This is a genomic window from Phenylobacterium sp. (assembly GCF_037968635.1).
In the GTDB taxonomy this organism is placed as follows: domain Bacteria; phylum Pseudomonadota; class Alphaproteobacteria; order Caulobacterales; family Caulobacteraceae; genus Phenylobacterium.
The window spans coordinates 1-56560 of the sequence record NZ_JBBKVV010000176.1 but is presented as its reverse complement, the minus strand read 5'-3'; the positions used below and the strand labels follow the sequence as shown (position 1 = coordinate 56560).

General features: G+C 67.9%; 54 protein-coding genes (1 of these 54 cut by a window edge). 31 read left to right on the top strand and 23 right to left on the bottom strand.

From position 1 onward, the window contains the following. Window positions 1-837, bottom strand: partial view of an NAD(P)-dependent oxidoreductase gene (locus tag AAC997_RS19135; RefSeq protein WP_340647299.1) — the 5' portion only. It extends 21 nt beyond the left edge of the window; the window shows 837 of its 858 coding nt (coding positions 1-837); it begins with the start codon at window positions 835-837; its stop codon lies beyond the left edge, outside the window. An 87-nt stretch (window positions 838-924) separates the two neighbouring features. Between AAC997_RS19135 and AAC997_RS19130 the strand changes: the two genes are divergently transcribed. Then, window positions 925-1827, top strand: a complete 903-nt coding sequence (locus AAC997_RS19130; RefSeq protein WP_340647298.1) for a flagellar motor protein MotB — start codon at window positions 925-927, stop codon at window positions 1825-1827. Window positions 1828-1913: 86 nt separating this feature from the next. Beyond that, window positions 1914-2675, top strand: a complete 762-nt coding sequence (locus tag AAC997_RS19125; RefSeq protein WP_340647297.1) for an arginyltransferase — start codon at window positions 1914-1916, stop codon at window positions 2673-2675. Window positions 2676-2749: 74 nt separating this feature from the next. On the opposite strand, the gene AAC997_RS19120 is transcribed toward AAC997_RS19125, so the two are convergent. Then, window positions 2750-5044 (bottom strand): TonB-dependent receptor, encoded by a 2295-nt coding sequence (locus tag AAC997_RS19120; RefSeq protein ID WP_340647296.1) that lies wholly within the window; start codon window positions 5042-5044, stop codon window positions 2750-2752. Between the two features lie 162 nt (window positions 5045-5206). After that, window positions 5207-6685, bottom strand: a complete 1479-nt coding sequence (locus AAC997_RS19115; protein ID WP_340647295.1) for a serine protease — start codon at window positions 6683-6685, stop codon at window positions 5207-5209. A 158-nt stretch (window positions 6686-6843) separates the two neighbouring features. Here AAC997_RS19115 and AAC997_RS19110 point away from each other — a divergent pair, with 158 nt between their 5' ends. The 4 genes from AAC997_RS19110 (at window position 6844) to AAC997_RS19095 (ending at window position 12250) form a co-directional block, all read left to right on the top strand. Further along, window positions 6844-7515, top strand: coding sequence for a DnaA/Hda family protein (locus AAC997_RS19110; RefSeq protein WP_340647294.1), 672 nt, complete (start codon window positions 6844-6846; stop codon window positions 7513-7515). Between the two features lie 63 nt (window positions 7516-7578). Then, window positions 7579-9786 (top strand): RNA degradosome polyphosphate kinase, encoded by a 2208-nt coding sequence (locus tag AAC997_RS19105; RefSeq protein ID WP_340647293.1) that lies wholly within the window; start codon window positions 7579-7581, stop codon window positions 9784-9786. Further along, window positions 9767-11260 carry a Ppx/GppA phosphatase family protein gene (locus AAC997_RS19100; RefSeq protein WP_340647292.1) on the top strand — a complete coding sequence of 498 codons (1494 nt, stop codon included), beginning with the start codon at window positions 9767-9769 and terminating at the stop codon, window positions 11258-11260. Before AAC997_RS19105 ends, AAC997_RS19100 begins: the two co-directional genes overlap by 20 nt. A gap of 3 nt (window positions 11261-11263) precedes the next feature. Beyond that, a complete protein-coding gene (locus tag AAC997_RS19095) occupies window positions 11264-12250 on the top strand; it encodes an NAD(P)-dependent oxidoreductase (protein WP_340647291.1) in 987 nt (328 codons plus the stop codon). A gap of 406 nt (window positions 12251-12656) precedes the next feature. On the opposite strand, the gene AAC997_RS19090 is transcribed toward AAC997_RS19095, so the two are convergent. Further along, window positions 12657-13055, bottom strand: a complete 399-nt coding sequence (locus AAC997_RS19090) for a YccF domain-containing protein (RefSeq protein ID WP_340647290.1) — start codon at window positions 13053-13055, stop codon at window positions 12657-12659. Beyond that, entirely contained in the window at window positions 13055-14233 is a 1179-nt protein-coding gene (gene rnd / locus AAC997_RS19085; protein ID WP_340647289.1) for a ribonuclease D, read from the bottom strand. Before rnd ends, AAC997_RS19090 begins: the two co-directional genes overlap by 1 nt. 71 nt (window positions 14234-14304) lie before the next feature. On the opposite strand from rnd, the gene purM reads away from it, so the two are divergent. The 3 genes from purM to AAC997_RS19070 all read left to right on the top strand — a co-directional run bounded on the left by purM (window position 14305) and on the right by AAC997_RS19070 (window position 16583). Continuing rightward, a complete protein-coding gene (purM, locus tag AAC997_RS19080; RefSeq protein ID WP_340647288.1) occupies window positions 14305-15330 on the top strand; it encodes a phosphoribosylformylglycinamidine cyclo-ligase in 1026 nt (341 codons plus the stop codon). Between the two features lie 115 nt (window positions 15331-15445). Then, window positions 15446-15643 (top strand): hypothetical protein, encoded by a 198-nt coding sequence (locus AAC997_RS19075; RefSeq protein ID WP_340647287.1) that lies wholly within the window; start codon window positions 15446-15448, stop codon window positions 15641-15643. A 403-nt stretch (window positions 15644-16046) separates the two neighbouring features. Further along, the gene (locus AAC997_RS19070) at window positions 16047-16583 is read left to right on the top strand and encodes a hypothetical protein (protein ID WP_340647286.1); all 537 of its coding nucleotides are present in this window, start codon (window positions 16047-16049) and stop codon (window positions 16581-16583) included. A gap of 6 nt (window positions 16584-16589) precedes the next feature. Here the strand turns inward: AAC997_RS19070 and AAC997_RS19065 are convergent, their stop codons facing one another. The 4 genes from AAC997_RS19065 to ndk form a co-directional block, all read right to left on the bottom strand. Beyond that, a complete protein-coding gene (locus AAC997_RS19065; protein WP_340647285.1) occupies window positions 16590-17369 on the bottom strand; it encodes an enoyl-CoA hydratase-related protein in 780 nt (259 codons plus the stop codon). Beyond that, a complete protein-coding gene (locus AAC997_RS19060; RefSeq protein WP_340647284.1) occupies window positions 17366-18589 on the bottom strand; it encodes a CoA transferase in 1224 nt (407 codons plus the stop codon). The genes AAC997_RS19065 and AAC997_RS19060 overlap by 4 nt, the downstream gene beginning before the upstream one ends. Beyond that, window positions 18589-19752 (bottom strand): acyl-CoA dehydrogenase family protein, encoded by a 1164-nt coding sequence (locus AAC997_RS19055; RefSeq protein ID WP_340647283.1) that lies wholly within the window; start codon window positions 19750-19752, stop codon window positions 18589-18591. The genes AAC997_RS19060 and AAC997_RS19055 overlap by 1 nt, the downstream gene beginning before the upstream one ends. An 89-nt stretch (window positions 19753-19841) precedes the next feature. Beyond that, window positions 19842-20261, bottom strand: coding sequence for a nucleoside-diphosphate kinase (ndk, locus tag AAC997_RS19050; RefSeq protein WP_340647282.1), 420 nt, complete (start codon window positions 20259-20261; stop codon window positions 19842-19844). Window positions 20262-20605: 344 nt separating this feature from the next. Here ndk and AAC997_RS19045 point away from each other — a divergent pair, with 344 nt between their 5' ends. The 8 genes from AAC997_RS19045 (at window position 20606) to AAC997_RS19010 (ending at window position 30785) form a co-directional block, all read left to right on the top strand. Continuing rightward, window positions 20606-22483, top strand: a complete 1878-nt coding sequence (locus AAC997_RS19045; protein ID WP_340647281.1) for an ABC-F family ATP-binding cassette domain-containing protein — start codon at window positions 20606-20608, stop codon at window positions 22481-22483. A gap of 72 nt (window positions 22484-22555) precedes the next feature. After that, complete coding sequence (locus AAC997_RS19040; protein ID WP_340647280.1) at window positions 22556-24010, top strand: HWE histidine kinase domain-containing protein; 1455 nt, start codon at window positions 22556-22558, stop codon at window positions 24008-24010. Between the two features lie 119 nt (window positions 24011-24129). Then, window positions 24130-24984 (top strand): Flp pilus assembly protein CpaB, encoded by an 855-nt coding sequence (gene cpaB, locus AAC997_RS19035; protein WP_340647279.1) that lies wholly within the window; start codon window positions 24130-24132, stop codon window positions 24982-24984. A gap of 13 nt (window positions 24985-24997) precedes the next feature. Next, complete coding sequence (locus AAC997_RS19030) at window positions 24998-26323, top strand: type II and III secretion system protein family protein (protein WP_340647278.1); 1326 nt, start codon at window positions 24998-25000, stop codon at window positions 26321-26323. Beyond that, complete coding sequence (locus AAC997_RS19025) at window positions 26320-27507, top strand: hypothetical protein (RefSeq protein WP_340647277.1); 1188 nt, start codon at window positions 26320-26322, stop codon at window positions 27505-27507. Before AAC997_RS19030 ends, AAC997_RS19025 begins: the two co-directional genes overlap by 4 nt. 185 nt (window positions 27508-27692) lie before the next feature. Further along, window positions 27693-28889 carry a CpaF family protein gene (locus AAC997_RS19020; RefSeq protein WP_340647276.1) on the top strand — a complete coding sequence of 399 codons (1197 nt, stop codon included), beginning with the start codon at window positions 27693-27695 and terminating at the stop codon, window positions 28887-28889. Next, the gene (locus AAC997_RS19015) at window positions 28889-29848 is read left to right on the top strand and encodes a type II secretion system F family protein (RefSeq protein ID WP_340647275.1); all 960 of its coding nucleotides are present in this window, start codon (window positions 28889-28891) and stop codon (window positions 29846-29848) included. Before AAC997_RS19020 ends, AAC997_RS19015 begins: the two co-directional genes overlap by 1 nt. 4 nt (window positions 29849-29852) lie before the next feature. Beyond that, window positions 29853-30785: a type II secretion system F family protein gene (locus AAC997_RS19010; protein ID WP_340647274.1), complete on the top strand. Its 933-nt coding sequence runs from the start codon at window positions 29853-29855 to the stop codon at window positions 30783-30785. On the opposite strand, the gene AAC997_RS19005 is transcribed toward AAC997_RS19010, so the two are convergent. Next, a complete protein-coding gene (locus AAC997_RS19005) occupies window positions 30778-31668 on the bottom strand; it encodes a LysR substrate-binding domain-containing protein (RefSeq protein ID WP_340647273.1) in 891 nt (296 codons plus the stop codon). The two genes, AAC997_RS19010 and AAC997_RS19005, sit on opposite strands and share 8 nt — an antisense overlap. Window positions 31669-31778: 110 nt before the next feature. Here AAC997_RS19005 and AAC997_RS19000 point away from each other — a divergent pair, with 110 nt between their 5' ends. The 6 genes from AAC997_RS19000 to AAC997_RS18975 all read left to right on the top strand — a co-directional run bounded on the left by AAC997_RS19000 (window position 31779) and on the right by AAC997_RS18975 (window position 38243). Continuing rightward, complete coding sequence (locus AAC997_RS19000; protein ID WP_340647272.1) at window positions 31779-33176, top strand: cytochrome P450; 1398 nt, start codon at window positions 31779-31781, stop codon at window positions 33174-33176. Between the two features lie 106 nt (window positions 33177-33282). Beyond that, window positions 33283-34587, top strand: a complete 1305-nt coding sequence (locus AAC997_RS18995) for a glycosyltransferase family 4 protein (RefSeq protein WP_340647271.1) — start codon at window positions 33283-33285, stop codon at window positions 34585-34587. Then, a complete protein-coding gene (locus tag AAC997_RS18990; protein WP_340647270.1) occupies window positions 34581-35300 on the top strand; it encodes a class I SAM-dependent methyltransferase in 720 nt (239 codons plus the stop codon). The genes AAC997_RS18995 and AAC997_RS18990 overlap by 7 nt, the downstream gene beginning before the upstream one ends. Next, entirely contained in the window at window positions 35297-36349 is a 1053-nt protein-coding gene (locus AAC997_RS18985) for a hypothetical protein (protein WP_340647269.1), read from the top strand. The genes AAC997_RS18990 and AAC997_RS18985 overlap by 4 nt, the downstream gene beginning before the upstream one ends. A gap of 276 nt (window positions 36350-36625) precedes the next feature. Continuing rightward, entirely contained in the window at window positions 36626-37279 is a 654-nt protein-coding gene (locus AAC997_RS18980) for a class II aldolase/adducin family protein (RefSeq protein ID WP_340647268.1), read from the top strand. 16 nt (window positions 37280-37295) lie between these two features. Beyond that, window positions 37296-38243: a PfkB family carbohydrate kinase gene (locus AAC997_RS18975; RefSeq protein ID WP_340647267.1), complete on the top strand. Its 948-nt coding sequence runs from the start codon at window positions 37296-37298 to the stop codon at window positions 38241-38243. Window positions 38244-38456: 213 nt separating this feature from the next. On the opposite strand, the gene AAC997_RS18970 is transcribed toward AAC997_RS18975, so the two are convergent. Then, the gene (locus AAC997_RS18970) at window positions 38457-39068 is read right to left on the bottom strand and encodes a class I SAM-dependent methyltransferase (RefSeq protein WP_340647266.1); all 612 of its coding nucleotides are present in this window, start codon (window positions 39066-39068) and stop codon (window positions 38457-38459) included. Between the two features lie 65 nt (window positions 39069-39133). On the opposite strand from AAC997_RS18970, the gene AAC997_RS18965 reads away from it, so the two are divergent. Beyond that, entirely contained in the window at window positions 39134-40471 is a 1338-nt protein-coding gene (locus tag AAC997_RS18965; protein WP_340647265.1) for a M20/M25/M40 family metallo-hydrolase, read from the top strand. 9 nt (window positions 40472-40480) lie between these two features. Here AAC997_RS18965 and AAC997_RS18960 read toward each other — a convergent pair whose 3' ends face one another. Continuing rightward, window positions 40481-40864, bottom strand: a complete 384-nt coding sequence (locus tag AAC997_RS18960; protein WP_340647264.1) for a hypothetical protein — start codon at window positions 40862-40864, stop codon at window positions 40481-40483. Between the two features lie 52 nt (window positions 40865-40916). On the opposite strand from AAC997_RS18960, the gene AAC997_RS18955 reads away from it, so the two are divergent. Further along, window positions 40917-41627 (top strand): hypothetical protein, encoded by a 711-nt coding sequence (locus AAC997_RS18955; RefSeq protein WP_340647263.1) that lies wholly within the window; start codon window positions 40917-40919, stop codon window positions 41625-41627. 70 nt (window positions 41628-41697) lie between these two features. Here AAC997_RS18955 and AAC997_RS18950 read toward each other — a convergent pair whose 3' ends face one another. From AAC997_RS18950 to AAC997_RS18930, 5 genes are read right to left on the bottom strand one after another with little or no spacing between them, the layout of a single operon-like run. Further along, window positions 41698-42654, bottom strand: coding sequence for an alpha/beta hydrolase (locus AAC997_RS18950; protein WP_340647262.1), 957 nt, complete (start codon window positions 42652-42654; stop codon window positions 41698-41700). Window positions 42655-42702: 48 nt separating this feature from the next. After that, on the bottom strand, window positions 42703-43020 hold the full coding sequence (locus tag AAC997_RS18945) for a peptidase inhibitor I78 (RefSeq protein WP_340647261.1): 318 nt from the start codon (window positions 43018-43020) through the stop codon (window positions 42703-42705). Beyond that, window positions 43017-43475, bottom strand: coding sequence for a DNA polymerase III subunit chi (locus tag AAC997_RS18940; RefSeq protein ID WP_340647310.1), 459 nt, complete (start codon window positions 43473-43475; stop codon window positions 43017-43019). The genes AAC997_RS18945 and AAC997_RS18940 overlap by 4 nt, the downstream gene beginning before the upstream one ends. After that, window positions 43465-44148, bottom strand: coding sequence for a hypothetical protein (locus AAC997_RS18935; RefSeq protein WP_340647260.1), 684 nt, complete (start codon window positions 44146-44148; stop codon window positions 43465-43467). Before AAC997_RS18935 ends, AAC997_RS18940 begins: the two co-directional genes overlap by 11 nt. A gap of 9 nt (window positions 44149-44157) precedes the next feature. Continuing rightward, window positions 44158-45615: a leucyl aminopeptidase gene (locus tag AAC997_RS18930; RefSeq protein WP_340647259.1), complete on the bottom strand. Its 1458-nt coding sequence runs from the start codon at window positions 45613-45615 to the stop codon at window positions 44158-44160. A gap of 160 nt (window positions 45616-45775) precedes the next feature. On the opposite strand from AAC997_RS18930, the gene lptF reads away from it, so the two are divergent. The 6 genes from lptF to rsmA all read left to right on the top strand — a co-directional run bounded on the left by lptF (window position 45776) and on the right by rsmA (window position 53576). Next, complete coding sequence (gene lptF, locus AAC997_RS18925; protein ID WP_340647258.1) at window positions 45776-46915, top strand: LPS export ABC transporter permease LptF; 1140 nt, start codon at window positions 45776-45778, stop codon at window positions 46913-46915. Further along, window positions 46912-48015, top strand: a complete 1104-nt coding sequence (lptG, locus tag AAC997_RS18920; protein WP_340647257.1) for an LPS export ABC transporter permease LptG — start codon at window positions 46912-46914, stop codon at window positions 48013-48015. The genes lptF and lptG overlap by 4 nt, the downstream gene beginning before the upstream one ends. A 61-nt stretch (window positions 48016-48076) precedes the next feature. Then, on the top strand, window positions 48077-50353 hold the full coding sequence (locus AAC997_RS18915) for an LPS-assembly protein LptD (protein ID WP_340647256.1): 2277 nt from the start codon (window positions 48077-48079) through the stop codon (window positions 50351-50353). Window positions 50354-50422: 69 nt separating this feature from the next. Then, window positions 50423-51757, top strand: coding sequence for a peptidylprolyl isomerase (locus AAC997_RS18910; RefSeq protein ID WP_340647255.1), 1335 nt, complete (start codon window positions 50423-50425; stop codon window positions 51755-51757). After that, a complete protein-coding gene (pdxA, locus tag AAC997_RS18905; protein WP_340647254.1) occupies window positions 51754-52761 on the top strand; it encodes a 4-hydroxythreonine-4-phosphate dehydrogenase PdxA in 1008 nt (335 codons plus the stop codon). The genes AAC997_RS18910 and pdxA overlap by 4 nt, the downstream gene beginning before the upstream one ends. Then, the gene (gene rsmA, locus AAC997_RS18900; RefSeq protein WP_340647253.1) at window positions 52761-53576 is read left to right on the top strand and encodes a 16S rRNA (adenine(1518)-N(6)/adenine(1519)-N(6))-dimethyltransferase RsmA; all 816 of its coding nucleotides are present in this window, start codon (window positions 52761-52763) and stop codon (window positions 53574-53576) included. Before pdxA ends, rsmA begins: the two co-directional genes overlap by 1 nt. Here the strand turns inward: rsmA and AAC997_RS18895 are convergent. From AAC997_RS18895 to AAC997_RS18870, 6 genes are all read right to left on the bottom strand, one after another. Next, window positions 53573-54124, bottom strand: coding sequence for a hypothetical protein (locus AAC997_RS18895; protein ID WP_340647252.1), 552 nt, complete (start codon window positions 54122-54124; stop codon window positions 53573-53575). The two genes, rsmA and AAC997_RS18895, sit on opposite strands and share 4 nt — an antisense overlap. A gap of 68 nt (window positions 54125-54192) precedes the next feature. Then, on the bottom strand, window positions 54193-54960 hold the full coding sequence (locus AAC997_RS18890) for a sulfite exporter TauE/SafE family protein (RefSeq protein ID WP_340647251.1): 768 nt from the start codon (window positions 54958-54960) through the stop codon (window positions 54193-54195). Beyond that, the gene (locus AAC997_RS18885) at window positions 54957-55172 is read right to left on the bottom strand and encodes a hypothetical protein (protein ID WP_340647250.1); all 216 of its coding nucleotides are present in this window, start codon (window positions 55170-55172) and stop codon (window positions 54957-54959) included. Before AAC997_RS18885 ends, AAC997_RS18890 begins: the two co-directional genes overlap by 4 nt. Next, entirely contained in the window at window positions 55169-55615 is a 447-nt protein-coding gene (locus tag AAC997_RS18880) for an SRPBCC domain-containing protein (RefSeq protein ID WP_340647249.1), read from the bottom strand. The genes AAC997_RS18885 and AAC997_RS18880 overlap by 4 nt, the downstream gene beginning before the upstream one ends. Beyond that, the gene (locus AAC997_RS18875; protein WP_340647248.1) at window positions 55615-56109 is read right to left on the bottom strand and encodes a hypothetical protein; all 495 of its coding nucleotides are present in this window, start codon (window positions 56107-56109) and stop codon (window positions 55615-55617) included. The genes AAC997_RS18880 and AAC997_RS18875 overlap by 1 nt, the downstream gene beginning before the upstream one ends. A gap of 4 nt (window positions 56110-56113) precedes the next feature. Further along, on the bottom strand, window positions 56114-56296 hold the full coding sequence (locus AAC997_RS18870; RefSeq protein ID WP_340647247.1) for a DUF3606 domain-containing protein: 183 nt from the start codon (window positions 56294-56296) through the stop codon (window positions 56114-56116). Window positions 56297-56560: the final 264 nt, after the last annotated feature.

Here is a 56560-nt window from a genome sequence, read left to right as displayed (position 1 = left end):
CACCAGGCTGGAGGTGTCCCATCGCCGGCCGCCCATCGCCTGAACCTCTTCATAGAAGCCGTCGACCAAGGCGGTGACATCGAGCTGGGCGCCGTTGGATGCCGCCTCGTCCAGCACCAGGCCCAGGTCCTTACGCATCCAGTCGACGGCGAAGCCGAAATCGAACTTGCCTTGCGCCATCGTCTTCCAGCGGTTGTCCATCTGCCAGGACTGCGCCGCCCCCTTGGAGATCGCCTCGTAGACCTCCAGGGGGTCAAGCCCGGCGCGTTTGGCGAAGTGCATACCCTCAGCCAGACCCTGGACCAGGCCGGCGATGGCGATCTGGTTGACCATTTTGGTGAGTTGCCCCGCGCCCGGACCGCCCATCAGGCGAACGGCCTTGGCGTAGGCCATGATCACGGGCTCGGCCCGGCCGTAGGCGGCCCTGTCTCCGCCGCACATCACGGTGAGCTGTCCGTTCTCCGCTCCGGCCTGGCCGCCGGACACCGGCGCGTCGATGAAGAATCGCCCGTTCTGCTCCAACAGGACAGCCAACTCGCGGGCCACCTTGGCCGAGGTCGTGGTGTGATCGACGAGGATCGCGCCCGCCGCCATGGCCGGCGCGGCCTGGGACACGACGCCGCGGACGTCGTCGTCATCGCCCACGCACAGGAAGACGATCTCGGCGCCCTCGGCGGCCTCCGCCACCGTCGCGCACGCCCGTCCGCCATGACTCTGGACCCAGCGCTGCGCCTTCGCCGGACTGCGGTTGAAGACCGCCACCTCGTGGCCGGCCTTGGCCAGGTGTCCCGCCATCGGGAAGCCCATCACGCCCAAGCCCACGAATGCGACCTTCATGCCCAAGTCCTTCTGAACAAACTCAACGCCATCTTAACGAGCCCTACCGCACCTTGCCCTGGAATCATCGTTAACCGGATTTGAATCATGGCTGTCGGCGAAGCCCCTATCCTGATCAAGAAAATCAAGAAGAGCGGCGGTCATGGGCATCATGGCGGCGCCTGGAAGGTGGCCTACGCCGACTTCGTGACCGCGATGATGGCGTTCTTCCTGCTGATGTGGCTGATCAACACCACCAGCCCGGAACAGAAGCGCGGCATCGCCGACTACTTCGCCCCAGCCAGCGTGTCGGAAACCACCTCGGGCTCCGGAGGCATCCTGGCCGGCACGGCCCTGGGCGAGGACGGGTCCAAGGGGGCGGGCTCCATGGCGATCATCGAGGAGATGTCGCCGGAATCGAAGAACCCCGACGACGGCAAGGCCAGCGACGCGGCCAAGGCCATCGACTCCCAAGCCTCCAGCGAGGCCATGAAGGAAGCCCTGGAAAAGCGCGAGGAAGCCGCTTTCCAATCTGCGGCCCAGTCGCTGCGCCAGTCGCTTCAGGACATGCCGGAGCTCGCCGAACTCTCCAAGAACATCATCATCGATCAGACCCCCGAAGGCTTGCGCATCCAGTTGGTGGACCAGGAGGGGCGCTCGCTCTTCAACGAAGGCCAGGTGCAACCCAACGACCGCGCCAAGCTGCTGCTGCGGGCGGTTGGCAAGATCGTCAATCAGTTGCCCAACCGGATCAGTATTTCCGGCCACACCTCGGCCAGTATGAACGGGCGCAAGGCCGACAGCGACTGGTCCCTGTCCTCGGCGCGCGCCGACGCCTCGCGGCGGTTGCTGCAAAACATCGGGGTCGATCCGGACCGCGTCTACCAGGTGGCGGGCAAGGCGAATTCAGAGCCGCTGTACCCGGACGATCCCACCCTGCCCGGCAATCGGCGAATCGCCATCGTGCTGCTGCGGGAAGCTCCCGTGCTGCCGCCGGATAATGGGTTCTAGGCTGTGACTCTCGGAACACTTGCGCAACCCACCGGCATGACGCCTAATCGGTCGCAGCGCAGTGGTTCGAGAGCGATCGCAAGTCAGTGACGCAACATTTTCCGACCCGACAACTCAGGTTCTTCCTGACGGCGCCGAGCCCCTGTCCCTATCTGCCGGAACGGCATGAGCGAAAGGTGTTCGCCCACCTGCCGCTGTCGGACGGCGCCACGGTGAACGACTCCCTGACCCAGGTCGGTTTCAGGCGCTCCCAGAACATCGCCTATCGGCCCGCCTGCGAAGCTTGCTCGGCCTGTGTCTCGGCCCGGATTCCCGCCGCCGACTACGTCTTCTCGCGCTCGGAGCGCAAGACGCTGGCCCGCAACGAGGACATCGAGCGCCACCTCGTGGAGGCCGAGGCGACCATGGAGCAGTTCGACCTGCTCCGCCGCTACCTGCTCACCCGGCATGCCGATGGCGGCATGGCCGAGATGACCTGGCCCGACTTCGTCGCCATGGTCGAGGACACGGCGGTCCGCACCCACATCATCGAATACCGGCTTCGTTCCAGGGACGGCGGGCCTGGCGACCTCATCGCCTGCGCCCTTGTGGACTTGATGAGCGACGGCCTGTCGTTGGTCTACAGCTTCTACGACCCCACCCTGGCCCGCCGCAGCCTGGGCTCCTTCGTGATCCTGGATCACGTGGCGCAGGCCGGCCTCACCGACATGCCCTACGTCTATCTGGGCTATTGGGTGCGGGGCTCGGACAAGATGGACTACAAGGTCCGCTTCTCCCCCATTGAACTGCTGCGTCCCGAGGGCTGGTCCCTCATGTCGGCGCGCGACCGGGTCGCCGACAAGGTCTAGCCCCGCCACGGACGCACGTCTAAGCCTCACCCCGAGCCGTGGGCCGCCACGGCCCGGGATGATGTCGCCGGCGGCTAGAACTCCGCCGAGATCGTGAACTGGATCGTCCGGCGCGGGCCTGGCCGGAAGGACGCAGGCGTGCCGGTCGTGACGTTGACCGTGCCCAGGTAGTCTTCGTCCAGGATGTTGTCGATGTTCACCCGCGCCTTGATCTGCTCGAACGGTCCTGCCCCGAACCCGTCGCCCAGGTCCACATAGGCATTGTAGATGGTGTAGCCGTCGGTCTGCTCGCTGTTCACGAAGTTGGTGTAGCGCGAGCTGATGTGCCGGGCGGAGACATTGATCACCGCGCCCTCGGCCGGCTCGAAGGTCACGCCGCCGGTCCACAGCCATTCAGGGAAGTCTGGCACCCGATTCCCGGCGATCGCGAAGCCCGGGAAACTGTCCTGGAACTCGGCGATATTGTAGCTGAGATTGGAGTTGAAATAGACTTTCCCGCCCAGGAACTCCGGCTTCCACTGGCCGCTGAATTCCGCCCCGTGCGCCTCCACGGCGCCGACGTTCTGAGAGAAGGTCTCGGTCGTCGTCGAGCCCGGCACCACCGATGCGAAGGACTGCAGCCGATTCTCGAAGGTGGTCTTGTAGGCCACGATCGAGGCGTTGAAGGTTGGCCTGTTGGCCCGGTAGCCGATCTCCCAGTTGGTGGAGGTTTCGGCCTCCGGTCCAGGCGCCAGGGGACTGGCGGCCGAAAAGATATCGTCGGCCCCGCGCGGCAGGGCCATGTTCTCTGAGTAGGATGCAAAGATCTGGTCGCGGCCGTTGACGTCGAACACCCCGCCCACCTGCGGCAGGAAGCTGTCCTCCCAGGTCTTTGAGATGGACGGTTGGCGGCGCGCGATGAAGTCGCCCGGATTTCGATAGCCGGCGATGTTGTAGTCGACGCTGAGACTCTTGAAGCCCAGGTCGATCTTCAACCGATCGTCAAAGAGACCGATCGTGTCCTTCAGGAAGAACTCCACGGTGTCGCGGGTCGAGACGTAGTTGCGCTGCAGGTGGACCGGTTGGCTCAACAGCGGCGCGCCGTCGGGACTGCCGCCCACCTGGTTGTAGCGCTGCTGGGTGCGATGATAGTCGTCGTTCTCCACCCAGACGCCGCCCGAGATGTCGTGGTTGGCGAGGCTCCAGGTCAGCTTGGCTGTCGCGCCCTGGCGTGTGCCGTCCACCGTCGAAAGGCCATACTGCAGGCCCAGCGGCGCGAAGAGCCCCGGCACGATCAGACGCTCATTGTTGTAGTTGGTAAGCGAGGTCGAATAGGCCTCGGGCGAGACGCCGTAACCCTCCTTGGACTCGTAGTAGGCGCCCACCGTCAGCTTCAGCGTCTCACCGATCGGGGTGTCGTAGGTCAGGCCATAGAGGTGGTCCTGGCGGCTGTTGACGGCCTGTTTGTAGTACTGGTTGTAGGCGGTGTTGGAATAGGTGACGCCCGCCGCTGTCACGGGCAGCACCGGCACATAGCCCAGATAGGCGAAGCTGCGCCCCGAGCGGCCGAAGATGTCGCCGGCTGTTCCGGCGTACTGCGCCTTGGTGATCGATGGCGAGTCGTAGTCGAAATAGTCGTTGTGGACCGTCTGGAAGGTGATCGCGCCCTCGCCGATTTCGTAGCGCAGCTTGGCTTCATAGTGCGTGCGGTCAATGTCGCCGGGCCCGCGCCAGAGGTCGCCGTGGATCCATGAGCCGCTGACATAGCCCGACAGGCCCGCATGCTCTCCGAGATCTATGCGGGCGAAGGTGCGGCGCAGGTTGTCGCTGCCGAGGCTCTGACTCAGCACGCCGCCGAATTCCTCGTCCGGAACCTGGGTCAGGTAGCTGACGATCGGCCCCAGCGAGGCGTAGCTCGGCAGGCTGACATCGCCCGAGCCGGCCGAGGCCGTCACTCGCAGCAGGTTCTCGTTGTCGACGTAGCGGTAGATCGGGCTGCCGCCGAACTGGTCGCTGCGGCCCATGGGAATGTTGTCCAACAGGAAGCCGATCTGCTGGAAGTTGAAGGCGCGCACCGAGACCGAGTTGCCAAACTCGTACATGCCCAGGGCGTCATTGGCCTGGACGTTGAAGCCCGGCAGGGACTCCAGCATCTTCAGGCCCGTCACCCCGGCCGGCGCCGAAAGCAGCGCCTCGCGGGTGATCGCGACGGTGGCGGTGACCTGGTCGGTGCCGATGGCCACCGAGGCCTCGGAGACGCGGCTGCCGGTCACCACCAGTTCCTCCACAGTCCCCGAGGTCTGGGCCAGCGCCCAGGTCGGCGCGCTCAGCACCGCCGCAACCGCCGCGCCAGACAACAGCGCCGCACGGCGCAGGTTCAGAATGTTCATAGAGCTATCCCCAGCTCACCGTCCTTGGTGTGGGGAGAGGCTGACCCAGGATCCGCGGTCCAAATAGGCGCAAATGGTCAAGCTGCCTGTTTCACGCAGGAATGGCGGGATCGCCGAAAAAACGTGCAGCGGTTTGCCCCGCACGCGGCGCCGACCGCCCGCCTAATCGCGCGCGGAGGCCGCACCGCTGGAGGCGATCACCAGGAAGACCGAGCCCTGCAACTCCTCCACCAGGCTACTGATGGTGGGCCGCGGCGTGGCCGAAACCGGGACGCTGACAGCCGGCAATTCCGACAGCAGGTTGCGCACATAGCCAATCTTCAGAGCGTAGTTCACGTTCTGGGCGATCTCATTCTCACTGGCCTTCGTCATCTTGGAGATGACGATACCCACAGCCCGACCCTGGTCGTCGATCACCGGCCCGCCGCTATTGCCGGAGTGAATGGGCATGGAGACCTGCAGGAACCGCGCGTCGTCCCGCCGCCCGGTGGCGACATCGTTGCCCGCCATGGCGCTGACCTCGCCCGAGGTCATCTTCAGTGTCATGCCCAGCGTCCCCGGTGAGGGATAGCCCAGGGTGAAAACACGTTCCCCCAACTGGGCGGGCGCGGCGCTGAAGGCGATGGCGATTCGGGCCGGCAGGGGTCTCAGCGGCTTCAGAATGGCGATGTCGTTGGCCGGATCAGCCACCACCAACTCAGCGCGGCCGAAGACTTTCCCGTCGCGGGCCAGCTCCAGCAGAGTCGCGCCCTCGATCACATGGTAAGCGGTGATGATGTATCCCTTGGGGCCGAGCCAGCCGGTTCCGACGAAGGTCTCGCCCTCGTCCTCGGTGGCGACGATATGGCTCTCGTCGCAAACGTACTTGGCGAGTTGCTCGGTGGTCGAACCGGCGACATAGGTCTGAATCTCGACCTTGTCGGACGGCGGCTGATAGACCGCCACCAACGCGCCGACGGAGTCGTAACTGTCCACAGAGACCGTGCTGATCTTGTGCTCACCACACGCGAACATCTGGGCGATGAAGCCCGTGGTCATCTGCGAGCCGTCCGGCAGCCTGATGGGCGTGGCGCTGTCGGCGCGCAGGATCGCCGCCACGACCCCATCCCCAAGGCCCACCACACTGTCCTGGCGGACATAGTACCGGGTCTGGGTCTTCGGATCGTAGGCCGTGGGCAGCCAGTTCGTCTTGGTGGTGGGGCCCGTATCCAGGCTGGGCTTGAGGGCCGCCCGTTGCGCCACCACGGCGCAGACCTTCTCTTGCAGAACGGCGCCAACACTGCCGGGCGGCGCCGCATTGAACTGCCAACTGGCGCGCGGCACGATCTGGGAGCTCACCACCTGACCCTGCTGGTCCACATAGGCGTAGGAGACGAAGGCGAAGGTCCGGGTGCGACAGTCGTCCAGCCGTTGGATGACGGAATTGACGTAACGCTTGCCGCTGACGGCGTCCTTCAGCGGCTTGGGGGCCACCTGGCGCATGAAAGACTGGGTGTAACCGCCATTGGCGGCGATCGAACCCATGTCGATCTCGTATTGGCTCTGATCCTGATCCTTGGTCACCGCGACCCAGGATTGGGCGAGGGCTGAACTCGCGGCGGCGGCCATGACAAAGGCAGCGATAACGATATTGAGCTTCACGACGCCCCCTCGGCACACCCTGGGGATGAGCCTATCGACGGGCACGCGCGGCGGCAATGTCACCGTTCATCCCCAATTGCCGACGCTGTCCACATCGACCCGGCAAGTCCGCGTCGCTAAGATCGGCCCGTGACCGCCCCCACCCCAAGAGACGCATAGTGCGACAGCTACGCCTGAGCCTGAGGCGACCCGTATCCTATGCGCGCCGCGACCTCAGCCTGGGGCCCTCGAACGCCCAGGCCATCGCGGCTCTCGACGCCTGGCCGGCCTGGCACGGCGGCTGCCTGGTTCTGGTAGGCGCCCAGGGCATCGGCAAGACCCATCTGGCCCAGGGCTGGGCGGCTCAGGCCGGAGCCTTGGTCCTCGACCGCGATGCGACCGACGTCTCAGCCGCCAATGGCCGCCCCGTGCTGGTGGAGGACGTGGATCAGGGCGTCGACGCCGAGACCCTGTTCCACCTGATCAACATGGCTGGCCACGACGGCGGCAGCCTGCTGCTCACCGCCCGCTCGGCGCCGTCCGCCTGGTCAGCCGAGCTTCCCGACCTGCGCTCGCGTCTCAACGCCCTGCCGGTCGCTCTGATTGAGGAACCTGACGACGAAGTCCTCGAAGGTGTGTTGAGAAAGTTCTTCCGCGAGCGGAGCATTCGGCCACCCAAGGAGGTTTTCCCCTACCTGCTTCGGCGGATGGAAAGGTCGATCCCGGCGGCTCGCGAAATCGTCAGGAAGCTGGATGAGGCCGCCGACGAGGAACAGCGGCCCATTTCGCGCGCGCTTGCGCGACAGATTCTTGAAGATGATACGGACAATCTTGACCTTTTCGACGGATGACTTGAAGCCTCAGGTCGGTTGGATCAGAACAGGTCCAAACTCCAGTCCCAGGAATGTCCACCCATGACCTATGCCGCGCCCCTGCGATCCGACGGTGTCGAAATCGGGCGCGATCCCCTGACCCTGGATACCGAGCTGCTCGCCGCGCCGACCCGGTTCTTCAACCGCGAACTCTCCTGGCTGGCTTTCAACAAACGGGTGCTGGGCGAGAGCCAGAACGCGCGTCACCCGCTGCTGGAACGCCTGCGTTTCCTGTCGATTTCGGCCAACAACCTCGACGAATTCTACATGGTCCGGGTTGCCGGCCTGAAGGCCCAGGTCCGTGAAGGCGTCCGCGTCGTCAGCCAGGACGGCCTGACCCCGGCCGAGCAGCTTGAACGGGTCAATACTGAGGCGGCGGACCTGATGGGCGGTCAGCAGACCCGCTGGCGGGAATTGTGCGCCGAACTGACCGGAGAGGGCCTGCATGTGGTTGGCCCACAGGACGTCACGCCCGCTGAAAAGGCCGCGCTGGAGGAGACCTTCGTCAGCCGGCTGTTCCCGGTTCTGACTCCGCTCGCCATCGACCCGGCCCACCCGTTCCCGTTCATCCCGAACCTGGCCTTCTCTCTGGCGCTGAAGCTGCGCCGCCAGTCGGACGGCCGCCTGCTCTACGCCCTGGTCCCGATTCCGGCCCAGGTCGCCCGGTTCTGGTCGCTGCCCGCGACGCCCACGCGGCGGCGCAAACCCGAGCGGCGGTTCATCTCGCTGGAGAACATGGTCTCCCTGTTTCTCGACCACCTGTTCCCCGACTGTGAGATCGAGGCGCAGGGCGTCTTCCGCCTGATCCGCGACAGCGACATCGAGATCGAGGAAGAGGCCGAGGATCTGATGCGTGAGTTCGAGGCGCGTCTTAAACAGCGCCGCCTGGGCTCAGTCGTGCGCGTCGAGATCGAACAGGCCATGCCCGAGGAGCTGCGGGCCTTCATCGTCAACAACCTGCACGCTCAGCAGGACGACATCCTGATGATCGACGGCCTGCTGGGTCTCGACGAACTCTCCCAGCTGATCCCGCCCGACCGCTCGGACCTGAAGTTCAAGGCCTTCGAGCCCCGCTTCCCCGAACGCATCCGCGACCACGCCGGCGACTGCTTCGCCGCCATCCGCGAGAAGGACATCCTGGTCCACCACCCCTTCGAGAGCTTCGATGTGGTGGTCCAGTTCCTGCGCCAAGCGGCCCGCGACCCCAACGTCCTGGCGATCAAGCAGACCCTCTACCGGACCTCATCGGACAGCCCCATCGTCGCGGCCCTGATCGAGGCCGCCGAGAACGGCAAGAACGTCACCGCCCTGGTGGAGATCAAGGCCCGCTTCGACGAGGAGGCCAACCTGAAGTGGGCGCGCGATCTGGAGCGCGCCGGCGTCCACGTCGTCTTCGGCTTTGTGGAGTACAAGACCCACGCCAAGCTCTCGATGGTGGTCCGCAAGGAAGGCGACACCCTGCGCACCTACTGCCACTTCGGCACCGGCAACTACCACCCGGTCACGGCGCGGATCTATACCGACCTGTCGCTGTTCACCACCAACGCGGCGCTGGGCCGCGATAGCGCCCGCCTGTTCAATTACATCACCGGCTACGCCACACCCGACCGGCTGGAAAAGCTGTCGTTCTCGCCCATCACCATGAAGCATGACCTGCTCACTCTGATTGGCCAGGAGGTCGAGAACGCCCGGGCCGGCAAGCCCGCCGCCATCTGGGCCAAGCTCAACTCCGTGGTCGATCCGGTGTTGATCGACTGCCTTTACGAGGCCAGCCAGGCCGGGGTCTCCATCGACCTGGTGGTGCGAGGCATCTGCTGTCTGCGCCCCGGCGTGGCGGGCCTGTCGGAGAACATCCGGGTCAAGTCCATCGTCGGGCGGTTCCTGGAGCACTCCCGCATCGTGGCCTTCGCCAATGGGGCGGCCATGCCCTCGGCGGAGACGAGGGTGTTCATCTCGTCGGCCGACTGGATGCCCCGCAATCTGGACCGCCGGGTCGAGTGCCTGACGCCGGTGGAGAACCCCACCGTGCACCAGCAGGTTCTGCAACAGATCATGGTCGCCAATCTGAAAGACGAAGCGCAAAGCTGGACGCTGGACGCCGAGGGCCGCTATACCCGCGATCCGTCGTGGGACCACCCGGGCGCCTTCTCCGCGCACGAGTACTTCATGACCAATCCCAGCCTGTCAGGCCGGGGGCAGAAGGTGAAGGACATGCCGCGCGCGATCGATCATGTGGCCACGCACGGATAGCTCACCCGGTCGCCAGGCCGCCGTCATCGACCTGGGTTCGAACTCCGTACGTCTCGTCATCTACCGGCTGGAAGGCCGGGCGATCTGGACGGTTTTCAACGAGAAGGCCCTGGCCGGCCTCGGCCGCGACCTGCCCGCCACCGGACGGCTGTCGCCGGACGGTATCGAGGTCGCCATGGCGGCCATGCGCCGCTTCCGCGCCGTCCTGGACGGCCTGAACGCGTCGGAGATCATGGTGGTGGCCACCGCCGCGGCCCGGGACGCCATCGACGGCCGTGAGTTCCTGGCCCGCGTCCAGGCCGAGACCGGCCTGCGGGTTCGCATCCTGACCGGCGAGGAAGAGGCGCGCTACGCCGCCCTTGGCGTCGTCGCCGGTCAACCGGACGCTCACGGCGTGGTGGGAGACCTCGGCGGCTCCAGCCTGGAGCTGATCCGCCTCGAGGACGGCCAGTCCGGCGACGGCGTCACCCTGCCGCTCGGCCCCTTCTCACTCGGCGCGCCCCGCGCCCTGGACGTGGACAAGACCCGCAAGCGCGTCGATACGGCCTTGGCGCCGATGGGCGAACGGTTCGCCACGCCGCAGTTCCAGGCCGTGGGCGGCGCATGGCGCAACCTGGCCCTGCTGCACATGATCATGGCCGACTACCCCCTACGGGTGGCCCACCAGTACGAGATGAGTCGGGCCGACGCCCAGGACGTCGCCCGCTTTGTCACCAAGCAGTCGAAGGGCTCGCTCGAACGCATCCAGGGCTTGTCCAAGAAACGCTTCGACACCTTGCCCTATTCGGCCCTTGTGCTGGACGCCCTGATCGAGCGGCTCGGCGTCGAAAAGGTGGTGATCTCCGCCTACGGCCTGAGAGAGGGTCTGTTGTTGGAGGCCATGTCGCCCGAGGAACGGGCCCGCGACCCGCTGATCGAGGGCTGCGAGGCCCTCACCGCCGTGCGCGGCCTCTCCCACGATCTGGGCCTGGCCCTGGAAATCTGGCTGACCCGGGCCTTCGCCACGCTACCGCCGGTGTTCGGCGATCGCGACCCCATCCTGACCGCCGCCGCCTGCCGCCTGGCCGATCTGGGCGCCCGCCTGCACCCCGACCACCGCGCCGACCTCGCCTTCGACCAGGTGCTGAGGGCGCCGATCGCCGGCATGACCCATGCCGAGCGCGCCTTCCTCGCCTGCGTCGCCTTCGCCCGGCACTCCAGCGCCCCCAACACCCCGGAGCCGGACACCATCGCCAGGGTTCTGACCGTGGAACGCCGGCAGCGGGCCCGCGCCCTGGGCGCCGCCGTCCGCCTGGGCTGCGACCTCTCCGGCCGCAACGCCACCCTGCTACCTCATGCGGGCCTGGTGATCTCCGGAGGCCGCCTGACCCTCAGCGCCGAGCCGGCCTGGCGCGACATGCTGTTGGGCGAGCAGACCGCCAAACGCGCCGCCACCCTGGCCCAGGCGCTGAAACTCAAACTCGAAATGGCCTGACCGATGCAGCTCCTGCTCTCCGCCGCCGCCTATGAGCGCGTCAAAGCCCGCATCGCCCCCTTCGTGGGCGACCTGGACATCATCACCCTTTCCGGGCCTGACAGCTTTCAGCGCAACGGCCAGGACGTACCCGCCGACGGGGTCGATCCCGAGATCGTCTGGACCACTTTGGACGCCTACGGCGGGGGCCTGCTGCCCACCCTGATGGGGCGCATCCTCAAGGGCTCGAAGGCCCAGTGGATGCAGACCTTCAACGCCGGTATCGACGCGCCGATCTTCAAGTCGGTGATGGCGAAGGGCGTGCGGCTGTCCAAGAGCAACGCCCAGGCCGTGGCCATCGCCGAGTACGTGGTCTCTCACGCTCTCGCCCTGATCGCCCCCATCGCCGCTCAACGCGATCTGCAGGCCAGCAAGACCTGGAAGTCGACGCCCTATCGGGAGATCAGCCAGACCCGCTGGACCCTGGTGGGCGCCGGCGCGATCGGGACGGAGATCGCCCGGCGCATCAAGCCCTTCGGGGTTCACCTCACCGTGGTCCGCCGCAGCGACAAGCCCGACGAGCTGGCCGACGCCACGGTCACCAGGACGGACCTGCCCGAGGTTCTGCCGCAGAGCGATGTCGTGGTCCTGGCCTGCGCTCTGAACGACGAGACCCGCGACCTGGCAAACGACGCCTTCTTCGCCGCGATGAAACCTGGCGCGATCCTGATCAACATTGGCCGTGGCGGCCTGGTTGACGAGGACGCCCTGAAGCGCGGCCTGGACGCCGGCAAGCCTGGCTACGCCGTGCTGGACGTCTTTCAGGTGGAACCCCTGCCCATAGACAGCTGGATGTGGGAACACCCCAATGTTCGGATCAGCGCTCACACCTCGAACTCGGGCCAAGGCACCCCGGCGCGCGGCGACCAGCTCTTCGTCGACAACCTGAAGCGCTTCCTGGCCGGCGAGCCGCTGATCAACGAGGCCTCGCCCTCAGAAGTCGGGCTTTAGCCTACAGCGCATAGCAAGAGGGCGACACGTCGGTCGCCCGACATGCCGCCCTCTCATCCAGATCCCTTGCGGGAGCTGCGCCTCCAAGGTCGGTCGCCGCGTCGGTTTGCAGGTCGCCCTGCGCCGCTTCGCCTTCGACCGGTGTCACCCGGGCTGGTCGCTGACAAGTCGCCCCGTCAGCCCCTTGCCTGGAACCTCCTGCCCGCCTGATGGTCCGGTTTCCCGGGCCGCCCGCGCCGCAGTCCCTCTCGGCCTCATGACGGTGTGCCCATCCCGTAAATCCGGCAAGCTCGGTTTCCGGCGGCCCGGTGGGCAGGCGGTGCATAAGCGGTGCAGGATCGGTGGACGGTGATCCGCAAGCCGCGGCGCCGCAAGGCGCGCGAACAATCCACCGCTTCGTGAGGGGTCAGACCTCGACGACCTGCTTGCCGACCGGGGCCAGCGAGATCAGGGCCAGCTTCACGTGCTGCAGGGCGAACGGAATGCCGATGATGGTCACCGCCAGGCCGAAGGCCATGACCACGTGGCTAAGCGCCAGATACCAACCGCCCAGAACAAACCACACCACGTTCATCACGAAGCCCAACGGCCCCGTGCCCAGGTCCTCGCGTCCCGTATGCAGGTCGCGGGACACCACCTGACGGCCAAAGGGCCAAGCGCTGAACCCGGCGATCCGGAAGGCGGCGAAAGCCCAGGGCAGGCCCACGATGGTGATGGCCAGCAACACCCCCGACAGCAGCCAAAGCAGCCCCGAGACGAACCCGCCCAGCACGAACCAGAGGATGTTGAGGATCAGACGAAGCATTATTCGGCTGCGTTGGCCTTGGGCGCGCGCCGAACCTCGACCACCCGCACCCGCGTGCCGTCCAGCACCAGGGCGAGTTCGCCGCGCTTCAGCTTCAGAGCGTCCTCGCCGAACGCCTCGCGACGCCAGCCCACCAGGGCGGGGGTCTTGGCGTTGTCGTCATTTGCGATCTGTTCGAGGTCGGAGACCGTGGCGATCAGCTTCGACGCCACGCCGGAGTCTTCGGCGCGCGCCTTCAGCAGCACCTTGAGCAGTTCCACCACCGCGCCGGCGGCGGGCGAGGCCGAGATCTTGCTGCGCTCGATCACCGGCGCATAGGCGTCGGGGTCCTTGAGCGCTTCCTTGATGGCGTCCAGCAGATCTGGCCCGAACCGCGAGCCCGAGAAGCCCTTCGGCACCGAACGCATCCGGTCGATGGCCCCGGCGTCCGTGGGCGCCTGGGTCGCCAGCTCGTCAATGGCCTCGTCCTTCAGGATGCGGCCCCGCGGCTGGTCGCGCTGCTGGGCGGTGCGCTCACGCCAGGCGGCGACGGCCTTGTAGACCGCCAGGTATTTCGAGGTGTGCCGGCGCGGTTTCAGCCGCTTCCAGGCGTTCTCCGGCTCCACGTCGTAGACGGCGGGATCGCAGAGATTCTGCATCTCGTCGTGCACCCAGGCCAGCCGGCCTTCTTTTTCCAGCCGGGCCTTGAGCATGGGATAGAGCGCCGCCAGGTGCGTCACGTCGGCCAAGGCGTAGGTCAGCTGGGCCTCGGAGAGCGGGCGCCGCGCCCAGTCGGTGAAGCGGCTGGACTTGTCCAACTCGATCTTCAGCATCTGCCGGACCAGGGCGTCATAGGCGATCTGCTCGCCATAGCCGGCCGCCATTCCCGCCACTTGTGTGTCGAAAAGAGGCTTGGGCATCGCCTTGAGATTGTTGAAGATTTCAACATCCTGTCGGGCGGCGTGGAACACCTTCTCGATGCTCTCGTCCCGGAGGATTTCAAGGAACGGTTCGAGGTCCAGGCCCTCGGCCAGGGGGTCGATAACGCACTCGGCGTTGGGAGCGGCGGCCTGGATCAGACAGAGCTTGGGCCAGTAGGTCGTCTCGCGCATGAACTCGGTGTCCACGGCGACGAAAGGCTGGCCTTTGATTTTGTCACAGTACGCCGCCAGTTCGGCGGTGGTTGTAATCGGCGTCATCAATTAGCTATAGCCCCGCGCACGCCCGAGTCTGCAACCCCGGCGGCGAATTTCTTGAGGCCTATTTCTCCATGACCGATCTTCCGAACGGCCTCACCTATGCCCAGGCTGGCGTCGACATCGACGCAGGTAACGCCCTGATCGAGGCCATCAAGCCCCTGGCCAAGGCCACCCGTCGGCCCGGCGCCGACGCGGCGCTTGGGGGCTTCGGCGCGCTGTTCGACCTGAAGGCCGCCGGCTACGCCGATCCGCTGCTGGTCTCCACCACCGATGGCGTCGGCACCAAGCTGAAGGTCGCCATCGACACCGGCATGCATGACACCGTCGGCATCGACCTGGTGGCCATGTGCGTCAACGACCTGCTGGCCCAGGGCGCCGAACCTCTGCTGTTCCTGGACTATTTCGCCACCGGCAAACTGAACGTAGAGGAAGCCACCCGCGTGGTGGGCGGTATCGCCGAGGGCTGCCGCCAGGCCGGCGCGGCCCTGGTGGGCGGCGAGACCGCCGAAATGCCCGGCATGTATGGCGAGGGTGACTACGACCTTGCCGGTTTCTCGGTCGGCGCCGTCGAGCGCGGCGCCGTCCTGCCCCGCCTGGACGACCAGCAGGCGGGCGACCTGGTGATCGGCCTCTCCTCCAGCGGCCCGCACTCCAACGGCTATTCCCTGGTCCGCCGCATCGTCGAGCGTTCCGGCCTGGCCTGGGACGCCCCGGCCCCCTTCGCGGAGGGAAAGACCCTGGCCCAGGCGCTGATGGCCCCCACCCGCATCTACATCAAGAGCGTCCTGCCGCAGATCAAGGCCGGCCTCATCAAGGGCTGCGCCCATATCACCGGCGGCGGCATGATCGAGAACCCGCCCCGCGCTGTGGCGCCTGGACTGGAAGCGAAGTTCGACTGGAACGCCTGGCCCCTGCCCCCGGTCTTCGAATGGATGCAGCAGGTGGGCGGGGTCTCGGACCACGAGCTGCGCCGCACCTTCAATTGCGGCGTGGGCCTGATCCTGATCGTGGCGCCGGGCGACGCCCCTGCGGTGCTGGAGGGCCTGCTGGCGGCCGGCGAGGACGCCTTCGTCTGCGGTGAACTGGCGGCGGCCTGACGCCACCATCTGGACACACAACCGCCGGGTTAACGACAAGTTACGGTAAAGACAGGATTTTTCGCGGAACCACCCTCAAGCTGGCGCCTTATCCCTACCAGGAATTGAGGACGAAATGACCCGCGAACAACAGATCGACCAGGAGGCGCGTGATCTCTGGCAAGCCCTGAAGGGCGGTACACCGCCAGAAGGTCTGCGAGGGTCGGAGCTGCTGAACGTGCTGGTCAGCGGGTCCGATCTCCCTAGCTACCAACGGCTGCACTCTCCCTTCCTGCGAGAGAGCCAGATCAGCCCACCGCCGCAGCGCGTCTGAGCACACACCCGAACGCTGCGCAGCCAAGTTGAGATAGTCGTCTCCATCGTCATCAGCAGACGGAAATAACCGGCCTCACACCATCGTTATGGCGCCCGGTATGGACGAACGTCCTAAATTTTGATAAGTTTCCATAAATCGTCCACTTGGCCCTATACATTGGGGCGTCTCAGTTCTGAGCATTCTATAATGCTTATGAAATTGTTTTCGCAATCTAGATTGATTCATTTCGTTGATGAATCGTGCGGAGTATTCAAATTGAGTCGATGAACGGATCGCAGGCGTCAGCCAGCGACAGCCTGTTCGTCTATCGTCGAACGGGCGCTTCGAATGCGTCCGGCTCGAGGCCTTGCGGCCTGGCGACGCCCTGGGTCACCAAGCCCGTCACGAAAGGACCATTTGAATGCAAACCCAAAGAGCCCGTCAGACTGGCCGCCCGCAGCGCAACAGCTATGCGCGTCCCCGCGCTCGGGCCGGCCTTCTGGCGACGCCACACATGGATTTCGGCGGCATCGAGCACGTCGAGTCGATCATGTTCGCCGAAGGGATCACCCTGGCTCCGATGAGTTGGCAGGCCAAGAGCCTCTCCCCACTGACCCCCATGGGTTCCATCACGGTCATGCCGACCGCCCGCGCCCAGGACATTGGGGCCGGTCGCCTCGACGGCGTCGTGATCCCAGGCTCCGGCTGCGCCGACGACCCGGAGTCGATCGGCGCCTTCGACGAAGTGATCAACTCTGCGATCTCGCAGCAGATGCCGGTCATGGCCTTTGGCGAAGGGGTGTCGGAAATGTTGCGGGCGCTCGGCTATGAGCCGCCCCGCGAGTTGCCGCCCGGCCTGCTGCTACACGAAGGTTTCCGCATCCTGGAAACCGCCGAAGAGGTCCGCGACGCCGCCATGGTCTTCCATGGCGGGTCTCCCAACCCCAGCGCCCACTAGGAGGGCTCAGCGGGCCTTGAAGGTCGGGGGTCGCTTCTGATTGAACGCGGCCACGCCTTCGCGACGGTCCTCCGTCGTGAAGAGGTGGTTGTAGGCCTCAAGCTCCAGGGCCATCGCCTGGTCCAGAGGCAGGGCCGCACCGCCCCGCACAACCCGCTTGATCGCCCGCACTGACAGCGGCGCCTTGGACGCGATCAGGGCCGCGCGCTCCAGCACCTGGGGCATCAAGGCCTCAGGGCCGCACACCCGGTTGACGATCCCCGCCGCCAAGGCCTCGGCCGCGTCGATGGGCGCGCCAGACATCAACAGCTCAGACGCTCGCCGCTCGCCCACCGCGCGGGTCAGCAACTGCGTGCCGCCCAGGCCAGGGATGATCCCCAAACCCGCCTCGGGCAGACCCATCCGCGCAGTTTCAGAGGCCCAGGCGAAGTCGCAGGCCAGCGCCATCTCCGCCCCGCCGCCCATGGCCGCGCCGTTGACCGCCGCGATCACCGGGAAGGGACAGGCCAGCTGGGCGCGGATCATGTCCTCGAACAATCGGTGCTGCTCACCCCAGGCGGCGTCGGTCATGCCGTCGCGTTCCTTCAGGTCCGCGCCTGCGCAGAAGAACCGCCCCGCCCCCGTCAGCACCACGGCGCGGACGGAGGTGTCGGCCGCCAGGGCGGTCCACAGGGCCAGCAACTCATGGCCCATGGCGGTGTTCAGCGAATTGGCCGCCTCGGGCCGCGACAACGTGACGACCTTCAGGCCGGGCCCCGCGTCCTCGCTGCTGATGGTCTGGGTCATGAATTCTCCGGTCCGGCGACAATCTTGGCGTCGTGCAGCTTGGCGATCTCGCGTCCCGACATCTGAAGCACCTCGGCCAACACCTCATCGGTGTGCTGCCCCAGCTTCGGCGCGGGGCGCACGTCGCCGCGGGTATCCTGCGGGATGGTGGCCATGGCGCCGGGCGCAGGATAGGTCAGCCCGCTGGGATGGCGCACCTCCTGAAACAGGGGGTTGGCCTTGAACATCCGTGGATCCTCCAGCGCCGCCTCCAGGGTCTGATAGGCGCCCCAGGTCACGCCCCCGGCGTCAAAGGCGGGCGTCAGTTCGGCGGCCGTCCGGGCGGAGAAGGCGCGCTCGAACAACGGATAAAGCCGCGCCCGATGCGTGAACCTCAGGCCCTCATCGGTGGCGAACGAGACGCCCAACTCGGCTTCGACGCCGATCACCTCGGCGACAATGCCCAGAGTCTCCAGCGCCTTGGTCCACTGCTTGGGTGTAATCGCCAGCAGCATCAGCTTCCGGCCGTCCTTGGTGGTGAAGTCGCGGCCGAAGGCGCCGTAGATGTCGTTGCCCATGCGGGGCCGCTGTTGGCCCGCCAGCAGGGTCTCGGCGGTGAAACCCAGATTGGCCATGGTGGCCGCCCCAATGTCCGATAGCGGCGCGCGGATCTCGCGCCCGCCCTGCCCTCGCATCCGCGCCAGCAGGGCCGAGACCAGGGAGAAGGCGCAATAGGCGCCGGTCAGCAGGTCCCAGGCCGCCAGGACGTGGTTCACCGGCCGGTCGTCTCCCACCGGCCCGGTCATCAGCGGCAGGCCGAGCGCCGAGTTGATCGTGTAGTCCATGCCCTGGGCGCCATCGGCCCACCCCATCACCCGCACGCAGATCAGGTCTGGTCTGATTGCGATCAGCTTCTCGTAGGACAGGAAGCCGTCCACCGGGAAGTTGGTGACGAACAGTCCGCCGTCCTCGCCCGGCGCCGCGGCCAGGCGCTGCGCCAGCTCGCGGCCCTCGGGACGGGCCAGGTCGAGGGCCACCGACATCTTGCCCTTGTTCAGCCCCTCCCAGTAGAGGCTGTCACCTGCCGCCGAGAGCGGCCAGCGGCGGAAATCGGGCCCGCCGCCGATATTGTCGAAGCGGATCACCTGGGCGCCCATCTGCGCCAGGTACAGCCCGCACGTCGGCCCCGCCACGAAGGCCGAGCCCTCCACCACCCTCAGGCCCTTGAGCAGATCGTACATCAGAAGCTCTTGGGCATGCCGAGCACGTGGGTGGCCACGTGGCTCAGGATCAGGTTCGTGGAGATCGGCGCCACCTGGTAGAGCCGCGTCTCGCGGAACTTGCGCTCGATGTCGTACTCCTCGGCGAAGCCGAAACCGCCGTGGGTCTGCAGGCAGGTGTCGGCCGCGAACCAGGACGCTTCCGACGCGACCATCTTCGCCATGTTGGCCTCGGTCCCGCAGGGCTCTCCCGCGTCGAACATGGCCGCGGCCTTGTCGACCATCAGCGAGGCCGCGGTCATCTGGACATGGGCCCGGGCGATGGGGAACTGCACGCCCTGGTTCTGGCCGATCGGCCGGCCGAACACCTCGCGCTCCGTGGCATAGGCGCTGGCCTTGTCGATGAAGAACTTGGCGTCGCCGATACACTCGGATGCGATCAGGATGCGCTCGGCGTTCATGCCGTCCAGGATGTATTTGAACCCCGCCCCCTCGGCGCCGATCAGGTTCTCGACAGGCACCTCCAGCTCGTCGAAGAACAGCTCAGTGGTGGCGTGGTTGAGCATCGTGCGAACCGGTTGGATGGTCAGCCCCTTGCCCACCGAGGCCTTGATATCCACCAGCAAGACACTCATCCCGTCGCTGGGTTTGGCCGCGTCTGCCCGCGCCGTGGTCCGGCACAGCAACACCATCAGATCGGAGTGCTCAGCCCGGCTGATCCAGATTTTTTGGCCCGAGACGATGAACCTGTCGCCCTCGCGGCGGGCGAAGGTTGAGATGCGGGTGGTGTCGGTGCCGCTGGTGGGCTCGGTGACGCCGAAGGCCTGCAGGCGCAGCTCGCCCGAGGCGATCTTGGGCAAATAGGCCTGCTTCTGCGCCTCGCTGCCGTGCCTCAGCAGCGTGCCCATGGTGTACATCTGGGCATGGCAGGCGCCGCCGTTGCAGCCCGAGCGGTGAATCTCCTCCAGCACCGCGGTGGCCGCCGCAAGCCCAAGGCCCGATCCACCGTAGGCTTCAGGGATCAGCACCGAGAGGAAGCCGGCCTGGGTCAGGGCCGTGACAAATTCCGTGGGATAGATGCGGTCGCGGTCCAGGGTCCGCCAATAGGCGCCCGGGAACTGCGCGCAGAGCCGGCGCACCGCCTCGCGGATCTCGGGGAAGGTCTCGCCTGCTGTTGCGCCCACGAAAAAGCCCTCCCTGCGACCAGCCTTGGCTAGCGCATGGAGGGCTCCTTGGAAACGGTGACGCGAGGTCGCCCTAGAGGACGGCGCTCTTAGCCAACGATGTCTTCGTCCTTGAAGAACTGGGCGATCTCGATCTTGGCGTTGTCGGTGGAGTCCGAACCGTGCACCGAGTTCTCGCCGACGTTCAGGGCGAACAGCTTGCGGATGGTGCCCTCGGCGGCCTGCTCGGGGTTGGTGGCGCCCATGACTTCGCGATAGCGGGCCATGGCGTTGTCGCCTTCCAGGACCTGCACGACCACGGGGGCCGAGGTCATGGTCTCGACGAGTTCGCCGTAGAAGGGACGCTCGGCGTGGACTTCGTAGAACTTCTTGGCTTGGGCGTCGGTCATCTTGATCCGGCGCTGGGCGACGATGCGCAGACCGGCGCCCTCGATCACCGCGTTGATCTTGCCGGTCAGGTTCCGCTTGGTGGCGTCCGGCTTGATGATCGAGAAGGTGCGTTCAGTCATGGTCTTTGGCTTGTTCTTTGTATTCGGGGCGCGGCCGTCCGCGCCGAAGGTGCGGGCTTATAGCCGCCCGTCGTGACAGCGCCAAGGCAGGTTACGCGCGACGACGGCGACGACCTCTGTTATGCAGCGCCCGTCATCGGAGAGACGGTTGATGAGACCGTGGAGCGCTTCCAGGCGAAGTGGACACGGTTCGCCGGTTCGGAAGCGCGACCCACAAAAAACCTAGACCTCTGGGCCGGCTCGCCTGAGCCGGGACACGGTCTGGTCAACGCCGCAAGCGAAGACATCCAGCGACCGCCACCTGGCCGGCCGTTCTCTCAACCTGTTTTGTAAGTCCGAATCCCATGCTGCAGATTCACGAACTGGTCTTCGACTCCTGGGGCCGTCGCTTCTTCGACGACGCCACCATCAGCCTGCCCGTGGGCTCCAAGGTGGGCCTGGTGGGCCGCAACGGGGTGGGCAAGTCCACCCTGTTCAAGCTGATCCTGGGCCAGCTTCACCAGGGCTCGGGCGAGATCGGCTATCCGAAGGCCGCCCGCATCGCCTCGGTGGACCAGGAACACCCGGCCACCCCGGTGACCCTGCTGGACACCGTGCTGGCCGCCGACGTCGAGCGCGAGACCCTGATGGCCTCGCTGGACACCGCCGAGCCCGAGCACCTGGGCGAGATCTATTCCCGCCTCAGCGACATCGGCGCCGACCGCGCCCCCAGCCGGGCGGCGGAAATCCTCTCGGGCCTGGGCTTCTCCCACGCCGACCTGGCCCGCCCGATGGCGGAGTTCTCCGGTGGCTGGCGGATGCGCGTGGCCCTGGCTGCGGCCCTGTTCGCCGAGCCTGACCTGCTGCTGCTGGACGAACCGACCAACTATCTCGACCTGGAAGGCGCGCTCTGGCTGGAAGCCCGGCTGAAGAAATACCCCAACAGCGCCATCATCATCAGCCACGACCGCGAGATCTTGAACAATTCGGTGGACCACATCCTCCACCTGCATTCAGGCAAGCTCGACCTCTATCCCGGCAACTACGACAACTTCGAAACCCAACGCGCCGAGCGCGCGCGCCTGCTGGAATCCAACAAGTCCAAGATCGACGCCCAACGCGCCCATCTGCAGGCCTTCGTCGACCGTTTCCGGGCCACGGCCTCAAAGGCCACCCAGGCCCAGTCGCGCCTGAAGCAGCTGGCCAAGCTGCCGCCGGTCTCCATTGTCGCCGCCGAACGCACCGCCCCCTTCATCCTGCCCTCCCCGGAACGGCCCGTGGCCCCGCCGCTGATCCGCCTGGAGGGCGCCTCGGCCGGCTATGACGGCTCGCCGATCCTGCGAAGTATGGACCTTCGCCTGGACCTGGACGACCGCATCGGCCTGCTGGGCGTCAACGGCGCGGGCAAGTCCACGTTCGCCAAGCTGATCGCCGGCGCCTTGACGGTCATGCACGGCGACCTGCGCCGCGACCGCCGCCTGAAGGTGGGCTGGTTCCACCAGCATCAGATCGAGGCGCTCGATCCCTCCGACACCCCGCTGGAGATCATCCGCCGGGCCATGCCCGAGGCCAGCGACGCCGCCCGCCGTTCGCGCCTGGCCCAGTTCGGCATGGGGGTGCAGAAGGTGGAGACCACCGTCGCCAACCTGTCCGGAGGCGAACGCGCGCGCCTGCTGCTGAACATGGTGGCCATGGAGGCCCCGCACCTCCTGATCCTCGATGAGCCCACCAACCACCTGGACATCGACAGCCGCCGCGCCCTGCTGGACGCGCTGAACGAATATGCCGGCGCCGTCATCCTGATCACCCACGACCGCTCGCTGATGGAGCTGGTGGCCGACCGCCTGTGGCTGGCCGCCGACGGCACCATCGCCCCCTTCAATGGCGACATGGACGACTACGCCAAGCTGGTGATCGACCGCGCCCGCCAGGCCGCCAAGGGTCCGTCCCAGGTTCCTCAGGCCGCCGCAGCCCCTCCGCCCAAGGCCTCACCCAAGGCCAAGGTTCCCACCGGCACCGCGCGGCGCCGCGCCGAACAGGCCGAGGCCGCCCTCGGCCGCGCCACCGCCGCCGTCGCCGAGCTCGACAAGGCGCTGACCGACCCCAACGTCTTCACCAAGGACCCCGGCAAGGCCGCCCGCCTGGGCGCCGACCGCGCCAAGGCCCAGACCATCCTCGAGGCCGCCGAACAGGAGTGGATGGCGGCGGTGGAAGCCTATGAGGCGTTGAAGACCGAGGCCTGACCTCAAGCACGGAACGAATTTACAGCGGCCGGCCTTCCTCTAGGCTGTGGGCGACCGGGTCAGGGGTTGTGAATGTCGGAGTTGGACGACCTGCGCCACGCAAACGCGGCCCTTCAGGATCGTGTCACGGCGCTCGAGGCGGCGCTTGCCGCCAAGCCCTTGATCGAACGGGCCCCACTGTTCGCCCTCCTCCAGGCGATCCCCCTGCAGATCGGGGTGATCGACGGCGGCGGCGCCTGCGTCTTTTTGAGCGCCAACTTCTCACCCTGGCTGCTGGCCCCCTCTGAACCTGTCCATGGTCAACAGTTCACCAGCGTCGTTGTCCCTGGCCTCGCCGCGGTCGCCCAAGCGCTAGTCTCCGGGTCCGGTGTGCGGACACGGGACCTGACGGTCGCCGACCGAAATGGGAGCGTTCGCGACCTCCACATCGCCCTTAGCCCACGACAGATCGGTCCCGATCGCGTCGATGGGGTCATCTGGATCGCTCAGGATCTGACGCATCACCGTCTGGCCGACGAGGCCCTGCGACTGTCCGAACGGCGCCTGAGCCTTGCCACGGAGGCCGCAGGTCTTGGGGTTTGGGATTGGGACCTATCCGCCAACACCATGGTCTATTCCGAGCAGGCCAAGGCCATCTATGGTTTCCCGGCGGACGAACCTGTCACCTACGAAACGGTCCGCGACGCCACCCATCCGGATGATTACCCCCGGACCTCGGCCATGGCGCAGCGCGCCATCGACCCGATCCTTCGGGAGAAGATCCCCTACGAGTACCGTATCACCCGCGCCGACGGCGCCATTCGCTGGCTGCTCGCCCACGGCGAGGCGATCTTCGAGGACACTGCGGCGGGACCACTTGCCACCCGCTATGTCGGCACGATCCAGGACATCACCGACCGAACTCGCGCCGCCGAACGCCGACAGTTCCTGATCAACGAGCTGAACCACCGGGTGAAAAACACCCTGGCCACCGTTCAGTCCATCGCCCACCAAACCTTGCGGTCCGGTCAGTCTGCGGTCGAGGCGCGCGACCTGCTGACCTCACGGCTGATCGCGCTCTCCGGCGCCCACGACATCCTCACCCGCGAGGACTGGGAGACCGCCGACCTGCGCGACATCGTGGCCACCTGCATAAGCCCCTTCGAACCAGAGCAAGGCGCCCGTTTCGACGTTCGGGGACCTGCGTTGCGCGTGGCCCCCAAGGCGGCGGTGGCGCTGGCCATGGCCCTGCACGAACTTGTCACCAACGCGGTGAAGTACGGAGCCCTCTCCACCGAACCTGGCCGAGTGGCCATCACCTGGTCCCTCGCCGACCGCGACGGCGATCCTCGCCTGATCCTTGATTGGACAGAACGCGGCGGTCCGCCCGTCAAGACCCCCGAGCGCATGGGCTTCGGCTCGCGGCTGCTGGTCCAGGGCCTCTCCGCCGATCTGGGCGCGGCGGCCCAACTCACCTATGACCCAGCAGGCCTTCGCTGCCGCATCGACGCGCCCTTGATCGCGGCCACGGCCTTCGAACCTGCCTGACGGCCAGCGGAAGCCGAGCGTTAGGGTTTACAATCGCACACCCTCTTTCTTCGCCCTATCGCAAGGGGCCCCTCGCATAACTGGCTGATAGTTTGACGCTATTAGCACCAGGGTGGGGCATGCGGCTCGTTACAATCGGCAGTCTGGGTGCGTCCGTCGCCCTGGGCCTGGGCGCCATAATCGTGGCCCGGGTCGCCCTGCCTGACACCGGAAAGGTGCAGGCCGCGCAGGTCGCGGTCTCTCCCATGGCCAACGCCGTCTCGGTGGTCGTGGCCGCCCGCGACATCGCCTATGGCGAGCGCCTGGACGCCGGTCACCTGAAGCTGATCCGCATCCCCAAGGACGCCGCCCCGGCCAACGCCTTCGCCTCCGTCGCCCAGGTGCTGGCCCAGGATCATGGCGGCGCGCCGGTCGCCCTGACCCTGATCGCCGCCCGTGAACCCCTGCTGCCCGCCAAGCTTTCCGGCCCCGGCGCCCGGCCCTCGGTGGCCGCCGAGCTGGAGCCCGGTATGCGCGCCTACGCCATCGGGGTGAACGACATCTCCGGCGTCGGCGGCCACGCCCTGCCCGGCGACCACGTGGACGTGGTGATGATGCGCAACCTGACCCCCGACGGTCCCGGCAAGGCGCTGACCTCGCAGCTGGTGGTCCAGAACGTTCGCGTGCTTGGCGTTGACCTCAATGCCGATCCTACCTCCACCAAGGCCGAAAAGCCGTCGACCACCACCCTGGAGGTCAGCGTCAAGGACGCCCAGAAGCTGGCCATCGCCGCCGAGCTCGGCTCTCTCTCCCTCGCGCTCCGGCCGCTCGGATCCTCCGACATCGAACCGGTCGCCGAAGTCGCATCCGCCGCGCCCCGCGCCAGCGGCCATGCGCGCCGCGCCCGGTCCTCCGGCGCCCCCTCCGGCGGCCGCATCACCATCGTCGAAGGCGACAATTCCGCCCCGGCCGCCAGCCCCAAGCCCGCGGCCTAAGGACACCACAGCCATGCTCCGCTCCCCCATCCTCGGCGCGCTTACCGTCGCCCTGGTCCTCGGCGCCGGCCTGCCCGCCGCCGCCGAACAGTTCTCCAGCGAGGCCGCCCGATCGCGGGTCATCAGCGTGCCGCGCAACAAGTCCGCCTCCTTCCGGCTCGACAGTCCGGCCAGCAAGATCGTGGTGGCCCAGCCCGAGACCGCGCAGATCGTCGCCACCACCGACCGCAGTTTCTATGTGCGCGGCAAGGCGCTGGGCTCCACCAACCTGCTGATCTACGGCGCGGGCGGCGCGTTGCAGGAGGTGGTGGACGTCCGGGTCGGCTATGACGCCGACGCCCTCCAGGAAGATCTGGCCGCCGCCCTGCCCGGCGAGATGATCGAGGTCCGCAACCTCGGCGAAGGCCTGCTGCTGGCCGGCGACGTCTCCACCACCGCCGCGGCCGCCAAGGCCAAGGGCCTGGCCGAGAAGTTCGCCCCAGGGTCGGTGACGTCGGCCCTGACCGTCCGCGCCTCGCAACAGGTGATCCTGGAGGTTCGCGTCCTGGAGGCCAGTCGGTCGTCGCTCAAGGACATCGGCTTCAATATCAACGCCAGCAACGGCTCCACTTTCGCCCTGCAGACCGGGACCGGCCTGATCGGCAACACCACGCCGCAGGGAGGCCTTTCACTGCGCGGCACGCTTGGGACGGCCTCCATCGACGTGGTTCTGCGCGCGCTTGAGGAAAAGGGCGTCATCCGCACCCTCGCCAAGCCGAACCTCGTGGCGCTGTCAGGCGAGAAGGCCAGCTTCCTGGCCGGCGGCGAGTTCCCCTTCCCGGTTCCCAACGGCCGCGACACCGTCACCATCGAGTTCCGCCCCTTCGGCGTGACTCTCGAATTCCAGCCCACCGTGCAGGACAACGGGCTTATCCGCCTCCAGGTGGCCCCCGAGGTCAGCCAACTCGACAGCCGCACGCCGCTGAAGCTGAACGGCATCGAGATTCCGAGTCTGGTGGTCCGCCGCGCCAACACCACCGTCGAACTGCGCTCTGGCGAGAGCTTCGCGATCGCCGGCCTGTTCCAGCAGGACTATTCCAACTCGGTCCGCCAGCTTCCAGGCGTCGGAGAGGTTCCCGTCCTAGGCAGCCTGTTCCGCTCATCGCGCTGGAAGAAGTCCGAGACGGAGCTGGTGATCATCGTAACCCCGCGCATGGCCGGTGGCGACGACTACCACGCCACCTCCACGATCATGGCGGGCAATGAGGCCACCGCCATCGACCTGATCCTCAACGGCCTGGCGCTCGACAAGCCTCTGGCCAAGGTCGAGGGCTCCGCCCGGACCGGGGCGCCCACATGAGCAACTGGAGCCTGCTGGGCCGCCGGGTCCTGGCCATCGGCGACAGCCTGGCGCCCCTGGCGCGCGGCCCTCTGTTCGGGGCGGCCATGGAGGTGGCGGGACTTGAGCGCCTCTCCGACCTGCGTCCGGGGATGACCGACCTCATCCTGATCGACGCCGACCATGCCGAGCCCGCCGCCCTGGCGGCCGCCGTGGCCACCCTGTCCCAGGTCGCCGACCTGCCGCCCACCCTGTTCCTGGGCGGACACCTGCCGGTGGGCCTGGTTCGCGCCCTGATGCGCCTGCCCCATGCCGACGTGGTGGAGACCCCCTTCACCCACGAGCAGCTGCAGAACGCCATCTACGCCCTGCTGGACCAGGCCGCCGCCCAGGCGCCGAGCGCCCAGGGACACCACTCCCGGTGCTGGTCGGTGATGGGCGCGGTCGGCGGCGCAGGCGCCACCATGGCCGCCATCGAGATCGCCAGCGCTCTTGCCGCCCGGTCCTCGCGCGCCAACAGCGTCTGCCTCATCGACCTGCACCTGGCCGACGGCGCCTGCGCCCCCTATCTCGGCGCCACCCCCTCCATGGGCTTGGCTGAGTTCGGCCCCGCCGCCGAACGGATGGACGCCGCCCTGCTGGCCGCCTTCGCCACGCCCGTGGCCAAGGGCCTGGACCTGCTGGCCTGTCCCCGCGATCCGGGCGCCTTCACCTCCATCTCCCGCGAGGCCGTCCTGCGCATCCTGGAGATCGCCTGCGAGGCCTATGACCACGTGGTCCTCGACATGCCCCGACACCGCCACTCGTGGAGCCTTGACGCCCTGGCCGGGTCCGACGAGGTGATCGTAGTCTCCGAGCTCACCGTGCCCGCCCTGCTAGCCGCCCGCGCCCTCTCCGACGAGGTGGAGGCCGCCGCCGCCCTGCGGCCCCGCATCGTGCTCAATCGCCTGGCCAACCGGATGTTCGGCCCGGCGCCCTCCACGGCGGAGGCCGAAAAGGCCCTGCAACGCAAGGCCGACGGCGGCATCGCCTCGGACTGGGAGGCCGCCGCGGCGTCGGTAAACCTGGGCGGCGCCATCAGCCAGCACCGGCCCAAGTCCAAGATCGTCCGCGATGTCGGATCGCTGGTGGATCACCTGCTGGCCGACCGCGGCCGTCGCGCGCGGCCTGTCGTACCGGCCGCAGCCCCGTCGCGAGCCGCCTGATGGGACGCTTCAGCCCCGCCAAGCCCGTCCTCCTGGAGGTCGTCGAGACCAAAGCGCCGACGCCGCCACCCGAGCGCGCGCCTGCGCCCGCCACGAGCGACCTCGCTGAGCGTCAAAAGCTCGACATAAAGTTGAAGTTACACGCACAACTCATTGAGGAACTTGACCTCTCTAAGCTGGAATCAGTGGGCGAAAAGGAGCTTCGCCGTCAGGTCATGGTGCTGGTGGGCGACTTCGCCCGCGCCGAGCGCCTGGTGCTGAACACCGCCGAACTCGAGGACCTGGGCGCGTCGGTCTATGACGAGATGATGGGCCTGGGGCCGCTTGAGCCCCTGCTCAAGGATGACAGCATCAATGACATCCTGATCAACGGCCCCTTCCAGGTCTATGTCGAGCGACGCGGCGAATTGGAGCCTACCGCCGTCCGCTTTCGCGACAACGATCACCTGTTGCGCATCGTCAACCGCATCGTCGCCGGGGTCGGCCGCCGGATCGACGAGAGCCAGCCCATGGTGGACGCCCGCCTGCCCGACGGCAGCCGGGTCAACGCCGCCATCGCCCCCATCGCCATCGACGGGGCCTGCGTCTCGATCCGCAAGTTCTCCAAGAAGCCCTACACCCTGGAAAAGCTGGTGGACGTGGGCGCCATGCCCCAGTGCGTCGCCGACTTCCTGCACGGCGCCATCAAGGCCCGCGTCTCCACCGTGATCTCCGGCGGCACCGGCTCGGGCAAGACAACCCTCCTCAACGCGCTGTCGGCGGCCATCAGCCACAAGGAGCGGCTGATCACCATCGAGGACGCCGCCGAGCTGCAGATGCAGCAACCCCATATCGTACGACTGGAGACCAGGCCCCCCAACATCGAGGGCAAGGGCGAGATCCGTCAGCGGGAGCTGGTGAAGAACGCCCTGCGCATGCGTCCCGACCGGGTGATCCTGGGGGAGGTCCGGGGCGAGGAAGCCTTCGACATGCTCCAGGCCATGAACACCGGCCACGAGGGCTCCATGGCCACCATCCACGCCAACACGCCCCGCGACGCCATCACCCGCCTGGAGCAGATGGTGGCCATGTCGGGGATGAAGCTGTCGCCCGAGGCGGTGCGTGGCCAGATCGCCTCGGCGGTAGGTCTGATCATCCAGATCATGCGTCTGTCGGACGGCAAGCGGAAGCTGATGAGCGTCACCGAGATCACCGGCATGGAAGGCCAGGTGGTGCAGATGCAGGAGATCTTCTTCTTCAACCGCCTGCATACCTCCGCCGATGGCGTGGTGCATGGCGAGTTCCGCGCCAGCGGCCTGCGGGCCCGCTGCCTGGACGAAATGACCCGTCGCGGCATCGCCTACGACACCGCCAACTTCGATCCCTCGCGGGTTCTGGGCTGATGGGGTTCGACGCCAAGAGCGCCTATCTGGTCCTGGTCTTCGCCGCGGTCTTCGCCGCCGGCCAAGCCTGTTTCGGCCTGCTGGGGACCGCCAAGGTCAAGCACCGAGTCAACCAGCGCCTGAAGGTCTCCGAGCGCATCGGCGGCATCCAGGAACTGGTGGTGGAGCTGCGCAAACAGCGCGGCCTCACCGCCGCCGGCGACCTGCGGGCCGGCGTGAAGTGGCTGGCCGAGCTGATCGTCCGCTCCGGCGTGCCCTATGATCCCAGGAAGTGGCTGGTAGCGGTGATCGCCGCGGCCCTCGGCGGCGCGATCCTCATCGGGGTCTTCACCCACAGCCTGCTGATGGCCCCGGTGGGCGCGATCCTGCTCGGCGGCGCGGGTCCGATCTTCTTCCTCAAATTCATGGCCGCCCGCAGGTCGAAGGCGCTGGGCCATCAGTTGCCCCAGGGCCTGGAGATCATCGTCCGCAGCCTGGAGGCCGGCCACCCTGTTCCCACCGCCATCCAACTGGTGGGCCGCGAGATGGTCGACCCCATCGGCTCGGAATTCGGCATGGCCGCCGACGAGATCGCCTATGGCGCCACCCTGGAACAGGCGATCGGCCGGATGTCCCTGCGGTGCCAGCACCCGGACGTCGACCTGTTCGCCGCCACCGTGCGCCTGCAGGAGCGGGCCGGCGGCAACCTCACCGGCCTGCTGAAGCTCAACGCCGCCACCGTGCGCGAGCGCCACCGCATGCGCCTGAAGATCAAGGCCGCCTCGGCCGAGGGGCGCATCTCCGCCCTGATACTCACCGCCGCCCCCTTCATCGCCGGGGGCGCGATCCACCTGATGTCCCCGGACTTCTACGGCGAGGTGCTGAGCGAACCCTTCATCCAGACCGGGTTGATCGGCATGCTGGTCTGGATCGCCATCGGCAACCTGATCATGCGCCGCATGGTCGACATGCGGATCTAGGCCGATGGACCTGCAGACCCTCATCCTGTGGTTCGGCCTGGCGATGGTCGGCCTCGGCGTGGCCGGCGGCGGCATTTTGGCCCTGGGCGAGCTGCGGGTTCGCGGCCTGCGCAAGGCACGCTTCCAGGATCCCGCCACGCCCCGGGTTGAACCCTCACGCGGCGAGGTTCGCATCCTGGGCCAGGTCACCGCCAGCGTGCGCCGCCTGGGCCAGCAGGCCGCCGTCAGCGACCCCTCCAAGGTGTCCGATGTCCGCCTGCGGCTGATCCGCGCCGGCTTCTTCGGTCGGGAGGCGGCGATCTACTATCTCGGCGCGCGGGCCGCGGCCCTGGCGGTGGCGACCCTGGGCACCATCGTCATGCTGCCCTTCGCGCTGAGGCCAGGCCACGGCATGGCGCCGGTGCTGCTGGCCGCCATCCTGGCCCTGATCGCCCTGCTCGGCCCCGACCAGGTGCTGTCCCTGCGCCAGAAGGACCGCGAGCGGGAATATGCCGACGGCTTCCCCGATCTGCTGGATTTGCTGGTGGCCTCGGTGGAGGCGGGCCTGTCCCTGGACGCCGCCGTCGGCCGGGTTACTGACGAACTGGTCCGCCGCTATCCGCGCCTGACCATCCACCTGCGTATGCTGACCCTGGAGCTCCGCGCCGGGAAGTCGCGAAAGGAGGCCTGGACCGCCTTCGCCGACCGCCTGGGCATTGATGACGCGCGCGCCTTCGCCACCATGCTGCGCCAGGCCGAGGACATGGGCACCAGCCTGGGCGAGACCCTCACGGTCTTCTCCCAGGACATGCGTCAGAAGCGGATGCTGCGGGCCGAGGAGAAGGCCCTGGCCCTGCCGGTGAAGCTCACCGTGCCGCTGATCCTGTTCATCTTCCCCTGCCTGCTGGGGGTCCTGCTGCTGCCGGCGATCTTCCGCCTGATGCAGGTGTTCAACTAGGAACCGGCACGCTCGCGGCCTCGTCCATCAGCCAGTTGCGGAAGGCCGAGGCCGCCGGCCTCGCAGGCCCCGGCGGCAGGATCAGATAGAACTGGGCCGGCGTTCGCACGAATCCCACCGGCGCCGCCAGCCGCCCGGCCTCGATGTCGGCGGCGACGTAAACGAAGGGGCTGAGCCCGACGCCCAGGCCCGCCACCGCCGCCTCCAGCATGTAGAAAAGGTGCTCATATTCGCGGTTCTGCGCGGCCTCCGGCAGGGAGAGGCCCGTGTGGCTTTCCCATTCCGACCAGGCCTGCAGATGCGGCCGGGTGTGCAGGCGCGGCAGGCTGGCGAAGGCCTTCACGCCAGGGGTCGCCCCGGTCAGCTGCGGTGCGGCGACAGGGCCGTGGAAATTGTCCAGGAAGGCGATGGCCGCCCCGCCATGGGCCGGCACGTGCTCGGTCAGGCGGATGGCGGCGTCATAGCGTTCGCGGGCGAAGTCGGCGGGCGCGAAGCTCTCGGTCACCCGCACGCGCAGGCCCGGATGCTGGTCATGAAACGACCCCAGGCGCGGGATCAGCCAACGCATCGCGAAGGTGCCCAGGCACGAGAGGTGCAGTTCCGTGTCCGCCGCCGACTTCAGGTCGGTCAGGGTCCGCTCCACCCGGTCGAAGGCGCCCGACAGCGAGGCCGCCAGCCGTTCGCCCGCATCGGTCAGCTTCAGCCGGTGCCGCGGCCCCTCGGTGAGCGCCAGGCCGACCGCCTCCTCCAGGCTGCGGATCTGCCGGCTCACCGCCCCGTGGGTGACGCAGAGCTCGTCGGCGGCCGTGGTCATCTTGCCCAGCCGCGCGAAGGCCTCGAAGGCGCGCAGGGCGGTCAGGGGTGGAAGCGAACGTCGCGTCATCGCTGGTCCATGTGATGTCACCTCACAAGAATAGCACTGTTATATCGTTTGTTGCGCTGCATCAAATTCTCCCATCCTGCCGCCAGATCACCGACCGAGGGGATAAGGTCATGAGCGACACCACAGCATTCGATTGGGCTCCCGCGCCCCGGGCGCCGTTCCGGCCCGCCATGCCCGAACGGCCCGAGGATTGGCTGCCGGTCTGGCGCGTCTTCGTCGACAAACAGGCCCAGAACCCCCTGAACGGCTGGCCCAAGCAGGCCTTCGACGACCACTACAAGGCCCGCAAGGTCTTCAACCTCAACTACCACTTCATCAGCGATCCGGCCGCCATCCAGCATGTTCTCATGGACAAGCTGGGGACCTATCCAAAGCCCGGCATCGTCAAGCGCATGCTGGCCCCGGCCATGGGCGACAGCCTGCTGACCACCGACGGCGAAGCCTGGCGCGATCAGCGCCGCATGATGGCGCCGGTCTTCACGCCGGCCATGGTGGCCGGGTTCATGCCCACCTTCGCGCAGGTTGCCCGGCAGACCGCCGACCGCTGGGCCACCGCCGACAGCGACGTCATCGACGTGGCCGCCGAAAGCGGACGCACCACCTTCGACATCATCAACGCCACCTTGTTCTCCTCGGAGGCGGGCCTCTCCATGGAGGAGGCCCATGACCACATGCTGGCGATCATGGCCGCCACCGGCCAGTACCGCATGGGGGTGATCTTCGGCGCGCCGTGGCTGGACCAGAACCCGGTCCAGTGGCGTGGCGCGGCGGGGCGCCGGTTCATCATCGGCCGGCTGGCCGACTTCATCGCCCGGCGTCAGGCCGATCCCGCCCCGCCGCAGGATTTCATGACCCGGGTCATCGACGCCTTCAGCGCCGCCCATCCGCCGAGGGCGGCCGCAAAGCTCGCCCTCGACAACGCCGTCACCTTCCTCGGCGCCGGCCATGAGACCACCGCCAACGGCCTGACCTGGGCCCTCTACCTGCTCAGCCGCGACCGCCAGGCCCAGGAATGGGCCGGAGAGGAAGCCCGCGCCGCCTGGGACGCCGGAGGCGCGCCCGAGGATATCCTCGCCCGCCTGCCCTATCTGAAGATGGTCTGGGAGGAGACCCTGCGCCTCTACCCGCCCGCCCTGCGTATCGACCGCGAGGCCGCCCAGGACGACGAGCTGTGCGGCCACAAGGTAAGCAAGGGCGACCAGATCTCCATCTGGCCGTGGATCGTCCACCGCCACCGCCGCCTGTGGGCCGATCCCGACGCCTTCAATCCGGAGAACTTCCACCCTGAGGCCAAGGCCGCCCACCACCGCTTCCAGTACATCCCCTTCGGCGCCGGCCCCCGGGTCTGCATCGGGGCGGCCTTCGCCCAGGCCGAGGGCCTGCTGGTGCTCTCCCACTGGCTGGCGCGCTTCCGTTTTCGCCCCGTCGCCGGCCACACCGTCGAACCCACCGGTGACATCGCCATCCGACCCAAGGGGGGCATGCCGCTGATCGTGGAGCGGGTTTAGTGGCCGCCCCCCGACCGCCACATATCTGACCTGAAACAACATACTCCGCCGTTCTCAGGGTTTGGTTCTAGTCCTTTTGGTCGCTGACGCGTTATGGACAGCGGCGATGCTGAAAACCCCTTCTCCCCCCGTCGGCGTCTCGGAGACGCGCGCGCGCACCGAGGTGAGCGACGCCCCGCCGCTGCGGATCGCCTTCCTGTCCTATCGGTCAGATCCCCGTGTCGGCGGACAGGGCGTCTATCTCAGCCAGGCCGCCGCCGCGCTCGCCCGCCGGGGCCACAGCGTCGATATTCTGTCAGGCCCGCCCTATCCGGACGTGCCCGAGGGCGTTCGCCTGATCAAACTGCCGTCGCTCGACCTCTACAACCAGCCGCACAACGGCCACCGCGCCCTGCGCTGGCGCCATCTGCTGAGCTGGACCGACACCGCCGAGTATTTCGGCCACTGGCTCGGCAAGTTCATGGAGCCGTGGACCTTCGGCCGTCGCGCGGCGAAATACCTGCGCGCCCACCGGCGCGACTACGACGTGGTGCTGGACAACCAGTCCCTGAGTTCGGGCCTGCTGGATATCGAACGCGCGGGTCTGCCCGTGGTCGGCGTCATCCACCACCCGATCCGCCGCGACCTGGAGCTGGCGCTCGCCGCCGAACCCAAGTGGGGCATCCGCGCCCTGATCCGCCAGTGGTACGCGTTCCTGAAGATGCAGGAGAAGGTCGCGCCACGCCTGTCAGATGTGATCCTGGTCTCCGAAGCCGCCGCGACCGACGTGGCCGCCTGCCTCGACGTCGATCGCAGAGCGATGAACGTGATCCACCTGGGCATCGACCAGGACACCTTCAAACCCCAGCCCGACATCCGCCGCCGCGACAACCGCCTGCTCACCACCGCCAGCGCCGATGTGCCGCTGAAGGGGCTGAAGCATCTGATCGAGGCCTACTCCACCCTGCTGGAGACCTATCCGCGCCTGGAGCTCGTCGTCATCGGCAAGCTGCGCGAAGGCCCCACCGCCGAACTTCTGGACGACCTCAACCTGCTGGACAGGGTCAGCTTCATCCACGACCTCAGCAACGACGAGATGGCCGAGCAATATGCCCGCGCCACCATCTGCGTGACTCCGTCGCTCTATGAAGGTTTCGGCCTGCCCGCAGCCGAGGCCATGAGCTGCGGCGCGCCTGTCGTCGTCACCGACGGCGGCTCCCTTCCCGAGGTCGTCGGCGACGCCGGCGTCGTGGTGCCCAAGGGCGACAGCGCCGCCCTGGCTCGCGGCATCGCCGCCCTGCTGGACGATCCTGCCCGCCGCGCCGACCTGGGCGCCGCCGCCCGCCAGCGCGCCCGCAAGGCCTTCTCCTGGGACCGTGCCGCCGAGGCCTATGAGGCGGTTCTGCGCCGCGCCATCGCTCGCCGATGCTGACCGTCCGTCTCGAAACCCTGGGTCTCAAGGCCGGGGACTGGGTGCTGGACCTGGGCTGCGGCGAGGGCCGTCACGTCCACGGCGTCCACATGCTGCCGGGCGTCAATGTCGTGGGCCTGGACCTCGACATCGCGAGCCTGGTGAAGGCCCGCGACGGCCTCGAGCACCTCCCGCCGGTGGCGGTTGAGGGGGCGACATCCTTCCTCTCCGGCGACGCCTACCGCCTGCCCTTCGCCGACGCCTGCTTCGACGTGGTGATCTGCTCGGAGGTGCTGGAGCACCTGCACGAATACGACCGGGCGCTGGCCGAGATTCGTCGGGTGCTGAAGCCAGGCGGCCGCTTCGTCCCCACCGTGCCCCGCGCCTGGCCCGAGCGCATCTGCTGGGCGCTGGCGCCTGGCAAGGACGGCTATGCCGACCAGCCCGGCGGCCACGTCCGCATCTTCCACGAGCCCGACCTCCGCCGCGCCATCAGCGACCTCGGCTTCGCCTATAGGGGCAAACACTACGCCCACGCCCTGCACGCCCCCTATTGGTGGCTGAAGTGCGCCTTCTGGGACCGACGCGACGACCATCCGCTGGTGAAGCTCTACCACCGCTTCCTGGTCTGGGACCTGATGGATCGCCCCGCCCTCACCCGGGTGCTGGAGGCCATCGCCAACCCTCTCGCCGGCAAGAGCGTCGCCCTCTATTTCCGCAAAGGCGCCGCATGAGCCTGGCCTTCGACCGCGTCGGCGGCCCGCTGGCGCCCTTCACCGGCGCCCTCGACGTCATCCTGGCGCAGCAACAGGCCAACGGCGCCATCCCCTGGTTCGACAAGGGGCCCTGGGACCCCTGGAACCACGCCGAATGCCTGATGGCGTTGGGCGCCATGGGCGAGTTCGACGCGGCCGACCGAGGCTTCGAATATCTCGCCTGGTCGCAGGAGCAGTCGGGCGCCTGGCTGGGCGAATACGGCAACACCCTGCCCATGGCCGACCGCCTGCACATGGCCCGCACCCCGGCGGCGGCCTTCCGGGACTCGAACTTCGCGGCCTATCCCGCCGTGGCCCTGTGGCACCGCTACCGCCTCGACAACGACCTGGCCTTCGCACGCCGCTACTGGCCGATGGTGAAATCCGCCATCGACTTCGTCCTGACCCTGCAGCACCCGGAAGGCGACATCTCCTGGAGCCAGGAAGCCTTCGGGACCGGCGCCGACGACGCGGTCCTGGCCGGTAACGCCTCGATCTTCAAGAGCCTGGACTGCGCCCTGAAGCTCGCCGACCTGCTGGGCGAACCGCAGCCGGCCTGGGCCCAAGCCAAGGACCGGCTCAGCTGCGCCATCCGCAACGCTCCGCACCGCTTCGACCGGCTGCAGGACCGCTCCGACTTCGCCATGGACTGGTACTATCCGGCCCTGGCCGGGGTGCTGTCGCCAGGCGCCTCCTTCGCCCGGCTCGAGGCCCGCGCCCCGCGCTTCGCTGTTCTCGGGCGCGGCTGCCGATGTGTGGCCAGCCAGCCCTGGGTGACGGTGGCGGAGTCCTGCGAACTGGCCATGGCCCTGCTCAGCCTCGGCGCCCGGGCCGCCGCCGGCGCTCTGATGGATTCGCAACTCAATCACCGCGACAGCGACGGCGCTTTCTGGATGGGCTGGCAGTTCGAGGAGGCGATCGTCTGGCCCCGCGAACGCCCCACCTGGACTCAGGCCGCCGCCATCCTGGCCTTCGACGCCAGGCTGGGCGCGTCAGCAGCGTCGGACGTGCTGATCGGGCGGGCCTAACTCAAACAAGATCCTCATACCCGGACGGGAATTCATCGACGCCGACCATGCTTGGTCGTGGGTCTCAAGTCCGGTCTCCGGCCCCGACCCAATTTCTGATTTCGACCCCTGGCGGAAGTCACCGGCCGCACCGGCCGGGCTCATCTCCGACGGGTCACGACCCTGGCGCAGAGCTGTTGATTATCGGGCGTCGGCGATTGACGAGCCGCAGAACCTCCCATGGTGTGATGCCGCAATGAATCGACCCGCAGGGTTCGCGCGAAAGGAAAGGCGCTGATGCCGAAGAGTTCGGAGAGGGCCGCCCGGGAGGCGTTGGCGCAGGCCTACCGCGAGGTGGTCAGGCTGGGCCTCACCGAGCTGTCGTCCGGCAACCTCAGCATGCGGTTCGGAGAGGGCATGCTGATCTCGCCCACCGGGGCGAGCGGGGACAGCATCACCGAAGACAGCCTTGTCTATGTGGGGTCCGACGAAACCTGGGAGGCTGGCCTACGGCCGTCCAGCGAGTGGCAACTCCATGCCCGCATCTACCGCGGAAGCCCGAACTCACATGCGGTGGTCCATACGCACTCGGACTACTGCGTCGCGGTGGCCTGCCATTGCAAGCCGCTGCCGGGCTTCCACTACATGGTGGGCGCATTCGGCGGCGACGACGTCCCTTGCGTGCCCTACGCGACGTTCGGGAGCGAGAGGTTGGCCGACGACGTCGCCGAAGCCCTGAAAACCCGCAGCGCCTGTCTGATGGGCAACCACGGCGCGACCGCGCGCGGCGGCAGCCTGTCCGCCGCCGTGAAGCTGGCGCACCGGCTGGAGGTGTCCTGCCGCCACTATGTGCTCGCGCGCGCGCTGGGCGAGCCTCGGCTTCTTACGGCGAAGGAGTGGGCCGACTTCCATCGCCGGGTGGGCAACACCGGCTACGGACGCTCGGCGTGATGACGGTGAGGCGCTTATGAACACCGGACTGCTCGCCATCGGTCTGACCACCTTGGATATCAATGCCTATCCTATCGATGGGCTGACGCACACAGAGCGGGCGATCCTGATCCAGGGCCTCGCCTGCGCGCCCGCGGGCACGGCTGCCGGCGCCGCCCTGGTCGCGGCCAGATTGGGCGCCAAGGTCAAGCTGGCCGGCGCCGTGGGCGACGACATGAATGGCCTCTTCGTCCGTGCAGGCCTCGAGGCCGTGGGGGTCGACACGAGCTTGCTGGCGATCCGGGCGGGTGAACGGACGTCGTCCACCCTGCTGGCCGTCGAGAGTGATGGGCGTCGGTCCAGCTTCCATTACCCGGGAACCGGCGGCGCGCCGCCAGTCGACGCAGACGTGGTCGCCGTCGCGCGCAGCAGCCGATTCGTGCACTACGCGGCTATCGGAGGCTCCACGACCGACGGCGGACCCGGCGCCCAACTGCTGCGACAGGCGAAGGCCTGCGGAGCTTTGGTGACCTGCGACCTGATTGGCCCGCGACACAGCGCGATGGACGAGATCCGCAGGATCCTGCCGCATGTCGACTATTTCATGCCCAGCGCCGCCGAAGCCGTCTTCCTGAGCGGATCGGACGACCTCTCCAATGCCGCGCAGCGATTCATCGAACTCGGCGCCAAGGCCTGTGTGATCAAGAATGGCCGCAAGGGGGCGCTCGTCGTGCTCGACGGGCAGGAGCATATGATACCGGCGTTTGCTGTCACCCCTGTCGACACTACCAGCTGCGGCGACTCCTTCTGCGCCGGCTTCATCGCCGCCCTGGATCGCGGCTGGACTCCGCTGGACGCCTGTCGTTTCGCGGGCATGACAGCCGGCTTGGTGGCGGAGGGCGTGGGCACTCTTGGCGCGCTGCAGGATTTCGACGCGACGGAGGCGGCGATGAACAGCTACGAGCTGGCGATCGAACCAGGCTGACGCTTTGGGCCGGCATTCGATTTTGGCGCTCTCGGCGCGGGGGGCTGGAATGTCGGGAGAGGCTGGCGCGGACCTGGTGGGGGGCGGTCAGGCCTACAACCACACCCCAAGACAATGCCTGGACTTCCAAACCCCAGCCGAGGTCTTCTCCAGGGTGTTGCACTTCGAACGAGAGTCCACATCCCGGCTTTCGCCGGGACGAGCGGGTGGGAACTACACCCGCCGCAACACCCGCAAACTCTTCACCGCCGCCACCTCCTCGTAGAGGTCCGACGCCAGCGCCCGCTGGTAAATCTCGAAGGGCGGGCGCCCCCCATCGGCGGGATCGGGGAAGACGTCGTGGATAGCCAGCGTCCCGCCCGGCATCAGGTGCGGGGTCCAGTGGCGCCAGTCCCCCAGCGCGTGTTCCATGGTGTGGCCGCCGTCGATGAACAGGAAGGCGAGCGGCGTCGCCCAGGCCTTGGCGATCAGGGCCGAGCGGCCCACCACCGGGAACACCACATCCTCAAGGCCAGCCCGCCGCAAGGTCGTGCGAAGGAACGGCAGGGTGTCCATGGCGTTCGCCGCGTCATCCCACAGCTCGGCGTCGTGATACGCCCAGCCCGGCTGGTTCTCCTCCGAGCCGCGATGGTGATCGACCGAGAACAACACCCCGCCCGCCGCCTGGCACGCCGTCCCCAGATAGACCGCCGACTTGCCGCAATAGGCGCCGATCTCCAGGCACGGTCCGCGCGGCGCGCAGGCCAGCGCCGCCTCATAGAGGGCCGCCCCCTCCGCCGGGTCCATGAAGCCTTTGACGCTGTCGATATCGATGGGGAGTTTCATGGCGGTGTCCTAGCAGAGCTCTCGCGGCTGGCGTAACAGTCGTCACAGGTTTTCGAAGGTCCCCCATGCGCCCTCTCCTGCTGACAGCCCTGCTCGCCTTTCCCCTGCTCACCGCCGCGGCCAAGCCGCAGCCCGAGCTGGCGCAGATCGCCAAGGCGGTTCAGCAGGCCAGGCTCCACGCCACCATCACCAAACTGGTGGGCTTCGGCACCCGCCACACGCTGTCGGATCGCACCTCGCCAACCCGTGGCATCGGCGCCGCCGAGCGCTGGACCGCCGCCGAGTTCGAGGCGATCTCCAAGGACTGCGGCGGCTGCCTGACGGTGGCGGTCCCCAAGCAGACCTTCACCGGCCGCCGCGTGCCCAATCCCACCGAGATCGGCGCGATCCTGGCCATCCAGAAGGGGACCTCCGATCCCGACCGGGTGATCGTCATCTCCGGCCACATCGACAGCCGCGTCACCGACGTGATGGACGCGACGTCCGACGCGCCGGGCGCCAATGACGACGGCTCGGGCGTTGCCGCCGTCATTGAGGCCGCCCGCGTGCTGTCCAAGCACAAGTTCCCCGCCACCCTGGTGTTCGCCGTGCTGGAGGGGGAGGAACAGGGCCTCTATGGCGGCAAGGTGCTGGCCGCCTATGCCAAGGCGCAGGGCTGGCGCGTCGAGGCCGATCTCAACAATGACATCGTCGGCAACAGCCACGGCGCCAGCGGCGTCCACAACGACCGCCAGGTCCGGGTCTTTTCCGAAGGCACAAAGGCGGTCGAAACGCCGGAACAGGCCAATGGACGCCGCTACAATGGCGGCGAGGTTGACTCACCCTCGCGCAACCTCGGGCGCTTCGCCGACAGCCTGGCCGAGACCTATCTGAAGGACCTGGACGTGGTGATGGTCTACCGCACCGACCGCTATGGCCGGGGCGGTGACCAGGTGGAGATGCTCAACGCCGGCTTCCCCGCCATCCGCATCACCGAAGCCGCCGAGCACTATGACCGCCAGCACCAGGACCTGCGCACCGAGAACGGCCGGGTCTATGGCGACACGATCGACGGCGTCGACTTCCCGTATCTCGCGAAGGTCACCCAGCTCAACGTGATGATGATGGCGGCGCTGGCCCGCGCACCGGCCCCGCCGGAGGGCGTGAAGATCGAGGGCGCGGTCTCGGCCGACACCCAGGTTTCCTGGACGGCCGTCCCCGGCGCCGCGCGCTACCGCATCCACTGGCGCGAGACCACCGCGCCCCAATGGCGGCATTCCAGGGACGTCACCGCCACATCCGAGACGCTGAAGAACATCATCATCGACGACTGGTTCTTCGGGGTCTCGGCGATCTCCGCCGACGGCTATGAGAGCCCGGTGGTCTTCCCCGGCGCGGCGGGATCGTTCAGCGTCTCCAAATAGGCGCAGGCTCTACGGCGCATAGCTCGACCGCGCCTTGACGCCCCAGTGGCCGTCCTCGTGCGTGATCACATAGATGGAATCGAACCCGCCGATCACGCTGCCGTCCTTGCGGTAGCGGCTGAAGCGGGTGTCGATGTGGACCTTGTCGGCGCCCGCATGGATCACCTCGCGGCGTTCCCAGGCCGAATGATCCCACTCCGCCAGCGCGCCCTTGTCGAACATGCCGGGCTTGTGGTCGCCCGCCTGCAGGATCACCAGGGTCCCTGAGGCCAGCCGCACGCTGGGGAAGTTGAAGGTGGCGTCCCATCGCGCCACGTCCCGCCCGTTGAACCCCGCCATGAATTCGTCCAGCACGCCCTGAGCGGCGGTGATCTCGGCTGTGAAGTCGGCCATCGTGTTCTCCCTGGTTGCTGCTAGCATCGTCCTCAAATCCAGGGAGGCAAGCATGAACAGGCTGATCATCGGCGGCGTCGCCGCACTCATCGCCACGGGCGCTCTGACCACCACGGCGGTCGTCGCCAAGGAAAAATCCACGACCACCTTCTTCATCACCAGCGTCGGCCCCGGCAAGGGCGGCGACCTGGGCGGGCTGAAGGGCGCCGACGCCTGGTGCCAGAAGCTGGCCACCCAGGCGGGCGCCGGCGATCACACCTGGCGCGCCTACCTCTCGGCGACGGCCGCCAAGGGCAAGTCCATCAACGCCCGCGACCGCATCGGAAAGGGTCCGTGGTTCAACGCCAAGGGCGTGCAGATCGCCTCCAGCCTGGATGACCTGCACAGCGAGGCCGCCCTGACCGGCAAGGCCAATTCCCTCGACGAGGCCGGGAACCCCGTCAAAGGCCGCGGCGACAGCCCCAACCAGCACGACATCATGACCGGCTCGCTCACCGATGGCCGCCTGGCCCCGCCGGTCGCCATGCCCCTGCCCGCCAATGCGCCGGCCGGAACCCCGGCCCCGGTCGCGCCGCCGAACCTGACCTGCAACAACTGGACGTCCTCCAGCGACAGCCGGACCATGGTCGGCCACCACGACCGCCAGGGCGGCGGCCAGCACCCCACCTCCTGGAACTCCGCCCACCAGACCCGCAGCTGTTCACAGCCCGACCTGGTGGCCACCGGCGGCGCGGGCCTCTTCTACTGCTTCGCCGCCAAGTGAGCGTGACAGCCGAAAGTGGACGCCGGTTTCGGCGCCCGTCACGCGACCAAGCAAAAATGGCTAGCGCTAGCTAGCTAGCCGGCAGGCCAGCCAGGAAGGCGCGCAGGTCCTTGGCCGACTGGTCGGGGATTTGCTCCATCGGCACGTGGCCGACGCCGGGATAGGTGATCAGCCTGGCGCCCGGAATGACGCCGGCCAGGCCGCGCCCGGCGGTGACGTCGATCACGGTGTCGGCCTCGCCGTGCAGGACCAGGGTCGGCGTCTTGATGGTCCCGAATACCGCCTTGTCGATCCGCCGCTGCGGGCCGTCGCGGCCTGAGGTCAGGATCGCCCGATGACCGGGGGCCAGCGCCAGCTCCACATAACGGTCCACCAGGGCCGGGGTGACCACCGACACGTCCACATAGGCCGATCTCAGACCTCTGCCGGCCAGGGGACGCGGATTGATGTTGCGCAACAGGGCGCGCCCCGCCGGGTTTCCCAGCAGCTTGAATACCACCGGCGGCTTCTCGGCGCCCTTGTCCTCGCGCGGCCAGCCGGCGGCGTCCACCAGCACCAGGCCTGTCAGCCGCTCGGGATGGGCGAGCGCATAGGCCCACGACACCCCGCCCCCCATGGAATTGCCGACGATGACGAACTTGTCGGCCTTGAGGTTCCGCGTCAGCGCGTCCACCACCGCGACATTGGTGGCCTGGGCGGCGACATAGCCCTCCGGCGCGCGGGTCAGGCCGTGGCCGGGCAGGTCCAGGCTGATGACGCGGTAGTCGGGCGCGAGGCGGGCGACCCAGGGCTCCCAGGTGTGCAGACTGGCGGCGAACCCATGCACCAGCACCACGGTCGGCCCGTCGGCCTTGCCCTGGTCGCGATAGTGGACATGGAGGCTGCCCGGCAGGTCCATGTAGTGCGAGGCCGGCCCGCCGTACTTGGCCTCCAGGGTCGCATAGGGGATGTCCTTGGCGGTCAGCGCACATCCGGCCAGGGCCAGGCCCGCCCCGATCACCACCAGCAGTCCGACAACCCACTTCATGCCCGCCTCCTCGTTTTGGTGAGGAGCGCAGACTGACGCTTGGTCAGGTCAACCGCACTTCACCTCTTTCACGATCCCGGTCTGGGCGTCGTAGAAGAAGTTCAGCCGCCGCGCGCTGTAGTCGAGAGTCACCGGGCAGGTGGTGCAGGCCACCCGCTGCAGGGCCGGCAGCACCGGGATCGGGATCTGGCTGCGCGACCGCCCCACATATTTTTGCGCCTCGGCGGCGCCGCACTGGTCGGCCGGCGCCGGCGGTGGTGGCGGGGGGCGATAGACCGGCGGCGGCGGCGGCGGAGCCGGCGCTTGGCTGGCGCAGGAGGCCATCAATGTGAAGAGGGCCGCGCCCGCGAGGATCTTGATCTTCATGCCTGCTTCTCCCAACCGCGACCCTGCTGTTTCCAATACGAGGCCGGCAGCCCCTTGGCCTTCACCGACCGCCATTGGCGGCGCGCCGTGGCCAGGGCGTCTTCGTCGCCGCCATCGAACAAGACCACGCACCGGGTGTAGTCGCCAAGCTCACCCGGCTCGGCGCCGTCCACCAGAAACAGGGCGTCGGCCGCGTTGAGGTTCTCATCGCCTGTGGTGAGCAGGATCGGTTGCCGCGCCGCGCCCGGCTCGTCGGCTGGGGCATGGGGCAGGAAACTCTCGTCGCGATAGGCCCACAGCCAGCCGTCCAGGTGCTCCACCCGCTGCGGCCCCGTCGCGCGCACGATCGCCTTCCAGCCCCGCGCCAGGGTCTTTTCCAACAGCTCCGGCAGGGCCTGGTCCAGGCCCGTACGCTCCAGATGGTAAAACCAGACTTCGCAGGCCTCAGCCATGATCGCCTCGAACCAGGTTCACCAGGGCGCTCGCCACCTCGTCGGCATGGGTCATCATCGCCAGATGATGCCGCGCCAGGCGGAGGGTGGGAATACCCTGCTCGCGGGCGACCTTGGCCTCGTCCTCATAGGCCTTGGAGAGCCGCAGATAGGCCCAGCCCACCGGCAGATCGAGCTGCGGCGCGGTCTCTTCCAGATACGCAAGCGGGGTCGGCGTCAGTTCGCGGACGAAGGTTTCCCGGGCTTCACCCTCCGGCAGGGTGGCCGCCAGCGCGCCGGGCGGGAACCACTGGTCCCAGGCCGGAACCTGACCGTCCACGACCCTGGCGCGCAGCGAGGCGCCCAAGCTCGGCGCGGCGGTCTGAAACCAGGTCCGTCCTGGATGCGGCAGGATCGCGTCGACGAAGATCACCTGGCTCACCCCGCCATTCGCCGCCGCGACCACGGAGGCCGCCAGCGAACCGGCGCCCGAATGGACCACCAGCACCACGGGATGCATCGCCGCGATCTGCGCGGCCACGCCGGCCGCCAGAGCGCCATAGAAGGGCGCCTCGACCCGGTCCCAGGCCGGCAGAGTCGGCGCCGCGGCCCAGATCCCGCGTTCGGCGAAGTCCTTCACCACCGCGCGCCAGCAGCTCGCGCCCACCAGCGGGCTATGCAGCAGGGCGAGGCGCAAGGCCGGCGATCAGCCTTCGTACTTGTCGGCCACCATGCGGTTCAGCAGCCGCACGCCGAAACCGGTCGCGCCCTCGGGAATGGTGGGGATCGGCGACGGCGACTTCCAGGCGGTCCCGGCGATATCCAGGTGGGCCCAGGGCACATCATTGACGAAGCGCTGGATGAACAGGGCCGCAGTGATCGAGCCCCCGGCGCGGCCGCCGGTGTTCTTCACGTCGGCGATCACCGAGTCGATCTTCTTGTCATAGTGGGTCGGCAGGGGCAGGCGCCACAGGGGCTCCTCCTCGGCCTTCGACGCGGCCAGGAGATTCTCCGACAACTCATCGTTATTGCTGAACAACCCACCGACATCGTCGCCGAGCGCGACGATGATGGCGCCCGTCAGGGTGGCCAGGTCGACCATGAACTTGGGCTTGAACCGCTGCTGGCAGTACCAGATGGCGTCAGCCAGGACCAAACGCCCCTCGGCGTCGGTATTGATGATCTCGATGGTCTGGCCCGACATCGAGGTGACCACGTCGCCAGGACGCTGAGCGTCGCCGTCGGGCATGTTCTCCACCAGGCCCAGGATGCCCACCGCATTCACCTTGGCCTTGCGGGCGGCCAGGATGTGCATCAGGCCCGACACGGCGGCCGCGCCGCCCATGTCGGTCTTCATGTGCTCCATGCCCTCGGCGCCCTTGATGCTGATGCCACCGGTGTCGAAGGTGACGCCCTTGCCGACAAAGGCGATGGGCTGGGCCTTCTTGTCGTCGGCGCCGTTCCATTTCAGGATGGCCAGCTGACTGTCGCGAACGCTTCCCTGCCCCACGCCCAGCAGCGAGCCCATGCCCAGCTTCATCATCTCGGCCTCGCCGAGGATCTCGACCTCCAGTCCGAGGGACTCCAGGGCCTTCACCCGCTTGGCGAACTCGGCGGGGTAAAGGACGTTCGGCGGCTCGGACACCAGATCGCGGGAGAAGCTGATGGCGTCGGCCAGGGCCGCCAGGTCCTTGAAGGCGGCGGTCGCGGCGGCCGCGTCGCCGGTGACGATCTCGACCTTGGTGATCGTGGGCTTCTTCTCGGCGGCTTCCTTGGTGCGGTATCGGTCGAACCGGTAGGAGGCCAGGCGCACACCAAAGGCCGCCTTCGCCGCCTGCCCCGCATCGCCGGAAAGCTGGACCCGCAAGGTGGTCAGGCCGGAGGTCTTCGTGGCGTTATAGGCGCTCGCGGCGGCGTTCTCGGCGCCCATGCCGTCGAATGCGTCAGCCTTGCCCACCCCCACCAGCACCACGCGGGCGGCGTCGGAACCGCCAGGGGCCAGCAGGTCCAGGGTCTGGCCCTTGGCGCCCGTGAACCGGCTGCCGGCGACGGCTTTCGCAAAGGCGCCGCCGTGGACCCCGGCGGCTTCACCCTCGAACACGACGATCGCCAGGGCGCTTTTTTCACCAAGCGCGGCGTCGGCCGCGACGAACTGAATATCCATGGATTTCTCTCAAACTTCTCGACCCGGCGCGGCGAGCGCCCTGAACCTAACCCAGCCTCACCGTTCGTGCGGCGGTTGTGTGGCGGGGCGACGCATGGTTTAGAGCAGCTTCCCGTTCTGGGCGCGGCAAATATCTTGGCCCGCCATATATTTCTTGCCGATGCGCCTGATCGATCGATATCTGCTCCGTCAGCTCTTGGGGCCGACCGTCCTGGCGACGGCGGCGTTGACGGCGGTCGCCCTGCTTTCCACCAGTCTCTCGCAGCTCGACATCATCGTCAGCCAGCGCCAGAGCGCCCTCGTCTTCCTTGAAGTGACCCTGCTGGCCATGCCGCAGCTGATCAACATGGTCATGCCCATCGCCCTGCTGGTGGCCGCCCTCGTGGCCCTCAACCGTCTGCATGTGGAGCAGGAGATCGTCGTCTGCTTCGCGGGCGGCATGAGCCGTTGGCGGGTGATCTCCCCGGCCCTGCGGCTCGCCGGTGTCGTCACCCTCATCGCGCTCTTCATGAACCTCTGGGTGCAGCCGGCCGCCTCGCGGCAGATGCGGGAAACCCTGTTCCAGGTCCGCACCGATCTGGCCTCCACCCTTGTCCGCGAGGGGGAGTTCACCGAGCCCGCCCCAGGCCTCACCGTCTACGCCCAGTCGGTGGACAACGGCGGCCTGATCCACAACCTGTTCATCCACCAGACCAAGGACGACGGCGGCGCCACCACCTACACCGCTGACGAAGGCCGGGTGGTCAAGCGCGGCGACAAGCCGGTCCTGCTGATGCGCAAGGGCTCCAACCAGGAGTTCAGCCGCACCGGCGTGCTGAACTTCCTGTCCTTCGACGAGTACGTCTTCGACCTGTCGACCTTCCTGGAGAGCGAGGAGATGGTCCACTACAAACCCTCCGATCGCTACCTGCACGAGCTGTTCTTCCCCGACCTCCAGCAGATCTGGGAGACCCAGAACCGCGACAAGCTGCTGGCCGAGGGCAACGCCCGCCTCACCACCCCGCTGTACAACCTCACCTTCATGAGCTTCGCCTTGCTGGCCATCATCGGCGGCGGCTTCTCGCGCCTGGGCTATGGCCGGCGCATCGCCGTCATCGCGGCCGCGGCGGTGGCCGTTCGCATCCTGGGCTTCGTGGTCCAGGCCGCCTGCGAGTCCGAGCCCTGGCTCAACCTCCTGCAATATGTGGTGCCCCTGGGCGCCATGGGCCTGGCCCTGCGCGGCATCTTCAAGCAGCGGGTCAACCGCTTCATCGACGTGCGCAAACGCCCGGCCCGCATCGCCCGGCTGAAGCCCGCATGATCGGCGCCGGTCGCCTCGAACGCTACGTCCTGCTGCGCACCTTCACCGGTGTCGGGGCGGCCCTGGCGGTGATCTCCGCGGTGATCCTGCTGGTGCAGTTCGTCGACCTGTCGCGCTCGGTGGGCGTCCGCGCCGACGTGGGGGTCGCCCAGCTCTTCGGCCTGACCCTGCTGAAGGCCCCGGCCCTGATCCTGTTGCTTTTGCCCTTCGTCTTCCTGGCCGGCGGCATCAGCGCCTATGTGGGCCTGAACCGCTCCAGCGAGCTGGTGGCCATGCGCGCGGCGGGCATCTCGGCCTGGCGCTTCATCCTGCCCTCGGCGGCGGCGGCCTTCGTCGTCGGGATCCTGGCCGTCACCGCCTTCAATCCGCTGGCCTCAGCGCTCAGCGCCCGCTTCGAGACCGATCGCGCCGGCCTGATGGAAAACTATCTCACCGACGCGCCCAAGGAGGTGTGGCTGCGCCAGGGCGACGACCGCAACCAGATCGTCATCCATGCCAAGGCCCGCGACGCCGTGGCGGGTCGGGTCCGCCTGAAGGGCGTCTCGCTCTTCGTCTACCAGAAGAACAAGGACGGTCTGCCGGAGTTCAAGCGCCGCCTGGAGGCCGCGGAGGCCGAGCTGCTCCCGGGCTTCTGGAAACTCACCGACGTGCGCGAGGCCACCGCTGGCGAAAGCTCGGTGCGTTCGGACTCACTGTCGATCCGCTCCACCCTGGATTCCGAATCGGCGATGGAGCGGTTCGCTTCGCCCGACGCCATCGCCTTCTGGCGCCTGCCCGCCGCTATCCACCAGACCGAGCAGGCAGGTTTCTCCGCCGATGGCTACCGGCTGCGCTTCCAGCAATTGCTGGCCACCCCCCTGTTGTTCGCCGCCATGTCGGTGTTGGCTGCGGCCTTCTCGCTGCGGCTGGCCCGCCTGGGCGGCCTGGGCGCGCTCGCCGGGGTCGGGGTGGCCGTCGGTTTCATCTTCTTTTTCTTCAATGAATTCTCCGGCGCGCTCGCCGATGCGGAGATCATTCCGCTCTATGCGGCGGCCTGGGCGCCGCCCTTGGTCGCCCTGCTGTCCGGCCTGACCTTGCTCTGCTACACCGAAGACGGTTGAATCGTTGGCGTTCCCCGCTATCCATCCGCCCACAGTCGCCCGGAGGGGGTTTCCTAGCTTCATGAGTCGCGGTCGCCTTCCCGTCTCCGTTAAGCGCGGCCTGCTGGCCAGCGTGGCGGTCATCGTCGTTTCGATGGCGGCGCAGGCCCATGCCCAGTCGCCGGCCAAGCCGTCGGTCGACGGGCTCGAGGCGGGTCAGCTCTACATGGAAGCCGAGCTCGTCATCCGTGACGACAAGAACAAGATCACCACGGCGCGTGGCGAGGCCGAGGTCCGCTACGAGGGCCGCACCCTGCGCGCCGACGAACTGGTCTATGACGAAACCCGGGGCGTCGTCACCGCCAAGGGCCACGTCCAGATCATCAACGAGGACGGCAGCGTCGAATATGCCGACGAGCTGACCCTGGACGATCAGATGAAGGCCGGTGTCGCCACCGGCTTCGCCGCGCGTATGGCGCCCAGCATCAAGATGGCCGCCGCCACCGCCGTCAAACGCAGCGACCGCGTCAACGAACTGAACCGCGCCATCTACACCCCCTGTGAGATCTGCGCCGCCGACGGATCGCCCAAGACCCCCACCTGGTCCATCAAGGCCGACAAGGTGGTGCAGGACCGCGACCGTCAGCTCGTCTACTACCGCAACGCCGTGATCCGGGTGTTCGGGGCCCCGGTGCTGTACCTGCCGCTGTTCTGGCACCCGGACCCGCAGGCGGTCCGCAAGTCCGGCTTCCTGCCGCCCAAGCTCGGAATTTCCAACCGGCGGGGCGTCAGCTACGAGCAGCCCTATCTTCAGGTTCTCTCACCGTCTTCAGATATTACGCTAAGCCCCCAGATTAACACGAAAGTTAATCCATTCTTCAACGGACGCTACCGCAAGCGGTTCTACTCCGGCTCGCTCGATGCACGCTTCGGCTACACCTACGACACCGACTTCGACGGCAAGGGGAATGGCTTCGGCGACAGCACCAGCCGCAGCTACATCCTGGCTGCCGGGCAGTTCGCCATCGACGAGAAGTGGAACTGGGGTTTCACGGCCGAGCGCACCTCCGATGAGTTGCTGTTCGACAAGTACGAGGTCGGCGACGTCTACGCCACGCGCGGCGCCTATCTGGCCGACGATCGCCGCCTGATCTCCCAGGTTTACGCGACCCGCCAGGACCAGAGGTCCTATTTCTCGGCTGCGGCCTTCTCCATCCAGGGTTTGCGCCCCGGTGACAACGACCGCGCCTTCCCCATCGTCGGCCCTCTGATCGAGGCCCGCTGGGAACCCGAAGCCAATATCGCCGGCGGCCGATTGCGCCTGCTGGGATCTGCCGTGGCGCTGACCCGCGAGCAGTCGACGGATGTCTCAACCCCGGGTCTGCCGGGCCTCGACAGCCGCCGGGTCACCGGCGAGGCTGACTGGCGCGCCACCTACACCGCCCCCGCCGGCATAAGGGTTTCGCCCTTCCTGAACGTGCGCGGCGACGCCTACAGCCTCGACGACCTGAACGGCGTCGCGGGGACATCCAAGACCCTGTCGCGCGGCCTGTTGGTGGCCGGGGCGGACATCACCTGGCCCTTCGTGCGGCGCTTCTCCGAGGCCACGGTGATCCTGGAGCCTATCGTCCAGGTCGCGGCCTCCCCCGACGCCAAACAGGTGGTGGTGGGAACCTCCGCCGCCGGGGCGCCGATCTATCTCAACGAAGACTCCATCGCGTTCGAGTTCGATGAGACCAACCTGTTCCGGGCCAACAAATTCCCTGGCTACGACCTCTATGAGGACGGCCTGCGAGTGAACGCCGGTGGCCGGGCCTCGGTGTTCTGGGACGATGGCCGTCGCGCCAGCCTGCTGGTGGGGCGCAGCTTCCGGAACGAGAGCAACGACGTGTTCTCGACCCAGAGCGGCCTGCGTCAGACCAAGTCAGACTGGATCGTCGCCGCCGACGCCCAGCCCATCAAAGGCGTCTCATTTTTCGCCCGTACACGCTTGGATTCAGACGACTTTACGGTTCAGCGCGCGGAGGCCGGCGCGAACATCTCCATGAAGCGGGCCAACGGCTATTTCCGCTACCTGCGCGACCGCGCCGACGCCAATGGGACCAAGGTGGAGAACCTCGACCTGGGCGGCGACCTCTTCCTCACGGAACACTGGGGCGTCACCGCCTACGGCAACCGCGACCTGGTCCAGGACGCCTGGGTGATCCGCGACCTCGGGATCACCTATCGCGACGATTGCACCCGCGTGGACATCATCTATCGGCGCGAAGACACTGTAATCGGACGGCTAGGTCCGACCGAGTCTTTGGCCATACGCCTCACCCTCGCCACATTGGGCGGACCGTTGTATGCGAACTGAAAATCGCCACCGAACTGGCCTTCGCATCGACCTGCTCATGGCCATCGCCTCCAAGGAAACCCTCCACCCATGATGCGTGTGCGCAATGTCACGGGCCTCTCGGCGCGCGGCGCCGCCCTGGCGCTCGCCCTGGCCACCACGGCTCTGCCCCAGGTTCTCTGGGCCCAGGAAGCGGCGCCCGAGGCGGCCGCGCCCGTCGCACCGGCCGGGATCAATGAGTCCGTGGCCGCAGTGGTCAATGACGACATCATCTCGACCTATGATCTCGCCCAGCGCATGCGCCTGCTGATCGCCACGTCCGGTGTGCAGCCGACCCAGCAGAACCTGCCCCAGTTCCAGCGCGAAGCCCTGGTCGGCCTGGTGGACGAACGCCTGCAACTTCAGGAACTGCGCCGCGTCGAACGCGACCAGAAAATGGAGATCATCGCCACCGACGACGAGGTCACCGAAGAACTGTCCGAAATGGCCAAGGGCAACAACATGTCCCTGGAGCAGTTCCTGGGCAATCTGAAGGTCCAGAACATCGGTGAGGAGACCCTGCGCCAGGAGGTCCGCGCCAACACCAGCTGGCAGCGCTGGATCCGCGGCCGCTATGGCTCGCGCCTCCGCATCGGCGACGATCAGGTCAAGGCCGTGCAGCAGCGGCTCGCCGCCGCCGCCAGCAAGCCCCAGTACCAGATCAGCGAAGTCTTCATCGACGCCAACCGCGTCGGCGGCATGGACGTCGCCGTGACCGGCGCCGGCCAGCTCATCACCCAGATGCAGCAGGGCGCGCCCTTCCCCGCCGTGGCCCGCCAGTTCTCGGCCGCCGCCACCGCCGCGGCCGGCGGCGACGCCGGCTGGATCACCGCCGGCGAGATGGCTCCGGAAATCGACTCCGCTCTTGACCAGATGCGTCCCGGTCAACTGTCGCGCCCGATCCAGGTCAAGGACGGCGTCTACATCATCTATCTCCGCGACAAGCGGGCCGGGGCCGGCGGCATGATCGTCAACCTGAAGCAGGCCGCCGTCGGCCTGCCCCAGACCGCCGACCAGGCCGCCGTGGACGCCGCCACCGTCAAACTGACCGCCCTGCGCGCCACCGTCACCGGCTGTGGTGACCTGGAGGCCCAGGCCGCCAAGACACCGGGCGTCATCGCCGGCGACCTCGGCGAGGCCGAGATCAAGGACCTGGCGCCCGCCTTCCGCGACGCCGCCGAGGGCCTGGAAGCCGGTCAGATCTCCCAGCCGATCCGCACCAGCGCGGGCCTGCACCTGCTGGCCGTCTGCGCCAAGCGCGCCAGCGGCCAGGATGGCCAGTCCAAGGAGCAGATCGAGAACCGCCTGTTCGGACAGCAACTGTCCATGATCGCCCGGCGTTACATGCGTGACCTCAGGAACTCGGCGACAATCGAGACCAAGTGAAAACCGGACCTCTCGCGCTCACCCTTGGTGACCCTGCCGGAATCGGCCCGGAGATCATCGTCAAGGCGTGGGCGCAGCTCCGGCAGACCGGCCCCGCCTTCCTCGTGGTGGGCGACAGCCAGTCTCTGGCCTCTGCGTCCGGCTCCGGCGGCGCCATCGTGCGCCCCGTCATCTCGCCCGACGAGGCGGCCAGGGTCTTCTCCGAAGCCATCCCCGTCCTCGACATCCCCCTGCGCGCGCCGGTGGTCTCGGGCCAGCCCACCTCGGCGGCGGCCAAGTCGGTGATCCAGTGGATCGAAACCGCCGTGGGCCTGGCGCTGTCGGGGCAGGTCTCGGGCGTCGTCACCGCGCCTGTCGCCAAGGCCCCGCTCTATGAGGCCGGCTTCGCCTTCCCAGGCCACACAGAGTTCCTGGGAGAGCTGACCCAGGCCACCCGCTTCGACGGGGCGCGGGGCCCGATCATGATGTTGGCGGTGCCCGGCCTGCGCACCACCCTGGTCACCGTCCACGAGCCCATCGCCCAGGTGCCCTCGGCCCTGACCATTGAGAAGGTGGTCAATGCCGGCCTGGTCACCGCCCAGGCCCTGCGTCGCGACTTCGGCGTCGAGGTCCCGCGCCTGGCCGTGGCCGGCCTCAACCCCCACGCCGGCGAGAGCGGGACCATCGGCCACGAGGAGCATGACATCATCGCCCCCGCCATCCGCGCCCTGCGCGACCTCGGCGTCGACGCCGTCGGCCCCACCCCCGCCGACAGCCTGTTCCCGGAGGAGATGCGCGCCCGTTATGACGCCGCGCTCTGCATGTATCATGATCAGGCGCTTATCCCCGTGAAAATGCTCGACTTCTGGGGCGGCGTTAATGTGACTCTGGGCCTGCCCATCGTGCGCACATCGCCCGACCACGGCACCGCCTTCGACATCGCCGGCCGGGGTCTCGCCCGCGCCGACAGCCTGATCGCCGCCATCCGAATGGCTGACGAGATCGCCACCCGCCGCGCGGCCTGATGGACCTCGAACACCTTCCGCCCCTGCGCGACGTCCTCGACGCTCACGGTCTCGCGGCCAAGAAGAGCTTCGGCCAGCACTTCCTGTTTGACCTGAACATCACCCGCAAGATCGCCCGCCTCGGCGGCGTCAGCGCGGGCGACCACGTCATCGAGGTCGGCCCCGGCCCGGGCGGCCTGACGCGCGCCCTGCTGGAGACCGGCGCCCAGGTGACCGCCGTGGAGAAGGACCCCCGCTTCCTGCCCCTGCTGGCCGAGCTGCGCGAGGCCGCGAACGGCGCGCTGACTGTCCACCTGGACGACGCGCTGACCGCCGACGAGGCCGCCCTGGCCGCCGGACGCCCCACCGCCATTGTCTCCAACCTGCCCTACAATGTCGGCACGCCCCTGCTCATCAAGTGGCTGACCGGGCCGTTCCAGCCCACCTCTCTGACCCTGATGTTCCAGAAGGAAGTCGCCGAGCGGATCGTCGCCGCGCCGGGCTCCGAGGCCTATGGCCGCCTGGCGGTCATCGCCCAGGCCACGGCGGATGCAAAGATGGTGATGGAGGTCTCGCCGCGCGCCTTTACCCCGCCGCCCAAGGTGACCTCGGCCGTCGTCCATCTGGTCCCGCATGCCCAGCGCCTGGACCAGGCCCTGCTGGACGCCCTGCAGACCCTGACCGCCGCCGCCTTCGGCCAGCGCCGCAAGATGCTCCGCTCCAGCCTCAAGCAGCTGGGCGGCGAGGCGATCTGCGAGGCCGCCGGGATCGACCCGTCACGCCGGGCCGAGACCCTGGATGTGGAAGAGTTCCTGAACCTCGCCCGCGCTCGCTAGCGCGCCAGGTCCATGGCGTCGTTGCTGCAGGCGCCTTCGCCCGGCCCGTCGTTCAACCTGTGCCAGTCCGGTCCGCGGTCCATGCGCGCCGAACAGCGCGGCGAAGCCCCTTGCGACGAGAAGGCCATCCCGATCGACTGCCGCTCGCCCTGGCCACGCCCGTAGCCGCCGCCATATCCATAGCCGCCGTATTCGCCGTAGTTGCCGTAGGGGTTGTTGCGGCTCTTGCTCACCGCCACGGCCAGGGTTCCGGTCTCGCCGATCGGGATGACGCTCAGCGCCGAGAAGCTGCGATAGCCGCCGGTGCCGACGCCGACACTGACCTCCCCATGCATCCTGCGCTCGCCAGGCGTCACCCCGTCCACCCCCTCGTCGTCGAGGCTGGGCATGGGGGCAGACTTGATGAACCGGTCGATCTGCGCCGCCGTCGAGGTGTCGGCCACCGGGGCCGGGGTGGAGGAGGCCGTGCTCACCGCCTCCTCGGCCTGAGCCACGCTAGCGGCCGCCGCCAGGGCGATGCCGGCCATCCAGACTGTTACGCGGCTCATCGGCGGAACTCCTTCGACCCCCAAGCTCGCCCGCGAATGCGGCGCGCTGAGGGCGCGGAGGTTTCACTCTAGGCCATCAACGACACTGCGCCATCCCAGGCCAGCTTGCCCCCCACCACGATCAGCAGGCCATAGATGATCCTGTAGAAGGCCTGGCCTGGCACGCGGCGCACCAGCCACACCCCGGCCCAGGTCGAGGCGATGGCCAGGGGCAACAGCACAGCCGAGGTCGCCAGGCTCTGGTGGCTGAACTGCCCCAGCGCCAGATAGGCGGGAACCTTGATCCAGTTCACCACGGCGAAGAAGATGGCGCTGGTGCCGATGAACACGTCGCGGGCCAACTGCTTGGGCAGGACGTACATCTGGAACGGCGGCCCGCCGGCATGGCTGATCTGGCTGGTGAACCCCGCCGCGATCCCCGCCAGCACCCCGCGCCAGGGCACGCCCTCCACCCGCGCCGCCCGCACCGGCGCCCGGGCCCGTTCCAGCCACAGCCGCTGCAGCGCGAACACCACCGACACCGCCCCCACCGCCAGCGCCACGGCGCCGGGCTTGACGAAGGCGGCCAGGGCGAAGCCGGCGAATATCCCCACCGCCGCGCTGGGCAGCATCAGGATCAGGATGCCCCGATCCCAGGTCTTGCGGAACGCCCAGACGCTGACCACGTCCTGCACGATCAGGATCGGCAGGGTGATGGAGGCCGCCACCACCGGCGACACCGCCAGCGCCATCAAAGGCACCGCGATCACCCCGATCCCGGCGAACCCGCCCTTGGCCAGCCCCAGCAGGATCACCGCCGGCACGGCGAAGGCGTAGAACCACGGGTCGGTGATCACCGGCGACGGCCCGTCATGTCCGATCCCGTCACCACGTCGGTGTCAGGCCCGCCGTCGCGGATGGTCTTGTCGCGATAGATCACCGCCCCGATCAGGTTCGGCCTCCGCCGCACGGCCGCGCAGAAGTCCGCCCAGTGCTCGCTGGGAACCCATAGGCAGGGCGAGCGCGGATCCTCGTCGATGGCCAGGTCCACCAGGTCACGGATGGTCATCCTCCGACCGCCGCCACCCGCGCGGCCAGGGCGAGGTTCACCGCCTCATAGGCCGGGACGAAATCCCGCGCGATCTGGGTCTTGGAGAAGGTCATCGCGATCACGCCGGCCAGGTCCTCGCCGTGCAGCACCCGCGTCCCACCACCGACCGCCTCCAGGGTGAAGTGGTGCCGCCCCCGGAACAGCAACGGCACATGCCCGGCCCAGGCCAGGGCCTTGCCCGGCTCGCAGTCGACCAGGGTCACGGTCTGGGAAATGGTCGCGCCAGGCTTGGCCGAGGCCAGGTTGCGGAACACCATGGGGATCCTGGCCCCCAACACCGCCGCCCCATGCGCCTCCAGGTTCAGCGGGTTCCACTGCGGATACCGCGCGAAGTCGGCCAGCACAGCCCACACCGCCTCGGGCGACGCCGCGATCACCGCCTGGGTCCGTATCCGGTGCATCACCTCGCCCCCGTCTTGCCGTCCAGCCCATGTGCGCGCCGACCCCAGCCGTTGCACGCCTCCAGGAATTTCGTGACGGCGCCCGCCCCCCCGATCGCGGCCTTGGGGACCACCACCGGCGCCCCGCGGTCCAAGACCAGCACCACCTGCTCCGGCGTCTCCCGGATCATCGCCACCCGCAGCCAGCTCAGCAAGTCGCCGTCGCCCAGCCGCAATCCCTGTGGGCCCACCTCCAGGGTCACCTCACGCCCCGGCGGCCCGGGCCGCCCCAGCCACCAGGCCTGGGCCGCCTGACAGGCCAGCCAGAACGCCGCGCCGCCCACCAGGGCGCCGACGATCCCCAGCACCGGCCCGTCGCCGATCGCGCCGAACCCCGCGACGCCCAGCACGGCGGCGCCCGTCACCCCGGGCCAGAACCACAACCGCCGCGACGGGTCACGCGCCGCCATGCGCCGCCCCACCGCCAGGTCCTGCGGCGTCAGCTGGTAGCGCACGGGCTCAGCGCTTCTTGCCGAGCTCGAGGCCGATGTCCTTCACCATCATCCCCACCTTGCGATAGGCGTTGATGATCTGATCGTCGGTCACACCCCAGCGCTTGGCCCAGTACTGCACCTGGTGCCGCTCCTTGGGATCCAGCCGCGGCGAATCCCGGAAATCACGCTTGCCCTTGGGTTCGGCCATGTCGGGGCTCCTTGTTTGCTTGCGGCCTGGAGTGTCACCGACTCCCTGATTGGGCAAGCCAAGATGCTCCCCTCCTGGGGGAGCTGGCGGCGAAGCTGACTGAGGGGGACTTTGACTTCTGTTTGGGGGGCGAAGCTGTCGCCTACGGCGATCCCCCTCCGACCCGGACCTCCGGTCTGGGCCACCTCCCCCACATCGGCGCCGCGCGCCTGGGGAAGGATCTGGAGTCTCGCCAACACCCTGCCCCACCCCCTAAGCTCACCC

Coding starts and splice junctions, on each gene's coding strand:
- AAC997_RS19130 (WP_340647298.1), top strand. CDS start 925: ATGGCTGTCGGCGAAGCCCCTATCCTGATCAAGAAAATCAAGAAGAGC.
- AAC997_RS19120 (WP_340647296.1), bottom strand. CDS start 5,044: ATGAACATTCTGAACCTGCGCCGTGCGGCGCTGTTGTCTGGCGCGGCG.
- AAC997_RS19105 (WP_340647293.1), top strand. CDS start 7,579: ATGACCTATGCCGCGCCCCTGCGATCCGACGGTGTCGAAATCGGGCGC.
- AAC997_RS19100 (WP_340647292.1), top strand. CDS start 9,767: ATGTGGCCACGCACGGATAGCTCACCCGGTCGCCAGGCCGCCGTCATC.
- AAC997_RS19095 (WP_340647291.1), top strand. CDS start 11,264: ATGCAGCTCCTGCTCTCCGCCGCCGCCTATGAGCGCGTCAAAGCCCGC.
- AAC997_RS19090 (WP_340647290.1), bottom strand. CDS start 13,055: ATGCTTCGTCTGATCCTCAACATCCTCTGGTTCGTGCTGGGCGGGTTC.
- rnd (WP_340647289.1), bottom strand. CDS start 14,233: ATGACGCCGATTACAACCACCGCCGAACTGGCGGCGTACTGTGACAAA.
- purM (WP_340647288.1), top strand. CDS start 14,305: ATGACCGATCTTCCGAACGGCCTCACCTATGCCCAGGCTGGCGTCGAC.
- AAC997_RS19075 (WP_340647287.1), top strand. CDS start 15,446: ATGACCCGCGAACAACAGATCGACCAGGAGGCGCGTGATCTCTGGCAA.
- AAC997_RS19070 (WP_340647286.1), top strand. CDS start 16,047: ATGCAAACCCAAAGAGCCCGTCAGACTGGCCGCCCGCAGCGCAACAGC.
- AAC997_RS19065 (WP_340647285.1), bottom strand. CDS start 17,369: ATGACCCAGACCATCAGCAGCGAGGACGCGGGGCCCGGCCTGAAGGTC.
- AAC997_RS19060 (WP_340647284.1), bottom strand. CDS start 18,589: ATGTACGATCTGCTCAAGGGCCTGAGGGTGGTGGAGGGCTCGGCCTTC.
- ndk (WP_340647282.1), bottom strand. CDS start 20,261: ATGACTGAACGCACCTTCTCGATCATCAAGCCGGACGCCACCAAGCGG.
- AAC997_RS19045 (WP_340647281.1), top strand. CDS start 20,606: ATGCTGCAGATTCACGAACTGGTCTTCGACTCCTGGGGCCGTCGCTTC.
- AAC997_RS19040 (WP_340647280.1), top strand. CDS start 22,556: ATGTCGGAGTTGGACGACCTGCGCCACGCAAACGCGGCCCTTCAGGAT.
- cpaB (WP_340647279.1), top strand. CDS start 24,130: ATGCGGCTCGTTACAATCGGCAGTCTGGGTGCGTCCGTCGCCCTGGGC.
- AAC997_RS19030 (WP_340647278.1), top strand. CDS start 24,998: ATGCTCCGCTCCCCCATCCTCGGCGCGCTTACCGTCGCCCTGGTCCTC.
- AAC997_RS19025 (WP_340647277.1), top strand. CDS start 26,320: ATGAGCAACTGGAGCCTGCTGGGCCGCCGGGTCCTGGCCATCGGCGAC.
- AAC997_RS19015 (WP_340647275.1), top strand. CDS start 28,889: ATGGGGTTCGACGCCAAGAGCGCCTATCTGGTCCTGGTCTTCGCCGCG.
- AAC997_RS19010 (WP_340647274.1), top strand. CDS start 29,853: ATGGACCTGCAGACCCTCATCCTGTGGTTCGGCCTGGCGATGGTCGGC.
- AAC997_RS19005 (WP_340647273.1), bottom strand. CDS start 31,668: ATGACGCGACGTTCGCTTCCACCCCTGACCGCCCTGCGCGCCTTCGAG.
- AAC997_RS19000 (WP_340647272.1), top strand. CDS start 31,779: ATGAGCGACACCACAGCATTCGATTGGGCTCCCGCGCCCCGGGCGCCG.
- AAC997_RS18995 (WP_340647271.1), top strand. CDS start 33,283: ATGCTGAAAACCCCTTCTCCCCCCGTCGGCGTCTCGGAGACGCGCGCG.
- AAC997_RS18990 (WP_340647270.1), top strand. CDS start 34,581: ATGCTGACCGTCCGTCTCGAAACCCTGGGTCTCAAGGCCGGGGACTGG.
- AAC997_RS18985 (WP_340647269.1), top strand. CDS start 35,297: ATGAGCCTGGCCTTCGACCGCGTCGGCGGCCCGCTGGCGCCCTTCACC.
- AAC997_RS18980 (WP_340647268.1), top strand. CDS start 36,626: ATGCCGAAGAGTTCGGAGAGGGCCGCCCGGGAGGCGTTGGCGCAGGCC.
- AAC997_RS18975 (WP_340647267.1), top strand. CDS start 37,296: ATGAACACCGGACTGCTCGCCATCGGTCTGACCACCTTGGATATCAAT.
- AAC997_RS18970 (WP_340647266.1), bottom strand. CDS start 39,068: ATGAAACTCCCCATCGATATCGACAGCGTCAAAGGCTTCATGGACCCG.
- AAC997_RS18965 (WP_340647265.1), top strand. CDS start 39,134: ATGCGCCCTCTCCTGCTGACAGCCCTGCTCGCCTTTCCCCTGCTCACC.
- AAC997_RS18960 (WP_340647264.1), bottom strand. CDS start 40,864: ATGGCCGACTTCACAGCCGAGATCACCGCCGCTCAGGGCGTGCTGGAC.
- AAC997_RS18955 (WP_340647263.1), top strand. CDS start 40,917: ATGAACAGGCTGATCATCGGCGGCGTCGCCGCACTCATCGCCACGGGC.
- AAC997_RS18950 (WP_340647262.1), bottom strand. CDS start 42,654: ATGAAGTGGGTTGTCGGACTGCTGGTGGTGATCGGGGCGGGCCTGGCC.
- AAC997_RS18945 (WP_340647261.1), bottom strand. CDS start 43,020: ATGAAGATCAAGATCCTCGCGGGCGCGGCCCTCTTCACATTGATGGCC.
- AAC997_RS18930 (WP_340647259.1), bottom strand. CDS start 45,615: ATGGATATTCAGTTCGTCGCGGCCGACGCCGCGCTTGGTGAAAAAAGC.
- lptF (WP_340647258.1), top strand. CDS start 45,776: ATGCGCCTGATCGATCGATATCTGCTCCGTCAGCTCTTGGGGCCGACC.
- lptG (WP_340647257.1), top strand. CDS start 46,912: ATGATCGGCGCCGGTCGCCTCGAACGCTACGTCCTGCTGCGCACCTTC.
- AAC997_RS18915 (WP_340647256.1), top strand. CDS start 48,077: ATGAGTCGCGGTCGCCTTCCCGTCTCCGTTAAGCGCGGCCTGCTGGCC.
- AAC997_RS18910 (WP_340647255.1), top strand. CDS start 50,423: ATGATGCGTGTGCGCAATGTCACGGGCCTCTCGGCGCGCGGCGCCGCC.
- rsmA (WP_340647253.1), top strand. CDS start 52,761: ATGGACCTCGAACACCTTCCGCCCCTGCGCGACGTCCTCGACGCTCAC.
- AAC997_RS18895 (WP_340647252.1), bottom strand. CDS start 54,124: ATGAGCCGCGTAACAGTCTGGATGGCCGGCATCGCCCTGGCGGCGGCC.
- AAC997_RS18885 (WP_340647250.1), bottom strand. CDS start 55,172: ATGACCATCCGTGACCTGGTGGACCTGGCCATCGACGAGGATCCGCGC.
- AAC997_RS18880 (WP_340647249.1), bottom strand. CDS start 55,615: ATGCACCGGATACGGACCCAGGCGGTGATCGCGGCGTCGCCCGAGGCG.
- AAC997_RS18870 (WP_340647247.1), bottom strand. CDS start 56,296: ATGGCCGAACCCAAGGGCAAGCGTGATTTCCGGGATTCGCCGCGGCTG.